The sequence below is a fragment of the Arthrobacter globiformis genome (genome assembly GCF_030817195.1).
GTDB classification, from domain to species: Bacteria; Actinomycetota; Actinomycetes; order Actinomycetales; family Micrococcaceae; genus Arthrobacter; species Arthrobacter globiformis_D.
In genome coordinates, this window is sequence record NZ_JAUSYZ010000001.1 from 1196394 (window position 1) to 1253513 (window position 57120).

A 57120-nucleotide genomic window follows, 5' to 3' on the forward strand; every position below is an offset into this window, starting at 1 on the left:
GTCGGCCACGAGGACCGCCGACTCGTCGCGGGGCGCCTGGACCAGGATGCGGCCGTAGGGGTCCGAGATGAAGGAGGACCCGTAGAAGTTCAGGCTGCCCTCCTGGCCCCAGCGGTTCGGGACCACCATGAACAGGCCGTTGGCGATGCCGTTGCCCACGATGACCTGCTGCCAGAGCGGCTGGGTGTCAAACTCCGGGAACAGCGGCTCGGAACCGATCGCCGTCGGGTACACCAGCAGTTCGGCGCCCCCGAGGGAGTACATGCGGGCCAGTTCGGGGAACCATTCGTCCCAGCAGGTGGGCATGCCCAGCCGGGCTCCGCCGAGTTCAGCCGGGGCGTGGACCTGGTAGGCGTCCTCCGCTGCGGGACCCTGGCGGAAGAACTTGTCCTCGTAGTATCCGGCGGTCACCGGGATGTGCAGCTTGTGGGTGGCGGCCAGGAGTTCGCCGGCTGGGGACACGAGGATGGAGGTGTTCAGGCCCAGGCCGTCGTCCGAGCCGTCCGGGTTGCCGGCGAGCTGGTAGAGCGAGGCGTGGACGGTGATGCCGTTCCGGCGGGCGGCCTCGGCGGCAAAACGGAACGTGGGGCCGGTCAGCAGGTCCTCGGCGGTGTCGGAGGGGCGCGGCCGGTCCTGGCCCTGCCGTGCAAGGTCATTCTCCGGAACCTGGTCTGCGGGGTAGCGGGAGAGGGTGAGCTCGGGCAGGAACACCACGGTGGCGCCCAGCCGGGCGGCCCGGTCGATGCCGTCGTTGAGTTCCGCGCGGAGTGCGGCGGCGCTGCTGTGCCAGCGGTGCTGCACAACGCCCACCCTCAAGGCGGGACGGCCGGACGGCGCTGTCCGGGCGAGGGAGGCAGGCGCGTTGAGGCAGGTTATTTCGATCATGATGATGATTACTCCAGTGAGACGACCGTCACTAAATGAATGACGTTCATTTAGTATGCACGTGCAGCGCGGCCGTGGCAAGGGTTATTTGAATCCTGATCATTTACGACCTGCAAAGTAGTAAGTAAGCTGATTGTGAAATTTGGGCGCCGGCGCTCCCTGTCCCGGCGCGGCTGATGTAGCGTCGAAACCACTGGACCAATCGAGGAGGATTCATGAAGGCTTCACCGACACTGACCAATAACATGCAGGCCGTCCTGACGGACCTGATCGAACTGCACATCCAGGGCAAGCAGGCGCACTGGAACATCGTTGGAACCAACTTCAGGGATCTGCACCTTCAGCTCGACGAGATCGTCGACGCCGCACGGGCCTTTGCCGACGACATCGCCGAGCGCATGCGCGCCCTGCACGCCCTGCCGGACGGCCGCAGCGCCACGGTGGCGAAGTCGACCCACCTTCCCCCGTTCCCCGACGGGCTCATCAACACCAAGGATGCGATCGACCGCATGGTGGCAGCACTCGAAGCGGCCGTAGGCACCATGCGCAAGGTCCATGACGAGGTGGATGAGGAGGACCCCACCACTGCAGACCTGCTGCATACCTTCATCGAAAAGCTCGAGCAGTACGCGTGGATGGTTGGCGCCGAGAACATGAAGGCGTCGGCCAACGTCACGCACCCTGACAGCAAGTAGCCGGCCGGCGGGACAAAGCCAAGAGCCGATTGCAATGGGCAGCCCCGGGGAAAATTCTCCGGGGCTGCCCATTTCTGTGGCGGCTACTTCGCGTGCGGGATGCGGCGAAGTACGACGGCGGCGAGCACCGAGGCTCCTGCCATAAGTACCAGCGCGATCGCAGCGGTGATGTGGACACCGGAATCGAAGGCAGCCCGGGCGGCCGCCGTGAGCCCTTCGGCCAGCGGGGCCGGGAGCGACCCGGCGAGCTCCATGGCCCCTGCCAGGGTCTCCCTGGCCTGGTCCGCCGACTCCGCCGGGACCGCGCGGGCAACGGTCTCCGGGAGGGCGAGATGCTGCTGGTATGACGCGGTCAGGATGGACCCCAGGAGGGCTGTCCCGAGGAGTGAACCCACTTCGTATCCGGTCTCCGAAATGGCCGCCGCTGCGCCGGATTTTTCCGCGGGCACGGCGCCCAGTATCAAATCGTTCGAGATGGTCTCGGCAGAACCCACGCCCAGCGCCAGGACGAGGAGGGCGGCCAGCAGCGCGGTGGGCCCGGCGTCGTGATCGCCGAACGCCACGACGGAGTAGCCGGCGGCGCTCAGCGCCAGTCCCGCGGCCACCACAAAGCCCGGCCGGACCTTCCGGACCAACGGAACCACGAGCAAACCCGCCACCACGGTGGCCGTCAGGGCCGGCAGCATGGCGGTGCCCGACTCCGACGGTGACATGCCCTCGAGCAGCTGCAGGTGCTGGGCCAGAAACAGGATGAAGCCGTTGTAGGAGAACAGCGCCAGGATGTTTGCCGTGATCGCAGTGCTGAACACGCGGTTCCTGAACAGTGACATGTCCAGGAGCGGGGACGTGTCCAGGAGCGGGGACGCGAGGGTCTGCTGGCGGCGGACAAACAGGAGTCCCATGGCCAGGCCAAATGCCAGAACCCCGAGTGACGTCACGCCGGGTCCATGGGTGGCCAGTTCCTTGATGCCGTAGACCACCGGCACCATGGCCAGCATCGACAGCGCCACGCTGGCCAGGTCCACGCGCCCGGGATTCGGATCCTTGGATTCCGGAATGAGGAAGCGGCCCAGGACCAGTGGCGGCAGCATGATGGGCACGGCAACGAGCAGGACGGCGCCCCACCAGAAATGCTCCACCAGCCAGCCGCCAAAGATCGGCCCCAGCGCTGCGCCGCCGGAGAACCCCGCGGCCCAGATGGCCACGGCCAGCCTCCGCCTGCCCGGCTCCCGGAAGATGTTGCGGATCAGTGACAGCGTGGACGGCATGAGCATGGCGCCGAAGAATCCGAGAGCCGCCCGGCCTGCTATGAGCCATTCGGCGCTCGGGGCGAAGGCCGACGCCGCGGAGACCACGGCGAAGCCGGAAATGCCGACCAGCAGCAGCCGGCGGCGCCCGATCCTGTCGCCGAGGCTCCCCATGGCAACAAGGAGTCCGGCGAGGACCAGGGCGTAGGCATCCACCACCCATAAAAGCTGCACGCCCGAGGGGTCGAGGCTGCGGGCGATCGCGGGAAGGGCGAACGTCAGTGCAGTGTTGTCCACGGCCACCAGGAGGACCGGGAACATGAGCAGGGCCAGAGCGAACCAGTCGCGCGCGCCGCCACCGGGGGCCTCGTTTGCGGACGCGTGCTCCGGGCGAAGGGTTGAGTGCGTGGTCATGAAATAACTATACCGTCCAGACGGTACAGTTATAGCCTTGGGTTGGAACCGGGCATGATGGAAGCCATGCCCAGAAAACCGGTCGCCCGCGGCGCAGTGCTCGATGCGTTCGAATCCCTCCTGATCGAGGTGGGGGAGCGCGCCGCCACCCTTGATGCCGTGGCAGCCCGCGCCGGCGTGTCCAAGGGCGGGCTCCTGTACCACTTTCCGAACAAGGAAGCGCTGATCGGCGTCCTGCTGGACCGCCTCGACGAGTTCGCGGAAGCGGATGCCCGGGCCATGGCTGCGGCTCCCGAGGGCGCGGCCGCTTACTTCATCAAATCGTCCGTCTGGGCGGACACTCCGCTGGACCGTGCCATCGTGGCTGCGACGAGGCTTGCCGAGGTGGCGCACGAGGAGACGCGGCGCCGGTTTGCCCACATCCAGCAGCGGTGGCTCGATGAGATCGCCCGTGACGTCGGGCCGGGCCTGGCCAAGGCCGTGCTGTACATGGGCGACGGCCTCTACTTCAACGCCATGCTCTCAATCGGGCCGGCCGCGTCGCCCTCCGAGACGGCGGCCGACGTCGAAAGCCTCCTGGCCGCGCTTGACCGGCTCAGGCGGTAGACCGGCCTCAGGGCTGGCCGCCGTCGGGGGTGTGCCAGCCCACGCTGCCACAGTTTGCAGACGCGATCCCGGCGTAGGACAATAGCCTCTGTGACAGCTGTCACCGCTCAATTGAATAAGCCTTTGATCTGCGGCGGGAGAGTCCTGCAAGTAGGTACAAGCAGGCGCCGTAGGAGCAAAACCTCCCCAGGAATCTCTCAGGCCCATGTACCGCCGCGGCAAGGCAACTCTGGAAAGCAGCAGGCTGCCCGCTGGAAATGTTCCGCCGTCGCGCGGACAGTTCAGGGCACGCTGTGCTCACCGACGGTGCAAGCGGAGCTGTGCGAAAGCGCAGCACCGCGGAAACTCTCAGGTCCAATACAGAGCGGGGAGGAACCCGAATCAATGTGGCGTACCCTGCGTCGCCTTAGTTATGGAGTTCCTTTTGACCGTTAATTCAGCCTCCTCGTCCTTCGTTGACCGGCATATTGGCGCCCGCCGCCAGGCCGACGTCGAAGCCATGCTCAAGGCCGTCGGCTACGACACCGTCGACGCGCTGGTTGATACGGCAGTGCCCAACGACATCCGCCAGGACTCAGCGCTGCAGCTCGCGCCGGCCCTGAGCGAAGTGGAAGCGCTCGCGGAACTCCGGAAGCTCGCGGCCAAGAACAAGACCGCCGTCCAGATGATCGGCCAGGGCTACTACGACACCGTGACGCCCCCGGTGATCCGCCGCAACGTCCTTGAGGCACCCGCCTGGTACACCGCGTACACGCCCTACCAGCCGGAGATCTCCCAGGGCCGTCTCGAGGCCCTGCTGAACTTCCAGACCATGGTCCAGGACCTGGTGGGCCTGCCCATCGCCAACGCCTCGCTGCTGGATGAAGCGACTGCGGTGGCGGAGGCTGTGCTGCTGATGCGCCGGGCCAACAAGAACAAGACCGCCCACGACGGCAAGACGGTCCTGGATGCGGACTGCCTGCCGCAGACCATTGCCATCGTCAAGGGCCGCGCCGAAGCCCTCGGGTTCGAGGTGGAGGTGGCGGACCTCTCGCAGGGACTGCCCGACGGCGACATCAACGGCGTTGTCCTCCAGCAGCCCGGTGTCTCCGGCCGCGTCTTCGACCACAGTGAGGTCATCGCCGCCGCCAAGGAACGCGGAGCCCTGGTGACGGTGGCCGCTGACCTGTTGGCCCTGACACTCATCACGCCTCCGGGCGAGCAGGGCGCGGACATCGCCGTCGGCTCCGCCCAGCGCCTGGGCGTTCCGCTGTTCTACGGCGGCCCGCACGCCGCCTACATGGCCGTGCAGAAGGGCCTGGAACGATCCCTGCCCGGCCGCCTGGTGGGCGTCTCCAAGGACTCCGCCGGTGTTCCCGCCTACCGCCTCGCGCTGCAGACCCGCGAGCAGCACATCCGCCGCGAGAAGGCCACGTCCAACATCTGCACGGCACAGGCGCTGCTGGCCATCGTTGCCTCCATGTACGCCGTCTACCACGGACCGGAGGGCCTGAAGGCGATCGCCGAAACCGCCCACGGCCACGCCAGGACCGTGGCCGCCTCGCTCAAGGCCGCCGGCCTGGACGTCCTGCACACCAGCTTCTTCGACACGGTGACGGTCTCCGTCCCGGGCAAGGCCGCCGGCATCATCGCCGCCGCCGAGCAGAAGGGCATCAACCTCCGCAGCATCGACGCCGACACCATTGGCATCTCCACCGATGAAACAACGACACCGGCCATCGTGGCCGACGTTCTGGCCGCCTTCGGTGCCGGGGCAGTGGAGGCGGCTGACGGTTTCGCCCTGGACGCCGCCGTCGAGCGTTCCTCCGCGTACCTGCAGCACCCGGTGTTCAACACGCACCGCTCCGAGACCCAGCTGCTGCGCTACATCCGCAAGCTCTCCGACCGTGACCTGGCGCTGGACCGCACCATGATTCCGCTGGGCTCCTGCACCATGAAGCTGAATGCCACGGCGGAGATGGAAGCCATTTCCTGGCCGGAGTTCGCCTCGATCCACCCGTTCGCGCCGGATTCCCAGACCGAGGGATGGCGTGAACTGATCGCCGACCTCGAGTCGCAGCTGACCGAGATCACCGGCTACGACCAGGTGTCCATCCAGCCGAACGCCGGCTCGCAGGGTGAGCTCGCCGGGCTGCTGGCCATCCGCGGCTACCACCTGTCCCGCGGCGACGACCAGCGCAATATCTGCCTGATCCCGGCCTCGGCGCACGGCACCAACGCCGCCTCGGCTGTGCTGGCCGGCATGAAGGTGGTCGTGGTGGCCACCGCCGCTGACGGCACGATTGACCACGCTGACCTGTACGCGAAGATCGAGCAGCACCGGGATGCACTTTCCTGCATCATGATCACCTACCCGTCCACGCACGGCGTGTACGACGCCGACGTCCGCGAGGTCTGCGACGCCATCCACGCCGCCGGCGGCCAGGTCTACATCGACGGGGCCAACCTCAACGCGCTCGTCGGGCTCGCGCAGCCCGGCAAGTTCGGCGGCGACGTGTCCCACCTGAACCTGCACAAGACCTTCTGCATCCCGCACGGCGGCGGCGGACCCGGTGTCGGCCCGGTCGCCGCGAAGGCACACCTGGCCCCCTTCATGCCGGGCGATGCTGCCACCTGGACCGAAGGCAACGACGTTCCGATCTCCGCCTCGCGCTTCGGCTCCGCCGGCGTGCTGCCCATCTCCTGGGCGTACGTCAAGCTCATGGGCGGCAGCGGCCTTACCGAAGCCACCAAGTCCGCGCTGCTCGCCGCGAACTACGTTGCCGCCAGCCTCAACGACTTCTTCCCCGTGCTCTACACGGGCGAAGGCGGCCTCGTGGCACACGAGTGCATTCTGGACCTGCGCGAACTCACCGCCCGGACCGGCGTCACCGCCGAGGACGTGGCCAAGCGCCTGATCGACTACGGCTTCCACGCGCCCACACTGGCGTTCCCGGTGGCCGGTACCCTGATGGTCGAACCCACCGAGTCCGAGGACCTGGGCGAGATCGACCGGTTCATCAAGGCCATGATCGCCATCCGCGGCGAGATCGACCAGGTTGCCAACGGTGACTTCACCGTGGAAAACAGCCCGCTGCGCAACGCACCCCACACCGCTGCCGCTGCGATCAGCTCCGACTGGGACCGCGCCTACCCTCGCGAGCAGGCCGTGTTCCCCGTGCACACGCTCAAGCAGGACAAGTACTTCCCGCCCGTGGGGCGCATCGACGGCGCAGCCGGCGACCGCAACCTGGTCTGCTCCTGCCCGCCGATTGAAGCCTTCGAGAACTAGATTCGTCCGGTGGTTGAGCCTGTCGGCGCCCCGGTGGTCGAGCTTGTCGAAACCCCGGGCCGCCCAGGCTCGATCCGCACACAAAGGATTCCTCAATGACTGAGAACTACACTGCCCTTTACGAGGAGCACAAGAAGCTGGGCGCCTCGTTCACCGACTTCGGCGGCTGGCAGATGCCGCTGAAGTACGGCTCCGAACTGGCCGAGCACCACGCCGTCCGCAACTCGGCCGGCATCTTCGACCTCTCCCACATGGGCGAAGTCTGGGTGACCGGCCCGGACGCCGCAGCGTTCCTCGACTACGCCCTGGCCGGCAAGATCTCCGCCATGGCCGTAGGCAAGGCCAAGTACTCCCTGATCTGCAACGAGGACGGCGGCATCATCGACGACCTCATCGTGTACCGCCGGCCGGCAGACGCAGAGGGCCACCACCGGTTCCTGGTTGTGCCCAACGCCGGCAACGCCAAAGTCGTGGCCGAGGCACTGGCGCAGCGGTCTGGATCTGCCCGGGAGGGCGGGTTCGAGGTTGCCGTCGACGACGTTTCCGCCGCCACATCACTGATCGCCGTGCAGGGTCCCAAGGCCGAGGAGATCCTCCTGCGCCTGGTCCCGGCAGCCCAGCACGAGCTGGTGACCGGACTCAAGTACTACGCCGCCGTCGAGGTGTCCTTCCTGGTGGGCGGCGCCAGCCGGAACCTGCTCCTGGCCCGCACCGGGTACACCGGGGAGGACGGCTTCGAGATTTTCGTGGAGAACGACGACGCCGCCGCCCTCTGGCAGTCGATCGTCGCCATCGCGGACGAGGGGGAGCTGACGCCGTCCGGGCTCGCCTCCCGCGACTCGCTCCGCCTTGAGGCCGGCATGCCGCTGTACGGCAACGAACTCTCCCTCGAGGGGGACCCGTTCGCCGCCGGCCTGGGCCCCGTCGTCGCGCTGTCCAAGGAAGGCGACTTCGTGGGCAAGGCCGCGCTGGCAGCCAAGAAGGAAGCCGGCGCCGGTTCCACCTCGGGCCGCAAGCTCGTGGGCCTCAAGGGCCTGGGCCGCCGCGCCGGCCGCGGGCACTACCCGGTGCTCAAGGACGGCAACGTCGTTGGCGAAGTAACGTCCGGCCAGCCCAGCCCGACCCTCGGCTACCCGGTTGCCATGGCCTACGTCGACGTCGCCTACGCCGAACCCGGCACGGCACTGGACATCGACTTGCGCGGCAAGGCGGAGCCGTTCGAAGTCGTCGCACTGCCTTTCTACAAGCGCTCCAAGTAGCCCGACGGCCGCGGCCGTGAGTCGCTGGCTGTGAGCCGCTGACCGGAAGAATCCGGCACCCAAGCCGCTGGTTGAGCTTGTCGGAACCGAGCCTCATCAAGCTCGATCATTGGGGGTCGAGCTTGCCGACCACGCACCGCTGTACGGAACCACACGATTTCAAACGTAAGGAAGAAAACATGGCAAAAGTTGCCGCTGAACTGCAGTATTCCGACGAACACGAGTGGGTCTCCCGCGAGAACGGGAACGTTGTGTCCATTGGTATTTCCGCCGTGGCCACTGACGCCCTCGGCGACATTGTCTACGTGGACCTGCCCGAGGTCGGCTCGGCCGTAACCGCGGGGGAGACCTGCGGCGAGGTGGAGTCCACCAAGTCGGTCTCGGACCTGTACTCCCCGGTGACGGGTGAGGTTACGGAGATCAACCCGGTGGTCATCGAGGACCCCGCTCTGATCAACAATGATCCGTACGGCGCCGGCTGGCTGTTCAAGGTGGCCGCTGACTCCGAGGGCCCGCTGCTGTCGGCCGAGGAATACGCTGCCAAGAACGGCGGCGAGCTGTGAGCGCGGCAGGTGCCGCAGGCACAGAGACAGTGGCTTTCGAGCAGGTCGTATCCCCGAGCCTGAATGCGGAGCTCGCGGAGCTGGATCCGGAGATCGCGGCGAAGATCGACGACGAGCTCGGCCGCCAGCGTTCGGGCCTGGAGATGATCGCGTCGGAGAACCACACCGCCGCGGCCGTGATGCAGGCGCAGGGGTCGGTGCTGACCAACAAGTACGCCGAAGGCTACCCGGGCAAGCGCTACTACGGCGGCTGCGAGCACGTGGATGTTATCGAGCAGCTGGCGATTGACCGCGTCAAGGCCCTGTTCGGTGCCGAGTACGCGAACGTTCAGCCGCACTCCGGCGCGCAGGCCAACGCGTCGGTGATGCACGCCCTGATCAAGCCGGGCGATACCATCATGGGCTTGAACCTGGCGCACGGCGGGCACCTGACCCACGGCATGCGGATCAACTTCTCCGGGCGCCTGTACAACGTGATCCCGTACCAGGTCCGCGAAGAGGACCACCGGATCGACATGGCCGAGGTGGAGCGCCTGGCCCAAGAACACAAGCCGCAGCTGATCGTCGCCGGCTGGTCCGCCTACGCCCGGCAGCTGGACTTCGCCGAGTTCCGTCGGATCGCTGACTCCGTGGGTGCCTACCTGATGGTGGACATGGCCCACTTCGCCGGCCTGGTTGCCGCCGGGCTGCACCCGTCACCGGTCCCGCACGCGCACGTGACGACGTCGACGACGCACAAGACCCTCGCCGGTCCGCGCGGCGGCATCATCCTGACCAACGACGCCGACGTTGCCAAGAAGATCAACTCGGCAGTGTTCCCCGGCCAGCAGGGCGGTCCGCTGGAGCACGTAATCGCCGGCAAGGCCGTGGCCTTCAAGATCGCCGCCTCCGAGGAGTTCAAGGAGCGCCAGGAGCGCGTGCTCGCCGGTGCCCGGATCCTGGCCGACCGGTTGGTCCAGCCGGATGTCACCGCCAAGGGGATCAGCGTGATCTCCGGCGGGACCGATGTGCACCTGGTGCTGGTGGACCTGCGCAACTGCGAACTCGACGGCCAGCAGGCCGAGGACCGCCTCGCGGAAATCGACATCACCGTCAACCGAAACGCCGTGCCGTTCGATCCGCGTCCGCCGATGGTCACCTCCGGGCTGCGCATCGGCACCCCGGCCCTCGCGACGCGAGGTTTCGGCGAAGCCGCTTTCGCCGAGGTCGCAGACATCATCGCAGAGGCCCTAATTGCCGACGCCGGCGCGGACCTCTTGGGCCTGCGTCACCGTGTGGAGGCACTCGCCGAAGCCCACCCACTCTATCCGACAGTACAAGACCTCGCCGCGGCAAAAACCGCGTAGCGTGGATTAAAAGAGCACGACGGCGGGCGGCTGCCACAAGCCGCCGGCCGCCGTCGAGTCTTCCGGCTGCAGGACCGTCAACCGCGGCTCTGCCGCCTACCGGCAGGACCATCTGCTGGATCACAGCATTTTAGTTAGGAACCGACCATGGCCGTTGGAGTCTTCGATCTCTTCTCTATCGGAATAGGCCCATCCAGTTCCCACACGGTGGGTCCCATGCGCGCTGCCGCGGTATTCTCCGAGGAGCTGAAGGCGTCCGGCAAGCTGGCGGACGTGGCGTCGCTGCGCGTGGACCTCTACGGCTCACTCGCCGCCACCGGGCACGGCCACGGCACCATGACGGCGATCCTGCTCGGGCTGGAAGGCTTCCATCCCGAGCTGATCCTGCCCGATGAGGTCGAGGAGCGGCTGGCTGCGATCGACGCGACCGGGACCCTGCAGCTGGCCGGGTCCGTCGCCCTGCCCTACGGGGTGAAGGACATGGTCCTGCGGCCGCTGACCATCCTGCCGCGGCACACCAATGGCATGACCTTCGCGGTCTCGGACGCTGCGGGCGAGGTCCTGCACAGTGCCACCTTTTTCTCGGTCGGCGGCGGGTTCATTGTCCGCGAAGGCGAGGAGGATGCGGCCCTGAAGGAGCTCGATGAGTCCAAGAAGGAGCTGCCGCTGCCGTTCCGGACCGCAGCCGAGCTACTGGGCCGCTGCCAATCCAAGGGACTCTCCGTCGGCGAGGTCATGCTGGTCAACGAGCGTGCCTCCCGTTCGGACGAGGAGATCCGGGAAGGCCTGCTGCATATTTACTCGGTGATGGAGGGCTGCGTGGCAACCAGCCTCAAGCGTGAGGGGCTGCTGCCCGGCGGGCTGAAGGTCCGCCGTCGTGCCCCGGACTGGCACGATCGGCTCCTGAAGGAAAGCCGGGACCACGATCCCGACTACCGGGACCCGAAGTACTGGCAGGAGTGGGTGAACCTGATCGCGCTGGCGGTCAACGAGGAGAACGCCTCCGGCGGGCGCGTGGTGACTGCCCCGACGAACGGCGCCGCGGGCATCATCCCGGCTGTTCTTTACTACGCGCTGCACTTCGCGCCGGGCATGGACCAGGCAACCCAGGAAGACCGCGACGACGTGGTGGTCAAGTTCCTGCTGACCGCCGGCGCCGTCGGGGTGCTCTATAAGGAGCAGGCGTCCATTTCCGGCGCGGAGGTGGGCTGCCAGGGCGAGGTGGGATCGGCGTCGTCAATGGCGGCAGCCGGCCTTGCCGAGGTCATGGGCGGCACACCCGCGCAGGTGGAGAACGCCGCCGAGATCGCGATGGAACACAACCTGGGGCTGACCTGCGATCCGATCGGCGGACTGGTCCAGGTCCCCTGCATCGAGCGCAACGCGATCGCCGCCGCCAAGGCCATCAACGCGGCCAAGATGGCGTTGTGGGGCGACGGCTCGCACCGGGTCTCGCTGGACGAGGTCATCGTGACCATGCGCGAGACCGGCAAGGACATGAGCTCCAAATACAAGGAGACCGCGATGGGCGGCCTCGCCGTCAACGTCGTCGAGTGCTGACCAACCACCGCCCGGACTAGTTGTTGGCAGCCGCCCAGAGGTTCAGGCTCGCCGCGAAGATGATCCACGACAGGTACGGCAGCATCAGCAGACCGGCGGTGCGGCGGATCGGCCCGAACAGGAGTACGGTGGCGGCGACTGCCAGCGCCAGCACAATGATGATGCCCAGTGCCAGCCAGAGGGCGGCCGAACCCCACACCGGATACAGCCCGAAGAACACGGGCGTCCAGGCCAGATTCAGGGCCAGCTGCGCGCCGTAGACCGTGAGCGCAATCCGGCGGTTCGGGCTCCGGTTCCGCCAAACGAGCCAGGCCGCCACCGCCATGGCCGTGTACAGCACGGTCCAGACCGGCCCGAACAGCCAGTTGGGCGGAGACCACGGCGCCTTGTCGGCGGCCGCGTACCAGCCGGTGACGTTGCTGATGGTCGCCCACGAACCCAGCCAGGCCACCAGCGCGGAGGCGGCCAGGAACCCCAGGAGTGCGGCCAGTTCGACGGCGGTGCGCCACGGCTTGGGCTCCGCCCCGCCACCCCTGCTGCTGGTGCCTCTTCCTGCTCCCGCTGCCGGAACGCGCTCCCTGCTTTCCATTTCTCTACAGTTGCCAAGGGCGCAGCCAGAGTCAAGGAGGCTCTGACCAGGATCACGTGCCCGCGGCAAGCGGTCCGGGAGGCCGGACGGATAGACTTGAGGCTGCTTCTCCGGCATCTGCACGAAACGTAAGCGAAGATTGGACACGGCACACTTGCGAGAATTCACTGCCCGCTTTGCCACCTCCGAAGAGGTTGCCAACTGGGACTCCCACGTCACCGCGAATCCGAACGGCGGAAACCTGCTGCAGTCGGAGGCCTTCGCCGAGGTCAAGCAGCACTTCGGCTGGAAGACCCTGCACCTCGTCTACGAAACAGCCGACTACGCGAGCTACAACCTCGTGCTGGAAAAGAGCTTCCCGGTGCTGGGCAAGCTCTGGTACCTCATCAAGGGGCCGGACGTTGCCGGCGTCGAGGACATCCCGGGGATCGCCGCGGCAAACGCAGAGTTCGTCAAGCGCGCACGGCTGGGCGTCTTCGCCATCAAGATCGAGCCGGACATCATCCTCAGCGACGCCGCCCGCGGGGTCATCGAGGGGGCCGGGCTGGTCAAGACGCACAATCTCCAGCCCAACGACTCCACAGCACTGCTGGATATTTCCCCCGAAGAGAACCAGCTGCTCCGCAACCTCCACTCGCGGGGACGCAACGCCGTCCGCCGCGCCATCCGTGAGGGCGTCGAAGTGCACAACGTGGACCCCAGCGAGGAAAACTTCAAGTCCATGTACGCCCTGATGACCGACACGGTCCAGGCGAAGTCGCAGGTCCGGGTCCGCGAATACGAGTACTACCGCCAGTTCTGGACGAACTTCATCAAGCGCGGCCAGGGCAGGCTCATGTTTGTGTACGAAAACGGAGTTCCCTCGGTGGGCGCGTTTGTCATCAACTACGGCCGCAAGGGCACGTACAAGGACGGCGGGTCCCTCCAGAAACGGAACCAGTACGGTGATTCGCACCTGGTGCAGTGGACCGCGATCAACCAGCTCAAGGAGCTGGGCTGCACAGAATACGATTTCTGCGGAACGCCGCCCAGCGACAAGCTCAAGGACACGTCGAATCCCTTCCACGGGCTCGGGCTTTTCAAGACCAGCTTCAGCAAGACGGTCACCGATTTCGTCGGCTGCTATGACCAAGTCATCAGCCCGTTGAAGTACAAGGCGTGGATTGTTGCGGGCGAACGCGTCGCACGGCAGCTGTACACGCGCCGCACCGGGCAGCAGTTTTACTGAGGACCGTGTTTCCTGGGCACTGCGCCGAGGAGCCGGGACCTTTAACGACAGAAGCCTGAAAGACTGGATCCATACAGCTGCACAACCTGTGAGCCTGAACGGCTGAGGCACTGAACGGAGGGAGCCCTGATGGCCAAACAACCCCGCGGCGCCAACCGGCCGCCCACGGACGGGCTGCCCAAGACGGAGCCCCTCACCCCCTCGCAGATGCACCAGAATGCGGCGGCCAAGCGTATGCTCCGCCGGCTGGTGCAGAGTGAAAGTCCGCCGACGGCGCCGCTGAGCATCGTGGACCGGCTCGCCGGGAGCCCCTACGCCAACCCGATGATCCAGGTGGGCGGCGTCGACACGTCGGCCCGCAAGACCATGGACTTCGCGCTGCATCTCGCCGAATCCATGTTCCGCTACGGTGCAGGGTCCCTCGAGGTGGAGACGAGCATCATTGCCGTCACCGCAGCCCTGGGGCTGAAGAACATCGAGGTGGACATCACCAACCAGTCCGTCGGCATCAACTACGCCCCCAAGGACCAGACGCCCATCTCGCTCCTGCGGGTGGTCCGCTCCTGGACGAACAATTACGCCGGGCTTGCCAAGGTCCACCAATTGGTCACTGACATCGTCGCCGGAGGGGTTGGCCGGGACGAGGCCATCCGGCGGCTCGACGAGATCATCCGCAGCCCCAAGCCGTTTCCGCGCTGGATGGTGACGGTCGCGTTCGCCGTCTTCTCGGCGGTGTTCGTTGGCGTGATCGGCGGCGGCGCCGGCGCCTCCGCGGTGGCCTTCGCCTCCAATATCCTGATCAGCCTGCTGGCCAGGAAGCTGGGCCGCTGGCGGACGCCTGACTTCTTCATCACGGCGGCGTGTTCCTTTGTGGTTACGGTCATCGCGCTGCTCATGTGGAAGTTCGGCAGTCCCGTGGGGTTCCGGTTGGCGCCCGCCATTGTGGTGGTGGGCGGCATCCTGCTGCTGCTTCCCACTGGGCGCCTGGTCTCCTCGGTGCAGGACGCCATCAATGGCTTTCCCGTCACGGCGGCCGGACGTTTCCTTTCCACCCTGCTGACGTTCGGTGCGGTGGTCGCCGGGATCGCGGTCGCATTCGTGGTGGGGGACCGGATCGGCATGGCGCCGATCGACGTCACGGAGACCTTCCCGCCCGCGTATCCGCTGTGGATACAGGTGATCATGGTTGCCGTCGCCGTTGTGGCGATCGGCATCACCGAGCAGACGGACTGGAAGCTGCTGCTTCCGACGGCGGCTGTCGGCGTAGTGGGGCACCTGGTCCTCATCGGCAGTGACCTGCTGGGCGTTGGCCCGCGGTTCTCGCCGGCGCTCGCCGCCGTCGTGATCGGCCTGCTGGCCCGCGTGGTGGCGTTGAAGATGGGCGCTCCGCAGCTTGTGGTCGCCGTGCCGGCCGGTCTGATTCTCCTGCCCGGCCTCACTATATTCCGCTCGATGTACGTCCTGACCATCGAGGAGTCCGAGATCCTGCTAGGGGCCGGGGGGATGCTCAGCGCCGGTGCGATCGTGTTCGGCGTGGCCGGCGGCATTGTGCTCGGTGACACGCTGGCCCGGCCGCTCACGCGCAGCCTCGCCAGTAACGAGCGGCGGCGCGCCCGCCGCCGCTAGGGCTGCTGGATCCTGCGGCGTTAGATCTGGCCTATCGGCAGTTTCTTCTCAGCCTGGAATACGTCCTCGACCCGGCCCTTGGCCCAGTAGCCGGACAGCGAAACCTGGCTGCGGTCCAGGCCGCGCTCGCGGAACAGCACCTCCCGCAGGCCCTTCATGTAGCCTCGCTCTCCGTGCGCGAACACGTTCACGCGCCCATCGGGCCAGGCGGCGGTGCGCACTGCCTCCACCAGCTGGCTGCTCTCACCGGCGGGAACGTCGCCGCGCTGCAGCCAGACCAGCTCGAGTCCGGCAGGGGCAGCAATCTCCTGGACGTCCGCGTCCGAACCCACCTCGATAAAGGCCACGCCGCGGGCGTGTGCGGGAAGGGATTCGATGACGGCGGCCACTGCCGGCAGTGCGGCCTCGTCCCCGGCCAACAGGTACCAGTCCGCGGCGGGATCGGGGTTGTAGCCGCCTCCGGGACCCGTGAAGATGAGGGTGTCGCCGGGTTGGGCCGCGGCAGCCCAGGGACCGGCCAGGCCCTCGTCGCCGTGAACGACGAAATCAATGGCCAGTTCGCCGGCGGCCGTATCCACCCAGCGGACCGTGTAGGTCCGGGTGTGCGGCCACTGCTCGCGGGGCATGGTTTCCCGGATGGCCCAAAGGTCCAGGGGCTGGGGGTAGTCCACCCCGGGCTGCGGAAAGACGATCTTGACGTACCGGTCCACGAAGTCGTTGTTGACGTAGTCAGCGAACCCCGGGCCGCCGGCGACGATCCGCACCATGTGCGCGGAAAGCTGCTCCCGGCGAAGGACAGTCAGGGTGACCTGCGGGCGGGATTTTTTCGTGGCGGTGGTGGTGGCCGGAAGGGAAGTCATGCAGGTAAGCCTAGCCTAAGTACCTTGGCGGGACCGCCGGGAGTTCCCAGTCCACCGGCCCGGCGCCCTGCTCTATCAGCAGGTCGTTGGCGTGGCTGAACGGCCGGGAGCCGAAGAACCCCCGCGAGGCGGAGAGCGGGCTGGGGTGGGCGCTGGCCACCACGGGCGTGCTGCCCAGCAGGGGGCGGACGCTCTCGGCATCCTTTCCCCAGAGCACGGCGACGAGCGGCGCCGTGGTTCCGTCCGCTGTGCGGCGGCCGACGACGGCGGCAACAGCCGCCGTCGTGATCGGTTCCCAGCCCTTGCCGCGGTGGGACCCGGCAGCGCCCTCACGCACGCTCAGCACCCGGTTGAGCAGCAGGACACCCTGGTCTGCCCAGGCGCCGAGATCACCGTGGATCCGCGGCGGCAGGCCCAGATCCGTTTCGAGCTCCTTGTAGATGTTGGCCAGGCTGCGCGGGATGGGACGGGTGCCGGCGTCCACGGAAAAGGCGAGCCCCACAGCGTGCCCGGGGGTGGGGTAGGGATCCTGGCCGACGATCAGGACCCGCACGCCGTTCAAGGGCTGCCGGAAAGCCCGGAGGACGTTCGACGCCGACGGCAGCACACGCTGCCCGGCCGCCTCCTCGCCGGCGAGGAAGGACAGCACGGACCGCAATTCGGCCTCCACTCCCGCCAGCGCGTCCGCCCAGTCGGGTGCCATCAGCTCGCCGAGGGGCAGTCCGGCCAGCTCCGCGAAGTCCGGGCCAGCCGCCATTGTGGGCTCGAGGTCGAAGAGCGGTTCAGGTTGCGTCACGGTGTCCATTCTCCCGCACGGCTGGCCCGAGCCCGCAGCAACCGTCGGTGGAACCGCGGCCGGTGCCGCCGCGCCGCAAATGACAAGGCTGTTATTCCTCCGTAACATAGGGGAGGTACTTTGACCGGATTCAGCTAAGGAGAGCGCAGTGGCCGAGCCGTTGCAGGACCACCTCGCGGAGCGGGATTCAGGGCAGAATTCATTGCAGGAGCACGGGCTGCGGAGCGGCTCGCTGCTGGACGGCTTCACGCCACGGGACTCGCCACTGAGTGAGCGGGAGCAGCAGATTCTTGCCCTGGAACGGCAATGGTGGAAGTACGCCGGCGCCAAGGAACAGGCCATCCGCGAGCTCTTTGACCTGTCCGCGACGCACTACTACCAGATCCTTAATGCCCTCATTGATACAGAGCACGCGCTGGCCCACGACCCCATGCTCGTAAAGAGATTGCGTAGACTACGTACGTCACGTCAGCGCGCCCGCACTGCCCGCCGCCTTGGATCTGACGCGTAACTGCTAGTGCCGGACTGCCGGCGAAAACCAACAAGGACGCCTGTTTACCATGACTAATTTTGCTCGGGACGAATTCGACAGGGTGCCTGAGGTCTCCTCCCGGCAGGGCGTACACCGCGTTGTCTCCGCGCCGTCGCGCCCGAAGTTGTGGCCGATCCTTTCCGTGGGAATCGGGGCGCTCGCCGTAGGCCTGGTTGCTTTCCTCCTGCTGCCGCAGCTGGGTTTCCAGACCGCCACCGCGCCGCAGCCCGCCGCGGCGGCCGGCACTTCCACTTCCACGGCGTCGGCCAGCCCCACGGCGAGGCCTTCGGAAAGTGCGGCACCCAGCGCCACCGCCTCGGCCTCGGCGTCCGCCTCCGACCCGGCGTCGCCCTCCGCGCTGGAGCCCGCCACCTCGGAAACCATTGCCCCTGCGGCGGTGGACAAGTCGCAGCCGGTCGCCATTTTCAATGGCACGCTGACTTCCGGACTGGCCGGACGTGTAGGTGCCACGGTCAAGTCCGACGGCTGGGTGCTCGGTGAAGTGGCCAACTGGCAGGGTGCTCCCCAGCAACAGTCGGTGATCTTCTACTCGGACGCTGCCCACAGGGCCAACGCCGAGGCGCTCAGTGCATTGCTGAACATCCCCACTCTGGTAGAGAGCGCGGACTTCCCGACGCCCGTTGTGGTGGTCCTGGGCCCCGGCTACGAGTAGCTAGTCCGGTTACGCCTGAATAACTATTGCCTCCGCGGCCGGCCGCTGGCCTGCGCCTGCGAGGGCCTGACTGGATACAGTTATGACAGGCTTCAAGGCGTAATTCACGGCACACACCGACGTGGGCCTTACGGAAGCAACCTGAAAGTGTGGGGATCATGGCATTGGGAACCGTGAAGTGGTTCAACGCGGAAAAGGGCTACGGCTTCATCACCGTTGACGATTCGGGCGACGACGTCTTTGTGCACTGGTCGGCCATCCAGATCGACGGGTACCGGGCGCTGGATGAGGGCCAGCGCGTGGAGCTTGAAGTGGGCGAAGGCGAAAAGGGTCCGCAGGCAGAAAAGGTCCGGCCCGTCTAGTGGCACTACGCACAGGTCTCCTGGGTTCCGCTGTCTGGGGCGCCGCCGTCGCGATGACGCTGGCTGCCTGCTCCGGATCCGGGGACAACGCCCGGACGGCTCGGGTTGAAGCCAGCGGCGACGGGACCCTGCGGATCGGACTGATCCTCGACAACACCGGACCCCAGGCCTTCCTGAACGCCGCCCAACTGGCCGCGGCCAAGCTCGCCGTCCAGCAAATCAACGCGGCGGGCGGGCACAAGGGACGGCCCGTGGAACTACTGCCCGAAACCACCGGCGCCGACACGGCCGCGCAGGCCCGGAAACTCGCCGACGCCAAGGCAGACGTCGTGATCGGTCCCACGGATTCCAGCCGGGCGCCGGCCGCCATCGACGTGCTGTCCAAAGCCGGGATCACGCTCATCTCCCCCGCCAACACGGCACCCGAACTCAGCAGCTACAAGAGCGGCGGCTACTACTTCCGCACGGCAGCGGCTGACATCGCACAGGCTCCCGTGCTGGTGAAACTCGCCAAGGACGCAGGAGCCAAGAGCCTCGCGGTGGTCTACGAGGACAGCAGCTACGGCCAGGCCGTGTCTGCGGCAGTGTCCGCTTCGGCCCGGGCCGGCGGGCTGGGACCCCGTCACCGTCTCCGGCTTCAAGGCGGGCGAGGCACAGAAGTCCGCGGCCGCCGCCCGTGACGCCGCGCCGGACGCCGTCGTCGTCATTGCCCGGGACGGTTCGCAGGGCGCCCTCGCCGAGCTCACCAACGCCGGCCTGCCGGGCAACAAACTCATCCTCGGCGACGGCGGCTTCAGGCAGTACGGGTCCGCCCTCGGATCGAAGTCGCTGGAGGGGACGCGTGCCCTGGTGCCCGGGGTCTTCCCGTCGGCGCACTTCCAGGCTGAACTCGTGGCCATCGATGCGGGACTCAAGGATATGACGTTCGCCGCCGAGACCTATGACGCCGTGAACCTCGCGGCCTTGGCCGCCGCTGAGGCAGAGGACGACGCCGGTGCCTCCATCGCCGGTACGCTCATCCCCGTCTCCGGCGGCACTTCCGGCAGCCGGGCGTCCGCCTCGCCGTCCGGCCCGCGGGCCGTCTGCTCGACGTACAAGGACTGCCTTGCCGCCATCCGGGACGGAAAGGCCATTGACTACGACGGCGAGTCAGGACCTGTCCGCTTCGATGCCAACGGAGACGTCACCGCCGCCAAGTTCATGGTGTTCACCTACGGAGCAGACAACAGGGCCAAGCTCACGGGCAGCGAGGCAGCGGGCAGGTCCGCCGGCTGATCGCTGGCAGCGAATACTCCGCACGTTCGCGGGATTAACAGGCGCATCTGCTTGCACTCTCCCCGGGGGAGTGCTAATTATTGATTAGCACTCCAGCGTGCCGACTGCTAAAGGGTCGTCCGGTTCAAGCCGGCAACCTCCCCGGCGGCGGCGCAAGGAGCGAAAGAAACACCTGGTTGGGGTGAGATCCGGACTGTCGGGCGTACAGAGGCCTGCAGAAAGGATCGTCCGTCGCGGGCACCGCAGCGAGGTTCCTTCTTAACGACTGTCCCGAAAGGACTATTGCCGTTATGGCCAAGATCATTGCATTTGATGAAGAGGCACGCCGCGGTCTTGAGCGGGGGCCTGAACATCCTCGCCGACGCCGTCAAGGTCACCCTCGGCCCGCGTGGCCGCAACGTCGTCCTCGAAAAGAAGTGGGGCGCTCCCACGATCACCAACGATGGTGTTTCCATCGCCAAGGAGATCGAACTGGACGATCCCTACGAGAAGATCGGCGCCGAGCTGGTCAAGGAAGTTGCCAAGAAGACGGATGACGTCGCTGGTGACGGCACCACCACGGCCACCGTCCTGGCCCAGGCACTGGTCAAGGAAGGCCTGCGCAACGTCGCGGCCGGCGCTGACCCGCTGTCCCTCAAGCGCGGCATCGAGAAGGCCGTTGAGGCCGTCACCGCTGAACTGCTGAACTCCGCCAAGGAAATCGAAACCAAGGAAGAGATCGCAGCCACGGCTTCCATCTCCGCCGGTGACGACGAAATCGGCGCCCTGATCGCCGAAGCCCTGGACAAGGTGGGCAAGGAAGGCGTCATCACGGTCGAGGAGTCCAACACCTTCGGCCTCGAGCTGGAGCTCACCGAAGGCATGCGCTTCGACAAGGGCTACATCTCCGCGTACTTCGTCACGGACACCGAGCGCCAGGAAACGGTCCTCGAAGACCCGTACATCCTGATCGTCAACTCCAAGATCTCCAACGTCAAGGAACTGGTTGCTGTCCTCGAGAAGGTCATGCAGTCCAACAAGCCGCTGCTGATCATCGCCGAAGACATCGAGGGCGAGGCCCTGGCCACCCTGATCGTCAACAAGATCCGCGGCACGTTCAAGTCCGTCGCCGTCAAGGCTCCGGGCTTCGGTGACCGCCGCAAGGCACAGCTTGCTGACATCGCCATCCTCACCGGCGGCCAGGTCATCGCCGAGGAAGTGGGCCTCAAGCTTGAGACCGCCGGCCTCGAGCTCCTGGGCAAGGCACGCAAGGTTGTCGTGACCAAGGACGAGACCACCATCGTCGAAGGTGCAGGCGACGCCGACCAGATCGCCGGACGCGTTTCCCAGATCCGCGCCGAGATCGAAAACTCCGACTCCGACTACGACCGCGAGAAGCTGCAGGAGCGCCTGGCCAAGCTGGCCGGCGGCGTTGCAGTCATCAAGGCCGGTGCCGCCACGGAAGTTGAGCTCAAGGAGCGCAAGCACCGCATTGAGGACGCTGTCCGCAACGCAAAGGCTGCCGTCGAAGAGGGCATCGTTGCCGGTGGTGGCGTGGCCCTGATCCAGGCCGGCGCCAAGGCATTCGCCAACCTGAACCTGACCGGCGACGAAGCAACCGGTGCGAACATCGTCCGCGTTGCCATCGACGCCCCGCTGAAGCAGATCGCCTTCAACGCCGGCCTCGAGCCCGGCGTTGTGGTCGACAAGGTCCGCGGACTGCCCGCAGGCCACGGCCTGAACGCAGCAACCGGCGAATACGTCGACCTGCTGGCTGCCGGCGTGAACGACCCCGTCAAGGTGACCCGCTCTGCCCTGCAGAACGCGGCTTCCATTGCCGGTCTGTTCCTCACCACCGAGGCCGTTGTGGCCGACAAGCCGGAGAAGAACGCCCCGGCCGTCGGCGGCGGCGACGAGATGGGCGGCATGGGCGGCTTCTAGCCACCCGCTGCTCCTAGCGTCTAAAAAGTGCGGCCCCCTCCACCGAGGGGGCCGCACTTTTCTGTCTGCGCTTTTGTCTGCGCATTTTTTGTCTGTCCAGTCTGGCAGGATGGTTCGGTGACGATTACTGCAGCAGCCGACGGTTCGGCATTGGGAAACCCGGGTCCCGCAGGGTGGGCCTGGTACGTGAACGACGACTGCTGGCGGGCCGGCGGCTGGCCACACGGCACCAACAACCAGGGTGAGCTGATGGCCGTCCTGGACCTCTTCCGCTCCACCGCGCACCTCCCCGACGAGGACCTGCACATCCTCTGCGACAGCCAGTACGTGATCAATTCCGTGACCAAGTGGATGCCCGGATGGAAGCGCAAAGGGTGGCGCAAGGCAGACGGTAAGCCCGTGCTGAATGTGGACATCCTTAAGGACATCGACCGGGAGCTCGCGGGGCGGAAGTACAGGTTCGAATGGGTGAAGGGCCATGCCGGGCACGAGCTGAACGAAGCCGCCGACGAGCGCGCCAGGGCCGTGGCGATCGCCTACCAGCAGGGCGTTGCCGCCCGCTCAGGACCCGGCTTCCCCGACGCGGAACCGGCAGCGGGCCGGCGCCCCGTCAAGGAGGGCCGTGGCGAGGGCGGCATCCCTCCGCTGTTTGAACCTGAGACACCGGCCCGCGGCGCGGCTGAAACACTGGCCCGCGGCGCGGCAGGAACCCCGGCCCGCAGCGAAGCCGCCAACCAAGAACGCTTCGAGTCCGGAACTCCGGCGCTCTTCGGAGACGAGCCCGACCTCTTCAGCGAACTGGGTGCCGGCGAACTTGGTGACGAGGCGTTTTCGGAACCTCCGGCGGGCGCCACGCCCGAACAGATTGTCGAGGCCTTCGAACGTGAGCTCCTCCGCCCGGATGTCCGTAGCGACATCGGCCGGACGGGGCAGCTCCTCCACCCGGACTTCACAGAAATCGGTACCGCCGGGCGCCTCTGGACCCGCGACGCCATGATGATGTCCCTCGAGGAAAGCCCGGCAGGTCCTGTCGACCTGGACGTGCTCAGCGCCGACCGGATCGGCACGGACACGGTCCTGCTGACCTACCGCAGCTACTCCCGCGCCGGCTCAGCCCTGCGGAGCTCCCTGTGGGTCCTGGATGGCGAACAGTGGCGCCTGCGGTTCCACCAGGGCACACCCGAAGCCTGAGCCGCGGCAGGCGTCAGCTGAAGCGCTGCGCGTTGCCCTGCTCCGCCTGCGCATAGGTGTCCGCCGCCGATGACAGGGCCAGGTTGATGGAGGCGAGGGAGGCCTCGACCTTGCCCTGCGTCAGCGTCCACTCGGCAACGAGGGCCTGGAAGTTGCTGGCAGCCGAACCTCGCCACGTGGCCTGCAGTTCGTCCAGGCCGTGCTTCATCGCCTGGACGTCGGCGCTGATCCGGTCAACCGTTGCCTTGACGTTGGCTGATTTCGCCTGCAGTAGGTCGGTATCGACGGAAATGATGCTCATGGCGGGCCTCTCGACAACTTGAGGAACTGCCCCGGCAGGACAGTCGCTGTGGCTGGCGGACCGGCCGTTCCGGCCCGCTACATCGAGCCTAGGAACCCGCCGGCGGCCGGCGCCACAGCCGGCTCCGCTATGTGGATAACCGGTTCCCGCCGGCAGCCCGGTTCCCGCCGGACGCCCGGTCTCCGCCAGTCGCCTCGTCCCCGGTGACACCGTCTCCGTCGACGCTGTCCGAGAATGTCCCGATGCCGTCCACCTCCCGAGCATCGGCCTCCGGGCTGTCCGCCTCGGGGGAGTCCTCCCGGAGGGGGAGGCTGACCACGAGGGTTGCGCCTCCGCCGTCGGTACCTTCCACCCGGACGGAGCCGCCGTGCGAGCCGACAATGGCAGCCACGATCGCCAGCCCCAGCCCGCTGCCGCCCGTCTCCCGGGTACGTGACGTGTCGGCCCGGTAGAAGCGCTCAAAGACCTTGGGCGCCTCCGTATCGGAGATCCCGGGGCCGTGGTCCCGGACCTCCAGGACGGACTGGGCGGAACCGTCGTCGGCCCGCCTGACGCCCACGGCGAGTTCGATGGGAGTTCCCCCGGGCGTGTAGCGCAGCGCGTTGCCCACCAGGTTGCCGATGACCTGGCGGAGCTTCGCCTCGTCGCCGAGCACCGGCGCCGGTTCGGCGCTGCCGTTGTGCAGGCCGGTCAGGGTGATGGTGCGGTTCCGTTCGCTGGCCTGGGTGTCCACCACGGCGTCATGGGCAAGCAGCTGCAGGTCGATGGGCTTGCGCTGCAGCGGCCGCTGCTCGTCGAGCCGTGCCAGCAGCAGCAGGTCCTCCACCATGGAGCCCATCCGCTTAGCCTCACTCTCGATCCGGCCCATGGCGCTGGCCACGTCCTCCGGCGACTGCAGCGCGCCGTGCCGGTACAGCTCCGAGTAGCCCCCTGATCGTCACCAGCGGGGTGCGCAGCTCATGGGACGCGTCCGCCGCAAACCGGCGCATCCGGTCCTCGGACGCCATCCGGGCCGCGAACGCCGCCTCGATGTGGGCGAGCATGGCGTTCAGCGACCGGCCGAGGCGGCCCACTTCCGTGGAGGGGTTCTCCACGTCGACGCGGCGCGACAGGTCGCCGGCGGCAATGGCGGCGGCAGTCTTCTCCACCCTGGCCAGCGGACGGAAGGACCTGGTCACGGTCCAGTTGGCGATGAAGAAGGCGAGGATGAGCGTCAGCAGGCCAACACCCACCACCACCAAGGTGGAAAGGCGCAGCACCTCATCCACCGTGGACAGCGGAAGCCCGATAACCACCACCGCCCGCTGCTGCTCACTCCCAACAACAACGGGGACTGCCACCACGCGCCAGTTCTCACCGTCGGTGCCCCGCACCTGGTACGGCCTCAGATCGCGCTCACGGGCTTCGTCCAGGGTGATCGATTCAATGTCAGGGCGGTCGGGCTTCTCGTCCAAGTGGCTCGCTGCGGCTCCCGGATAATAGAGGGTCACCGTGTAATCCGTGGGTATCACCGGGTTGGCGATGGGGGAGATGGAGCGCTGCCGCTGGGCGGCTTCGACGGCGGCCCGCAGCTTGTCGTCCACCTGGCCCTGGAGGTAGCCGCGCAGCAGCGTCAGCGCACCTGTACCGGTCACGGCGAGGGCCACGAGCAGGAGGGCCATCATGATGGCCACCAGCTGGGACCTGAGGGTGGCGGACTTCCAGCGCTCCAGCGCGGACCGCCATCGATCGAGCAAGGTCAGCGCTTTTCTGCTGTCCGCAGCACGTAGCCGACGCCGCGCTTGGTCTGGATGAGGGCCGGGGCGTCGGGATCGATGTCCACCTTGCGCCGTAAGTAGGAAATGTAGGACTCGACGATGGAGGCGTCACCGTTGAAGTCGTATTCCCAGACGTGGTCCAGGATCTGAGCCTTGGACAGGACGCGGTTCGGATTGAGCATCAGGTAGCGGAGCAGCTTGAATTCGGTGGGGGACAGCTCGATTACCTTCCCGCCGCGGCGTACCTCGTGGGCGTCGTCGTCGAGCTCCAGATCGTCCACCCGGATGACAGCCTCGTCGTCATCCAGCATCGGCTGCGTCCTGCGGAGCACGGCGCGGATGCGGGCCACCACCTCATCCAGGCTGAAGGGCTTGGTGACGTAGTCGTCCCCGCCCACTGTCAGCCCAGTCACCTTGTCCTCGGTGTCATCCTTGGCGGTCAGGAAGAGGACCGGGAAGTGCTTGCCCGCCGCGCGCAGCCGGCGGGTGACGGTGAAGCCGTCCATGTCCGGAAGCATGACGTCCAGCACCGCGAGGTCGGGGGCGTGTGCCTCGACGGCGGCCAGCGCCTCCCGCCCGTTCCCCGCGGACACCACTTCAAAGCCGGCGAAGCGCAAAGACGTGGAAAGCAGCTCGCGGATGTTCGGTTCGTCATCAACCACGAGGAGCTTCGCTTCGGCGCTGTTCTTTTTCATATCTCCCATGATGCTCCCAGAATCTGGGAGTTTTCTGGATGTATGTTGTGCGTTGCTTGGGTCAGCAGGATTCGACGTCCTTGGCGTCCATGATGCGGTAGGCGTAGCCCTGCTCGGCCAGGAAGCGCTGGCGTTTGGCCGCGAAATCCTGGTCCAGGGTGTCGCGGGCAACGAGGGAGTAGAAGCGTGCCGCCCGGCCGTCCTGCTTGGGGCGCAGCAGCCGGCCGAGCCGCTGGGCCTCCTCCTGGCGGGAGCCGAAGGAGCCGGAGACCTGGATGGCCACGGAGGCCTCCGGGAGGTCGATGGAAAAGTTGGCCACCTTGGATACCACGAGGGTCTGGATCTCCCCGGCGCGGAAGGCGTCAAAGAGCTTCTGCCGCGTCTTGACCGAGGTTTCGCCCTTGATGACGGGGGCGCCCAGCCGCTCACCGAGTTCGTCGAGCTGGTCGATGTACTGCCCGATGACGAGGACCTGCTCGCCTCGGTGGTGCTCCACCAGCTGCTCGGCCACGAGGGTCTTTGTCTCGGACGTGGCGCACAGCCGGTACTTGTCCGCGTCCTCGGCCATGGCGTAGGCCACGCGCTCGTCCTTGGGAAGGTCCACGCGCACCTCCACGCAGTCTGCGGGGGCGATGTAGCCCTGCGCTTCGATGTCCTTCCACGGCGCGTCATAGCGCTTGGGGCCGATGAGGCTGAAGACCTCCCCTTCCCGGCCGTCCTCACGCACCAGGGTTGCCGTGAGGCCGAGCCGCCGGCGAGCCTGCAGGTCCGCCGTCATCCGGAAGATCGGCGCGGGCAGCAGGTGGACCTCGTCGTAGATGATCAGCCCCCAGTCGTGGCCGTCCACGAGCTCAAGGTGCGGGTACAGGCCGCCGCGCTTGGTGGTGAGGACCTGGTAGGTTGCGATCGTCACCGGGCGGACCTCCTTGACCGCGCCCGAATACTCGCCGATCTCGTCCTCGGTCAGCGAGGTCCGCCGGAGCAGCTCATCCTTCCATTGCCGTGCGGAGACCGTGTTGGTGACGAGGATCAGCGTTGTGGTGGAACTCGTGGCCATCGCCGCGGCGCCCACGAGCGTCTTTCCGGCGCCGCAGGGGAGCACGACGACGCCGCTGCCGCCGGCCCAGAAGTTCTCCGTGGCCAGCCGCTGGTACGGCCGCAGCGTCCAGCCGGATTCGTTGAGCATGATGGGGTGCGGCGTGCCGTCCACGTAGCCGGCCAGGTCCTCGGCGGGCCAGCCGATCTTCAGCAGCAGCTGCTTCAGCTGGCCGCGCTGGGAGGAATGGACCACCACGGTCTCCGCGTCGATACGCGGACCCAGCAGCGGCTGGATCTTCTTGGCCCTGCTGACCTCCTCCAGCACCGGATAATCGCTGGTGCGCATGACCAGCCCGTGCTGGGGGTCCTTCTCCAGCCGCAACCGGCCGTACCGGGACATGGTTTCTTCGATGTCGATCAGCAGCGAGTGCGGCACGGGGAACCGGGAATAGGTGAGCAGCGTGTCCAGCACCTTTTCGGCGTCGAGCCCTGCTGCCCGGGCGTTCCAAAGCCCCAGCGGCGTGAGCCGGTAGCTGTGCATGTGCTCGGGAGCGCGCTCCAGCTCGGCGAAGGCCGCGATGGCGTGCCGGGCCTCCGTCGCCTGCTCGTGGTCCACTTCGAGGAGGATGGTCTTGTCGCTCTGGACAATCAGGGGGCCGTCATTCACGCAGGTAGAACCTTCACTGCTGCATTTCCTCTGCAGCCTCGATATCGATGATCCGGTGGATGGAAAGCACCCGCTCCGTGTCCTTCGCAGGGTCGAAAACACGGACTCGTCCGCCCGCCACGGATACCGGAACGACCGTTTCCAGTTTCGCATTCCCCAGGCTGTCCACGACGTTCATCACGACTTTTTGCCTGAGCCGGATGGCTTTGTGCAGGGTCTCCAGTCCCAGCTGGGTTGCCTCCTCGCCGCCGGCGGGAGCCGGGCGGGCACCGTTGGGGCTGGCGCCGTGCTCCGCATGGCGGCGGAGGACGGCGAGCTGGGCAGCGACGTCCGCGTCGGGAAGGGCGGTTCGCGGCGCACTGTAGACCGGGCGCCCGGTGACCGTAACGGGCGCGGTGCGGTTGAGGCGTACGACGGCGGATCCGGCCTCTTCGACGGCGGGTGACAGTCCCAGCCCGCGCAGCACGAGGGCCGTCTGCCGGGGAGAGGCCATGGAGACCAGGACTGTGGGGGCGATCCGGACCAGGCCCAGGGACGAGGCCGCAGCTTCCCGGCAGAGCTCACTGAGTGCGGCTTCGTCGTCACTCTGGATGAAGCTGGCGGCCGCCCCGACCCGCAGCTTGCCGTGCCTGGCGGCTGTGTCCTCCACGAGGTACTGCAGCGGCTGCGGCACGGCGGTAGCGGAGTGCCGGCGGAGGAAATCGAGGATGGCTGCAGCGTCCTGGCCCGAGTCCAGCGCGCGCCGGATGGACTCCACGGAGAACCGGTACGTCGTGGCCGGGCCCTGCCCTTCGGCGTCGGCCATCCGCTGGAGCTGCTCTGCCAGGTCGGGGGACAGATAGCCGGGCGCTACAGCGGTCAGGTCCGCCTGCAGGAGTACGTGGTTGAGGGCTGCAGGCAGGTGTTCGCCGAGGAGGTTCATGGCGTCGTCAGGCGCATCCGCGGCGATGGCGGCACCCAGCTGGCTGAGGGCACCGGACCCGATCAGCCCCAGCAGTTCCGCCTCGGCAAGGACGCCGCCGATCAGGGAACTGAACCGTCGCGCCATGCGGGGCTGGGACCACTCGGCGCGCTGCAGCACTGCCTCCGCGTTGAGCACCGGCGCCGCCCCGTCCGGCATCTCCGTTTCGAGCGTCAGCTCCCGCAGTATCTCCAGGATCCTCTTGCGGACGACAGGTGCATCGGCCCGCTGGGCCTCCGCGGAGAGGGCGTTGATGGTGGCCGCCGGGGCGGCCCGGTGGCTCGCCGGCCCGCCGGACTGGCCATTGATGGGCTGCCCCACGAGTGACGGGGCCCGCTCGCTCGCCAGCCAGGCGTTGACGAGCCACAGCCACTGTTCCTGCCGCGGCAGTCCGAGCCATTCCAGCTGGGGCGGCTGCACCCAGCACGAGCTATCCACGTCCAAGCGGATCAGGCCCGCCAGGGCGCTGAGCTCCAGCAGCACGGCGGTGGTGTGGTGGTCCACGCGGAGCGTCTCGGCGAGCCTCCGCATTTCGCGGATGCCCACGCCGCCGCTCCGCAGGGTGGCCAGGGGCTGGTCCCTGACGGCGTGCAGCAGTTCACCGGTGAGGCGCAGGGTTTCGGCGATGGCGCCGAGCGCGGCATTGCGGCGGAGCGCGGCAGTGGTGACGCCGAGCGTCGGCGCCGGGGGCCTGAGGGAGAAGTTGTCGATGATGGCGCCGCCGCGCAGGGAGATGCCCACGCTGTGCGGCAGTTCCACGTGGGCGGCGTCCAGCGGCACCAGCAGGCCCCGGGCCAACAGCCAGTCGACGGGCCCGACGTCGTGACCTTCAGTTGTGACGGAAGCCTTCCGCTGGGCCTGGGGGACGGCGCCCATGGCCCAGTTACTGAACCGTGCCAGCAGTGCAGTCGTCCGTTCCGGGGCGCTGGCGAGGAGCGCGTGCAGCCCCTCTGGGGAAGAGGTCCAGTGCTGCAGCGCCAGCGCTGCCTCCATCGGGGTGGTGGCGGGCTGCACGGCGGCGCCGCTGCGGTGCAGCTCCGCGACAAGCTGGACAACGCGCTGGGCGAAGGCCGGCTGCAGCCTGACCAGCTCGGTGTAGCTGCGCCCCAGCCCGGCCGGGTAGATCCCGACGACGTCCTTCAGGCTGCTCACCGGAAGGTAGAAACGCTGCCGCTGGGTGCCGGGTCCCGCTCCGTGCGGCGGCTCCGCCCGCTGCACGAGGGCCAGGTCATGCAGTGATTGCAGGAGCTGCTCGATGGCCGCCACCGTGGCCCCTGCGATGGACTTCTTCAGCACCGCGGCCGATGCGCTGTGCCCGGTGTCCGTGTTGGTGCACAGGTGCAGGGTCTCCAGGACCTGCATTTGCGGGCGGTTCAGGCGTTCCAGGGCCCGCTGCACGCTCACCCGCGCGCTGGCGCGGGCGGCCAGCGCGGGGAAGTCGGGAACGCCGGGGGAGATCAGGTCCGGCCGCGCAGCGAACAGGGCCCGCAGTGACTCGTCGCTGCGTGCCTCCAGTTCCTTGCTGAGCGCTCGAATGAGGGACATCAGTCCAACGTTACCGCCCGCCGGGGCTTCCTGCCCGGCGGCGGGCGGCAACGCCGTCGACCACCAGCACGAGCATCAGCAGGAAGGCCGCCGGAAGGCCGTAAAGCGCCGTTGATGTGATCCACTGCGTCGCGGCCTGGCCCGCAGCGGCCAGCGCCATGACCGCCCCGACGGCTGCAAGGGACAAAACTGCAAGGAGCACTGCGGTGGCCATCAGTGGCCGCCGGAAACGCGCGGATGTCATGGACGTAACGCTAACAGCAGCGCCGCGGCCGCGCCTCAAAGCGGGATTAGCCTGCCAGTCAGGATAACCTTGAAGGAACAGACCAACATGGACCAGGCAGTCATACCCTGAACCCGCACATCAGTGTGGATGCGGTGACCGCTGGCCATGTCCCAGAACGTCAGAACGAAGAAGGTTGATTAGGTGCCTACCGGCAAGGTCAAGTGGTACGACAAGGACAAAGGTTTCGGATTCCTCGCGGGCGAGGACGGGCAGGAAGTGTTCCTTCCCAAGTCCGCGTTGCCCGCCGGAGTTTCTGAACTGAAGGCCGGCACCCGGGTTGAGTTCGGCGTCGCGGACGGACGCAAGGGCGCCCAGGCCCTTGGCCTGCGCGTCCTCGAAAAGACGCCGTCCATCGCCAAGGCCAAGCGCCCCAGCGCGAGGGATCTTGCCCCGCTGGTGCAGGACCTGGTGACGGTTCTGGACAACCTGTCCGGCACGCTGTCGTCCGGCAAGTACCCGGATGGCAACAAGGGCAAGGCCATTGCCGCTGCCCTGCGTAAGGTTGCCGACGAGCTGGACGCCTAGGCCTCCCGATGAACCCGGAACCTGAACAGGCCGAATCCAAGGTGGAACCCAAGGCACCCAAGCGGGGCGCCGGTGTCCCGGCGTGGCGGACGGGAAAACCTGACGCCGTGCTGGCCGCTGCCGTGGACACCGCCCGGACCGCCATCGAAGGCATTGCGAAGGCATCCGAAATCGGGAACCACCTGGCCGCCCGCACCGAGGGCGACCGCGTGGTCACGCACCTTTTTGAATCGCGGCTGCCGGGGTACATCGGCTGGCAGTGGTATGCCGTCCTGACCCGGAACTCCCGCTCCAAGGTGATCACGGTCAACGAGCTAGGCCTGCTTCCCTCGGAAGACTCAATCCTCGCCCCGGAGTGGGTGCCGTGGGCCGAGCGCGTGCGCCCCGAGGACGCCCAGGAGCAGGACGCGGAAGACGCCCAGGACGACGCTCCTGCTGAAGACGGGACTGCCGACGGCGCTCCGGGTGGGACGGCCGCGGGCGCCGAAGCCGACGCTGAAACAGAATCCGACGCCGAAACAGAGTCCGGAGACAAAACTGAACCGGGCGCCGATGCGGCCTCCGCTGACGAGGCTGAAACCGGTGGCCAGACAGAAACTCACGGCCAGGACCAGGACTGATCACACCGCCGGATCATCCGGGACATAATGCGAAATGCCCCCGCTACCTCGTAGGTAGCGGGGGCATTTCGCCGTCACCAGTGATTCAGCCTGGCTACTTCTTCAGCTCGCCCACCACGTAGTCGATGCACTCGAGCAGGGCGGAGACATCGGATGGTTCGATGGCCACGAAGGTGGCGATGCGCAGCTGGTTGCGTCCCAGCTTCCGGTAGGGCTCGGTGTCCACTATGCCGTTGGCGCGGAGCACCTTGGCAATGGCGGCGGCGTCGATCGAGTCGTCGAAGTCGATGGTGGCAATGACGTTGGAACGCTCGGCGGCATTGGCAACGAACGGTGTGGCGAATTCGGAGGCTTCCGCCCACTTGTAGATGCGTCCGGCCGAGTCGGCCGTGCGTCCGGCGGCGAAGTCCAGGCCACCGTTGGCATTCAGCCACTGCACCTGGGCATCCAGCGTGACGAGCGTGGCCAGCGACGGGGTGTTGTACGTCTGGTTCAGCCTGGAGTTGTCGATGGCGGTCTTCAGATCCAGGAAGTCCGGGATCCAGCGCCCGCTCGCCTTGACGCGCTCGGCCCGCTCCAGCGCTGCCGGGGAGAAGAGGCCCAGCCACAGCCCGCCGTCGGAGGCGAAGTTCTTCTGCGGTGCGAAGTAGTAGACATCCGTCTGGGCCACGTCGACGTCAAGGCCACCGGCAGCCGAGGTTGCGTCCACCAGCACCAGCGCGCCCTCGTCGGCGCCATTCACCCGCTGGACGGGCGCGGCAACACCCGTTGAGGTCTCGTTCTGCGGCCAGGCGTAAACGTCAACGCCCGCCTCGGCCTTGGGGGCGGGGCAGGTGCCGGGCTCGGACTTGATGACGGAGGATTCGGCAAGGAACGGCGCCTTGTTGGTGGCCGCGGCAAACTTGGACCCGAATTCGCCGAAGGACAGGTGTTGTGCCTTCTCTTCCACCAGGCCGAAGCTGGCGACGTCCCAGAACGCGGTGGAACCGCCGACGCCCAGGACCACTTCGTAGCCTTCGGGGGCACGGAAGAAGGTGCTGAGGCCTTCGCGGACGGAGCCAACGAGGTTCTTCACCGGGGCCTGGCGGTGCGAGGTGCCAAGGAGCGTCGTGGCGGCTGCGGAGAGTGCCTCGATCTGCTCCGGCCTGACTTTGGAAGGACCGGCGCCGAACCGTCCGTCCTTGGGCAGGAGGTTTGCGGGAATAGTGATGCTGGTGTCGCTCACAGTGGCTCCAATTTTCGGCATGGAAGTGCGGTTCGGCTGGGTCGGGGCGATGGCCGGCAGGCTACCTTGACCGCCACGAAGACCCTCCTTATTCTGCCCGAAGCGCGGATACCGGAGGAACACGCCCCCGTCATAGTCCAGTCACTGAGACAGTGCCCGCCGTCCGCCCTGCGAATTATCCGGACTAATTCAAAATAGGCTAAGCTGGCACTGGACGTACGGGCAGACAGCCGGTGCTGCGCCGCCGTCGGATATGCGACCGCCGCTGCAGCTTGCCGGATCCCGGTGCGGCGGGCCCGCGGTACGGTGGGACGGACACAAATACTGTGCTCGAGGAGCTGAGCTGAATGACGGATCTGATCGACACCACGGAGATGTACCTTCGCACCATCCTGGAGCTGGAGGAAGAGAACATCGTGGCGCTTCGGGCACGCATCGCCGAACGCCTCCGCCACTCGGGCCCCACCGTTTCGCAGACCATTGGCAGGATGGAGCGCGACGGCCTCGTCGTCGTCTCCAATGACCGCCACCTTGAACTGACCGAAGTGGGCCGGAAACGGGCCACCGAGGTGATGCGCAAGCACCGGCTCGCCGAACGCCTCCTCGCCGACGTCATCGGCCTCGACTGGGCTTACGTGCACGACGAGGCCTGCCGGTGGGAGCACGTCATGAGCGAACGGGTGGAGCGCAGGATTTACGAATTGCTCGACCACCCCACCGAGTCGCCGTATGGCAACCCGATCCCCGGCCTGGCAGCACTGGGCGGGCCGCCTGCCCGCCCCTTCACCGACGGTGTGGTGAGCCTGCTCGACGCCATGGCCGGCTACGGCCCGGAATCCCAGGTCACCGTCAGCCGCCTGGCAGAACCCATCCAGGTGGAGCCGGAGCTGCTGCTCCAGCTGGATGAAGGCGGGATCCGGCCCGGCGCCGCCGTCTCGCTGGAGCGTGTGGGGGAATACATCTCGGTCCGCGTCCCCGGCTTCGAAGGTGCCCTTGAGCTGCCGCCGGAAGTTGCTGCGCACGTGTTCGTGCGCGTCGGCTGACTTCCGAACGGCCCCTCGGGGCGGATGCCGCATCTGTCTGACATCTGCAGGCAGGATGACCTACCACTTTTGCACAGTGTATATAACGGAATTATTACTGTGCCCTTTAATCGCCTATAGTTAAACGGCAACGCCGATACACAAGCGTTACCTGATCTGGAGCCGAACCCTGCCAGCAGATCAGCAGCACGAGTCACCCACTGGCAGGGGCGGGGGAACCACAACCGGCTGTTTCTACAGCCTTGGGGTGAAGTCCGCAGCAGCAAGTCTCTTCCGCAGAAGGAATCCTCTTGGGATACCCCTGTGCCGGAATGGCTTGTTACGGCGGACCGGGTCCGAACTCTCTGACCCGAATCCGACAGCTAACTTCGCAGGCTATCCAGAGAGGAAACAGTACTTGTCCATGCAGAATGCCCGGGGCCGCCGCCGCGCGTCCGGTCCCGCTCCGGAGCCGCGCCTCGCGGAGGCCATTGCCGCGGACCGTCCCCGGGACGCCCAGCGTGAAGCGCGCCGTCGCCGCCGGGGTCCGTTCCGGCAGGTTACGGATTTCGCCTCGGCCAGTGGCGTTGGGCAGAAAGCCGGCGTAGCCCTTGCGGCCACAGGCCTGCTGCTGACTGTTACCGTCCCCGCCACCAGCCCTGTCCTCGCTGCCGGAGAGCAGCAGGGAGAGGCGTCGGCGTCCGCTGCCGCACCTGCCCAGCCAAAGGTCTCGGCTGAAGCGGCGGCAAAGATCGACTTCAGCCGCACGTCCGTCTCCACCACCGGTGACCCGGACGGAAAGCTCAAGCAACTCCTGAGTGCCCAGTCGGCCGGCAGCATCAGCCGTTCGGCCTCGGTGGGCACCTTGGGCGGGCCGCTGACTACGCTGGTCAAGTCCTCGCCGTTCGGTTACCGGGTCAGCCCGATCACCGGCGGCGCCGGCGAGTTCCACCGCGGGCAGGACTTTGCCGCCCAGTGCGGCACCGAGGTGCTGGCCGCAGCCAGCGGCAAGGTGACGTTCTCGGGGTGGCATCCGTACGGGGGAGGCAACCGCGTGGTGATCGATCACGGCAACGGCCTGGAGACCACGTACAACCACCTGTCGTCCTCCAGCGTCCAGGTTGGCCAGAAGGTCACCCGCGGCGAAGTGATCGCCCTCAGCGGGACCACAGGCGCCTCCACGGGCTGCCACCTCCACTTCGAGGTGATGGTCAACGGGGACGTCGTTGATCCCACCGGCTGGCTCTGAGCCAAGCCGAGTGAGCACTCTCATTCCTGTGACACGCCGTGACCTGAATGTGACATTGGCTCCGAACTGCTGTACCGTCTAAACCGCGTCAACTTTTCCGAAGTTGACGCTCTTGAGTGGATTGCCTAACTCTGCCACCGCTCAAGGTCCGTTCGCATTACATCGTCTGGCAGGGGCGGGGGAACCAATTTTGGTCTTCGCAAGAAGGCCTTGGGGTTAAGTCGCAATGCTTCCCAGGAAGCGGAGCGGCCGGGTGACTCCCATCCGAATCCGACAGCTCACCTCGCAGGCATTGGGAGAGGCTACCTTCGTGTCTTCACGCCACAATGCCGCGCGCCACCGCGCGCACACGGTTCGTATGAACCCGTTGGACTCCGTGTCCAAGGCGGTTAGCGCCAATGCCGGCACAGTAGGTCGCCAGGCAGCTGTTATCGCAGCTGCTTCAGGACTCATCCTGAGTGTTGGCATGCCTGCCAACGCAGCCGACGCCAACATTGGTGTTTCCGCCTCCTCGGAGACCGGATCCCAGGCGGCGCAGCTTGCTGTGACCGCCGCACCCACCGCCACTGTCTCCTTCGAGCGTCCTGCCGTCACCACGGTGGCAGCCCCGGTCGCCGAAAGCATCGCTCCCCAGTCGAACGATGAGAGCCAGACGGCCGATGCAGGCCAGACCGGCAGCGAGATCGCAGGTGCGGCCCTGGCCGTCACCGCCAAGTCCACCGATGGTGCGGCCTCCGCCGCAGCTTCCGGGCTGGCTGCAATCGCGTACACCGGCATCGGCAGCCCCTACGTCTGGGGCGGCACCACGCCCAGCGGCTGGGACTGCTCCGGCTTTACCCAGTGGGTTTACGCTCAGGCAGGCATCAGCATTCCCCGCGTCAACGCGTGGAACGCCATGAAGCCCACCTCCACGCCTGCTCCCGGCGACCTGGTCATGCAGAACGGCGGCGCCCACGTGGGCATCTACGTCGGCAACGGCATGATGATCAGCGCGCTGAACCCCTCGCAGGGCACTCTCCTGCACGCGGTGTCCGCAACGGGCACGTCCGCTTTTTACACCCTTCGCTAAGAATCCGATTCGAGGCGGGCCGGCTTACCCCCAAGATGCCGGCGCGTCGATCACCCATGGCCTGCTACCGCGGACCGTGGAACACGAAAGAGAGAAATTAATGACTACACGTGCGACCATTGCACGGCACCGCGCCGAGGTCACCAAGACCAACTCGCTGGCTGTCATTGCCAAGGCCGTCGGCGACAACGCCGGTGGCGTGGGCCGCCAGGCCGCAGTTATCGCTGCTGCTTCCGGTCTTGTCCTGACCAGCGGCATCGCCGCCAACGCCGCTGAGACCAACGTTCAGCGCGAATCCGCAGCAGCCTCCACGCTGGAAGTCCAGTCCGCTGCACCGGCCAACATCTCCGCTGCTTCCAGCATCGCCATCTCCTACGAGAAGCCTGCTGTCTCCACCACGCCGGCTCCCGTCGTCGAGGCCCCCAAGCCTGTTGTCAAGGTCCAGGAAGCCGCTCCCGCCGTTGAGGCTGCCCCGGTTGCCGACGCCGCACCGGCAGTCCAGGCCACCGCCGCCGTCGAGACGGCAGCCCCGGCAGCGCCGAAGACCACTGCCGCCAGCGGCAAGGGCGCTGCAATCGCTGCTGCTGCCTACGCCCAGCTGGGTGTCTCCCAGGACTGCACCGCGCTGGCCACCAACGCACTCGCAGCCGTGGGTGTCCACTACCACGGCTGGCCGGCCGGCTACCTGTCACTCGGCCGCACCGTCAGCGCTGCTGAAGCTCGGCCGGGCGACCTCGCCTACTACCAGAACGGCGGCATGGGCCTGGCCCACATCGCTGTGTACGTTGGCAACGGCCAGGCCGTCCACGGCGGCTGGAACGGCGGAACCACCGCGCTGTTCAGTGTGAACGTCGGCTCCGGCCCGGTCTTCATCCGCGTCGGCGGCTAAGACTCCCAAGGCCTAAAAAAGGGACCCCTGCCAGCTGGCGGGGGTCCTTTTTTGCCTTGCGTCCGCATGAATTTTTGGTGACACGCCCTGACGATGCTTGTGTTCGATTCGCTCATCTGCCTAGTGAGTGTTTACTCTTATGGTGTCGATCCATAGCCCGGACATGCAGAGGGCAGCCGGCCCTCGCGCCTCTGCCGGGTGCGGCCGTGAAGAGGTATGTGCATGCGCACACTCGTTCTGAATGCTGGATATGAACCGCTGGCGGTAGTGACATTCCGCCGGGCGCTGGTCCTTGTGCTCACCGGAAAGGCAAGCGTGGTGGCCGAAGGCGACGATCCTGTCGTCGGGCCGCAGGACATCATGGGCCGTCCGTCCGTGATTCTCCTTAACCGCTACATCCGTCCCCGGTACAACATGATCACCGCGGTGAGCAGGCGCGGTGTGCTTCGCCGCGACGGCCACCGGTGCGCCTACTGCGGCAAGGCAGCCCACACCATAGACCATGTCCAGCCCAAATCCAGGGGCGGAGCGGACTCGTGGGAGAACCTCGTCGCAGCCTGCCTCCGCTGCAACAACGTCAAGGGTGACCACACGCCCAGTGAAATGGGCTGGAAGCTCCGGTTCGACCCGGCTCCTCCGGTGGGCACCATGTGGCAGATCAAGGAACTGGAGAAGCCCACACCGGCGTGGGATCCGTTCCTGCTTCCGGAAAGAGCAGCCTGACGCTGGTCTGAGCCTCACAGCGTTACGCTGGGTGTGTGGACTTTGACGCAGTAATCCTGGCCGGCGGCCGCTCCTCGCGGCTGGGTGGCGCACCCAAGTCTGCCCTGTTGTTCGACGGCGCCACCCTCCTTGAGCGCTCCCTCGCGGCGGCCGCGGAAGCCCGGCACACTGTTGTGGTGGGACCTGAGGCGGCGGGCCTTCCCGGTGGTGTTCTCACCTCGCGTGAGGATCCGCCCTTTGCAGGTCCGGCCGCGGCAATCGCTGCCGGCCTTGACGCGCTCAGGGGTGCAGGCCCCGCGGACCTGGTCCTGGTCCTCGCGTGCGACATGCCGCGCGTCGGCGATGCGGTCCGCGCGCTCCTGGACGCCCTCCCCGGCACTGGTGCTGACGGCGTCATGGCGGCATCGGCCGACGGGCGACTGCAGCCGCTGGCGGGTTTTTATAGCACAGCCGCGCTAGAACGCGCCGTGCAGGCTGCCGCCGCACGCAACGCCCTGGTGCACGGGTCAGTCTTCGCCCTCCTTGCTAGTCTTGACGTGCAGGCTGTGGTTGTCCCCGCCGGCTCCACGGACGACGTGGACACGTGGGACGATGCGGCCGCGTTGGGAGTAGCTGTCCGGGAGCAATGACCCGCATTCCGGACCGCCGTGAATTTGGAGGCAGGCATGAAAAGCCAGGACGAGACGCTCGAGGAATGGTGCCGTCTGCTGCTGCGGGCCTTTGAGCTCGAGGATGTGGACGTGGACATCAACGAGGTGTTGTCCGTCGCGGGAGTGGCTGCGCACTCCGTGGTGCGTCCAGCGGCGCCGCTCACAACCTTCATAGCCGGGCTCGCCGCCGGCCTCGACTGCGCTTCGGGCCAGGCGCCTGACGTCCAGGCCATGCAAAGTGCCATGGATGTGGCCCGTGCCGTTGCCAAGGCCTACGCGGCCGATGAGGCGCAGGCTGCTGCAGGTAGCCCGGCCGTGGGCTCCGCCGGCACCTCGGCGCCAAGCGGGACTCCGGGGGAATGACAGCCGCGCCCGAGCAGCGCTCTGACGACCCCTACTCCGCGGAGGCAACCCCCGCCAGGGACGCGATTGCTGCCGGCGGCGGCACTGCTTCCGGTCCCGGCGCCGGACCAGGTTCAGGCGTAGAACCCGGTCCCGACACCGAGCCCGGTTCCGGCGTGGAACCCCGTCCCGACACCGAACCCGGCGCGGTGGGGGAGCCGGACACGCATGCCAAGCACCTGGCGCACACCTGGGAGGAGGCCCGGCAGGCCGCCTTCGACTGCGCTGCCCCGATACCCGCGGCACCCGTTCCCCTGCGGGACGCCGTGGGCCGGACCTTGGCCGCGGACATCACCGCTCACCAGGACATGCCGCACTACGCGTCGTCCGCCATGGACGGCTGGGCCGTTAACGGAACAGGTCCGTGGATCCTGGCCGAGCCGGGGCAGCGTCTGGCACCGCACCAGGCGAGCGTGATCGTAACGGGCGGACTGATTCCCCCCGGTGCCAAGGCGGTGCTGCGCACCGAAAGCGGCGTGATCTCCACGGACGACGACGGGCTGCCTGTCCTGACACTGGGCGGCACCGCCCGGCCCGGCGAACCGAGGAACGGCCAGCACATCCGCAAGGCCGCAGAAGAGGCGGCTGCCGGGGACGTGCTGGTCAGGGCCGGCGTCGTGCTTAACCCCGCCCATGTGGCCCTCGCCGCCCTCGCCGGGTATGACGAGGTGGAGGTCATCGGCAAACCGGTGGTGAAACTGCTGCTGACTGGCTCCGAAGTGGTGGAGCAGGGAGTGCCCCAGCCCGGGCGGGTGCGTGACACGTTCGGACCGCAGCTGGCCACAGTGGTGGAAATGCTGGGCGGCCTGTGCCGGGAACAGGTCCGCATCGGCGACGGCTACGCGGAATGGCTGGAGGGCCTCGAGGACTCAGGCATCGCCGAGGCACAAAACTTGCCGGCCGACGTCGTCATCACCACCGGCGGCACCGGCCGGTCCGGCACCGACCACTTCAGGCGAGCCGTGGCTGAGCTGGGCGGACGGCTGATCATTGACGGCGTGGCAATGCGGCCGGGACACCCGGCCGTCCTCGCCGAACTGCCCGACGGGCGTTTTGTGCTGGGGCTGCCGGGCAACCCCCTGGCCGCCATGATGGCATTGTCCACGGTGGGCGCGCCGCTCCTGGCCGCCCTTGGACATGGCCAGCTGCCGCCGGTCCGGGAAGTTCCCTCCGGAACCATGCTCGAACCCGACCCCGGCCGCACCCGGCTGATGCCCTTCCGGCTCCTCTACGGCATGGCGTCGCCTGCGCAGCACACCGGCCCCGGCATGATGCGTGGACTGGCGTCCGCCGACGGCGTCCTGGTGGTACCGCCGCACGGCGTGCAGTTGGGCGAGATGGTGCCGGCTTTCGCCCTGCCCTGGAGTCCGCCCATTCCCGAGCCCAAGAGCGCTGAACCCAAGTCCAAGAGCCCGGCGCGGAAGTCCTCCTCCCGCACCTCTGCCAAGCAGGCAGCCCAAAGCGGTCCCGTGGACTGGAGTGCCCTGCTCGACTGAGATGCAATGATGGAGTCATGAACAGCCACTCAGCGCGGAGTCTCGCATGGGCCGCGTAACGCAACGACGCAAAGTGCACCGCTATGTCCTGGACGGCTCGGCCGCGGCATTGGAGTTCCCCGTCAGGCATCGGGAAGACGTGCTCGCCGTGGAGGAACCGCTTGAAATCCGGCTGGGCAACCTGTCCTTCTCAGTCACCATGCGCACGCCCGGGGACGATTTCGACCTGGTGGCAGGTTTCCTCGTCTCAGAGGGCGTCATCTGGGACGCCGACCAGCTGATCTCGCTCAGGTTCTGCGCCGGTGAGGACGAAAACGGGGTCCAGACATTTAACGTGGTCGAAGCCCAGTTGCGGCCCGATGTGCCCCTGCCGGACACGGGCCGGCACGTATACACCTCCAGCTCGTGCGGAATCTGCGGCACCGACTCCATTGAATCGGTGACCAAGTCCTCGCACTTCAACCCCGCCGCCGACCGGCTCACCGTTCCGGTCGAAACGCTCGCCTCCCTGCCGGACCGGCTGCGGGAGGCGCAGGCAGTCTTCGAAGTGACCGGGGGAGTGCACGCTGCCGGACTGTTCAGGATCGACGACGACGGCGGTGCGGAGCTGCTGTGCCTGCGGGAGGACGTGGGCCGGCACAACGCGGTGGACAAGGTCGTTGGCTGGGCCCTGCGTGAACGGCGGCTGCCGCTCACCAACACCGTGCTCCAGGTATCGGGCCGGGCCTCCTTCGAACTCGTCCAGAAGGCCGCACTGGCTGGCATCCCGGTGCTCGCCGCGGTGAGCGCACCCTCAAGCCTGGCAGTGGAGCTGGCCGAGTCCACCGGTGTCACCCTTGCCGGCTTCAGTCGGGGAACCAGCCTGAATGTCTACGCGGGTTCCGGCCGCATTTCGACGCCTGCGCCGGTGCCGCGGTAGCGGGCGTGGGGCCTTGGCGGCCGGATGCCAAAGCGGTAGATTTTATCCATCGAATGGAAGCGTTGATCCGCTCAGACGGCAGCTGAACTGCCAGGACCCAAGCTGACCGCGACCCCCATGCCCGCACGAAAGCCAGCACAGCCCGCTTGTGCTTTCACGTACTAAAGAGGTACACATTGCACGACGACCGCCGGATCACGGAAGTCCGCCTGGACCGCTTTCTCCGCGAACGGATTGGCCCCGCCATCTATGGTCGCAGCGTGCCGCTGGAGCTCAGCAGCTGGGACGTTCCGGATGAACCCGTCCCGGTTCTGGAGGCGTTGCGCCAGGAGTTTACGCCGCAGGAACACGGTGCCGCCTGGGGACGTCCGTGGAGCACAAAATGGCTGCGGCTCCAGGGGGAGGTGCCGGATGCCTGGGGTGCCGCCCCGGAGACCGAGGTGGAGATCGTGGTGGACCTCGGCTTCACCACGGAGATTCCCGGCTTCCAGTGCGAGGGAATCGCGTGGCGCCCGGACGGCACCATCATCAAGGCCATCTCGCCCCGCAACCAGCACATCCCACTGAAGCTTCTGGGCAGCGGCCTGGCCGTGGACTTCTATGTGGAGGCAGCAGCCAACCCCGACGTCGCCCAGGGCTGGAGCTTCGCAGCGACGCCGTACGGGGACAAGGCCACCGCCGGAACCGAACCGCAGTACCGCCTGGGCAGCATCGCCATTGCCGAACTGAACCGCGACGTGTGGGAGCTCCAGCAGGACGTGCTGACGCTCAGCGGCCTCATGCACGAGCTGCCCACGGAACTGCCACGCCGGCACGAGATCCTCCGCGCCCTCGAGCGCATGATGGACACCATGGACCCCGACGACGTCGCGGGCACGGCAGCGGCCGGACGGGAAGCGCTGGCCGAAGTGCTGGCCAGGCCTGCCTACGCGTCCGCCCACCGGCTGATCGCCACCGGGCACGCGCACATCGACTCGGCCTGGCTGTGGCCGGTGCGGGAGACCATGCGCAAGTGTGCCCGGACTTTTTCCAACGTGGTTGCCCTCATGGACGAGGACCCGGACTTCGTGTTCTCCTGCTCCTCGGCCCAGCAGCTGGCCTGGATCAAGGAATACTACCCGGAGCTCTTCGGACGCATCCGGGAAAAGGTGAAGTCAGGCCAGTTCATTCCCGTGGGCGGCATGTGGGTGGAATCCGACACCAACATGCCAGGCGGGGAGGCCATGGCCCGGCAGTTCGTGGAAGGCAAGAGCTTCTTCCTCAAGGAATTCGACGTCGAGTGCAGGGAAGCCTGGCTGCCGGACTCCTTCGGTTACTCCGCAGCCCTGCCGCAGATCGTCAAGGCCGCCGGCAGCCGCTGGTTCCTGACCCAGAAGATCTCCTGGAACCAGATCAACCGGATGCCGCACCATACCTTCAACTGGGAAGGCATTGACGGCACCCGCATCTTCACGCACTTCCCGCCGGTGGACACATACAACTCCGTGCTCAGCGGCCGGGATCTGGCGCACGCCGAGCGCAACTACCGGGACCACGGGCGCGGCACCATCTCGCTGGTTCCCTTCGGCTATGGCGACGGCGGCGGCGGACCGACGCGGGAGATGGTCGCTGCCGCGCACCGCGCGGCCGACCTGGAAGGCTCGCCGAAAGTCCGGATCGGAACGCCTGGCAGCTTCTTTGAACAGGCCGAGGCCGAGTACAAAGCGCTGCCGGTCTGGGTGGGGGAGATGTACCTCGAGCTGCACCGCGGCACCTATACAAGCCAGGCCAGGACCAAGCAGGGCAACCGCCGGTCCGAGCACCTCCTCCGCGAGGCGGAGCTGTGGTGCGCCACCGCCGCCGTCCGCTGCGGCGCGGAGTACACGTACCCCGCGGCCGAGCTGAAGCGGCTGTGGCAGCTGGTCCTGCTGCAGCAATTCCACGACATCCTGCCGGGCAGCGCCATCGCCTGGGTGCACCAGGACGCCGAACGGAACTACGCAGCCGTGGCCAAGGGGTTGGAATCGCTCATCAGCGAGGCTGCCGCGGCCCTCCTTGGCGAGGGGACCCAGGAGTTCCTGCTCAACGCCAGCCCCCATGGTCGCCTGGGAGTCCCGGCGCTCGCGGCCGGTGTGCCTGTGTCGACCCGGGACGCAGTGTCAATCCAGGACGCCGCGTCAGCCAAGGATGAGGTTGAGGCTACGCCGCTGGACGGCGGCTTTGTCCTGGACAACGGCGTGATCCGTGCCGTGCTGGATGACAACGGGCTCCTGACCTCACTGCGGGATCACGGGTCAGGCCGCGAAGCCATCGCCCCCGGCCAGTTCGGAAACCATCTGGAACTGCACCGTGACACCCCCAACGAATGGGACGCCTGGGATATTGACGAGTTCTACCGGCGGAACGTCACCAGCCTTACCGACGCCGCGGAGGTGCGGCTGGAGCGGCACGGCGGGGACGCCGTCGTCGTGGTGGAACGCCTCACCGGCTCCTCCCGCATCACCCAGCGCATCACGCTGGCGGCGGGCAGCCCGTCGCTGGGAATCTCCACTGAGGTCGACTGGCAGGAACGGGAGAAGCTCCTCAAGCTGGGATTCCCGCTGGACCTGCGGGCCGACCGCTCGGCGGCGGAGACCCAGTTCGGCCACGTCTTCCGGCCCACCCACGTGAACACCTCATGGGAGGCGGCGAAATTCGAAATCTGCGCGCACCGCTGGATCCACGTCGCCGAACCCGGGTACGGCGTGGCCATCGCCAACGCCTCCACCTACGGGCACGACGTCGCCCGGTCTGTCCGGGACGACGGCGGGACCACCACCACCGTCCGGCTCTCGCTGCTGCGGGCAGCAAAGTTCCCGGACCCCCAGGCCGACCGCGGCAGGCACGTGCTTGACGTCTGGGTCCGCCCGGCAGCGGGAATCGCGGAGGCAGTGGAGGAGGGCTACCGCGCCAACCTCGCGCCGAGGACGGTGCGGGGCGCCCGCCCGGCCGAGGCGCTGGTTACGGTGGACAATCCGGCCCTGGTGATAGAAGCCGTAAAGCTGGCCGAGGACGGCTCCGGCGACGTCATCGTCCGGCTGTACGAATCACTCGGCCAGCGTTCGGCCGGACGGCTCACAGCCAACTTCCCGGCCACTGGAATCCAGACCGTGGACCTGCTCGAGCGGCCGGTTGAGGCGACGGGCGTGGTGGCCGGGGCGGACTCCGCCGAGCTCACCCTGCGGCCGTTTCAGCTGGTGACACTGAGGCTCGCCCGCTAAGCGCTGTTTTCTGTTGAGCTGGTTCTGCCGGCAGCGCCCCCGACACGTCAGGCGGTCGCTGCCGGCGCTACCGGCGCTCAGAACTCATGCAGCAGGCGCCGGACGAACTGCCGGGTCCGCTCCTGCCGCGGCGCGCGGAGGACTTCGGCGGCCGGTCCGCGCTCCACCACGAGGCCGCCGTCCATGAAGATGACCTCGTCCGCTACCTGGCGGGCGAAGGCAAGCTCGTGGGTGACGATGACCATGGTCCATCCCTCGTCGGCCAGTTCCTGGATGACGCCCAGGACCTCGCCCACGAGTTCCGGGTCCAGCGCCGAGGTTGGCTCGTCGAACAGCAGCAGCTGGGGCTTCAGGGCCAGGGCACGCACGATCCCTACCCGCTGCTGCTGGCCGCCGGAGAGCTCGAACGGGTAGGCGTCGCGTTTGTCCGCCAGTCCCACCCTGGCGAGCAGCTTTTCGGCCTCGGCCACCGCCTCGGCCCGCTTGCGCTTCTGGACCTGGACGGGTCCTTCGATGACGTTCTGCAGGACGGTCATGTGCGGGAACAGGTTGTAGTGCTGGAACACCATGGCGCTGCGGTCCCGCAGATCTGAAATCTCCTTCTTGGAGACCCTGGCGGAGAAATCCAGCGACAGATCGGTGCCCGGCCCTGCGGAGGTGCCCGGCCCCGCAAAGGTAACCGTCCCGGCGTCGGGCGTTTCCAGTCCGTTGAGTGAGCGCAGCACGGTGGTCTTGCCGGAACCTGACGGCCCGATCAGGGCCACCACGTTGCCCCGGCGCACGTCGAGGTCGATGTCCCGCAGCACCACATTGCTGCCGAATGCCTTCGCGAGGTTCCGGACCGACAGCACGGGCCTGGCCTGTGATGTGGCTCCGGCTGCCTCGTGTGCTGCTCCGTCAGTGGGCGACATAGCGGTCCAGTCTCCTTTCAAGGACGGACTGCCCGGAAGAGAGCGCCAGGCAGATCACCCAGTAGACCAGGGCAGCCTCGAGGTAGAGCGCCATGAACTCCTGGCTGAAGGCCGCGATCTGCTGGGCGTTGCGGAAGAGCTCCGTGACCAGGATCAGCGAGGCCAGGGACGTGTCCTTGACCAGCGAAATGAAGGTGTTGGACAGCGGCGGCACGGACACCCTCGCAGCCTGTGGCAGGATGATGCGGCGCAGCGACTGGCCACGGGACATGCCGATGGTGTGGCCGGCTTCCCACTGCCCCTTGGGCACCGACAGGATGGCGGCGCGGATGACCTCGGCAGCATAACCGCCAACGTTGAGCGAAAAGGCGATGATGGCACTGGGCCACGGGTCAAGCTTCACGCCCAGGCTGGGCAGGCCGTAGAAGATCACAAACAGCTGCACCAGCAGCGGCGTGCCGCGGATCACCGAAACGTAGAACCGCGCCACGCCGGACACCACGGCGTTCCGGCTCAGGCGCATCAGCGCCACCAGCAGGGCCAGGGCAAGGCCGATCACGAACGACGCCAGCGTCAGCGGGATGGTGCCGGTGATGGCACCCGTGACAATAGGGCCGAAGGAGCTCCAGATGAGATCCCAGTTCAACGGCATCTACTTGGTGACGTCCGTGCCGAAGTACTTCTCCGAGATCTTGGCCAGCGTCCCGTCGGTGCGGAGGTCGTCCAGCGCCTTGTCCACCGCTCTGGTGAGCTCCGTGGAACCCTTGCGGAACACAAAGGCGCTTTCGGACTTCTCCGTGGTTTCGGCGGCAATCTTCAGCCCGGCGTCCGGGTTCGTCTTGGCGTAGTCGAGGTAGGTGAGCTTGTCGTTGACGATGGCGTCCACGCGTCCCTGCCGGACCAGCGCGACGCCCTGGGCCCAGCCCTCTACGGACTGGACGTTGGCGCCGGCGTCGACGGCCATCTTGTAGAAGTTGCTGGTGAGCGACTGGGCTGTGGTCTTGCCCTTGAGGCTGTCAAAGCCGGTAATGCTGTTGTTGTCCGCCTTCGTCACGATCACGCCCGTGGAGACGGTGTACGGCTTGGAGAAGTCGTACTTGGCTTTGCGTTCGTCGTTGATGGAGATCTGGTTGGCGATGGTGTCGAAGCGCTTGGCGTCGAGGCCGGCGAAGATGCCGTCGAACTGGGTCTCCCGGAAGGTGGCCTTCACGCCCAGCTTCTCGGCAACTGCGCGGGCGATCTCCACGTCGTAGCCCGTCAGGTCGCCTGCTCCTTCGGCGTGGAAGGAGAAGGGCTTGTAGGTGCCCTCGGTGGCGACGACGATCTCGCCCTTGGCCTTCACGTCGCTGAGCGAGGTGTCGGAGCTGCTGGCGGCCGGTGCCTGGGAGGAACCGCCGCCGCAGGCCGTCAGAGCCAGGGCCAGTCCGGCGAGGGCGGCCGCAAGGGCGGAGCGGCGGGAGGGGACACGGTTCATGGCGAATACCTTCTTCTTCAGGCGGCGGCGGTGCGGGCGCGGCGGGCGGGTCCGCCTGCGACGCTACTGCCTGCAACGCATTTGAAAAGACGTTTTATTTCGCCATCATACGGGGGCGCCATACGGGTCGGCGGCTCCCTAAGGGAGGGTCGTTAAAAAGGCTGAGTGGGGGCGGTCCCCAACGGCCGCCACCACTCATCCCCCCAATGTGCGATCCGGCAGGCGCCACAGCTTGTGAGCCAGGCAGCAACTGCTTTCACACATTCATGATTCTCTCACGGTCTAATGATTTTGTGAATCCCGGTTTGCTACCTTCCGGTAGATGACGTTCCGTGACTCCTGCGCTGGGCGGCTTTTACCCGTGCCAGCCAGACCATGACGAGGCCGGATGTGTAGAAAACCACCGCCCCGTTGTTCACCGCCGGCGCCGCGGGGAGCAGCTGCGCGGGCGCAAACTCAAGGAAGAGACCGGCGACAGTGGCTGCTGCTCCGGCCGCCATCAGGGCAGCCCCGGTCCTGACCAGCGGAGGCAGGCGTTCCTTGACGCTGCGGAGCAGGGCAGGCAGCAGGGCGAGGGAGACATACGCCAGGTAACCCCGGGCCGCGGCCCAGTAAAAGGGCAGCAGGGCCTCATTCCGCGGGCTGACCGCCCCGGCGTCCTGGAAGCGGACCGACGACGCGGCGGCGTCCATCATGAGGAAGACCGTTACCAGGGCCACGGAGAAAATCGCGAGCGCGGCCAGGCCGGGAGGGCCGGCGATCATGCGGTGGGCGTCGGGGGCACCAAACCCCTTGGTGACGCGGACTGCGATGAGGTAGATCGTGGCGAAGACAATCAGGCGCAGCAGGACGTGGGCAATGTTGATGCCGCCCAGTGCCCCGTCGATGGCCACATAGAACTGTTCGATGCTCAGGACCGCGGCGGCCGTCGCGAGCAGGAAAATGAAGAACAGGGCCGGATTGACTCCACGCACGGTGCTCGGGATCCGGGCCAGGGCGGCAGCGGCGCAAACCACCAGGGTTATCCACGGGAGAATCTCGCTCACACCAGGTTCTCCCAGATTCGTTCGGTCTGTTCCTGGTCCTGTTCCTGCCGTCGCAGGGTCCTGCCCATCGCCTGGAGGCGCTCGCCGGCCAGTGCGGTAAGGTCGCCGTCGCTGAGCCGGTCGAGGGCCGCTTGCCGGGCGCCGGGTGGCCAGCCGGCTTCCGTTTCGGTCACCAGTCCGGTGGCCACCAGCCCGCTGGCCAGTCCGACGCCGGCTGCCCGTGAGGTGGCGACGGCCAATTCCGGGGCAAGCCGGTTGGCCGTCAGCTGTGCTGAGTAGTTCTGCGGGGCGACGCCGGTGGCGGCGGAGACCCGGTGGCGGAGTTCACCGTCGTCGATTGCATCCACCCAGTTCTTCACGGAGGTGGCATGCGGAGGCGGGCTGAGTTCAGGCTGGCCCGAGCCGGTGGAATCTGCCGGCGCGGTGCGGACAATGACGGCCCGCAGCAGGTCGACGGTGGCGATTTGGCTGACCAGTTCCTTGTCGGTGGGAGGCAGGGAGGAACTGGCGAGGTCGCTGTAGGTGTCGAAAGTGGCCAGTGCGGCAACCGGATTGATGTTGTAGGCCCGGCTGATGCTCACGACCGTGGTCTCGGCAACCTTCCCCCTCACCATCTGCTGGGCGAGGGTGGTCCGCTTGACTCCCGAGACCCTGCAAATATCGGCCGTGCTGGTATCCGGTGCTACGCCACTAAGCCAGCGCTGGAATGCTTTGGCGGGGAGGGGCATGAAACGCTCTCTGATGAACGAATGTTTGACCCATACTAACGGCGTTGGGCGGACACACGCCCGTGCTTCCGGCCGGCCCGGCCGCTGGCTATCCAGATGAGTGCCAGGCCTGCCACAAAGCACAGGATGGCTGTGTAATTGACAACGAAGCGCAGGAATCCCAGCCCAGGCGGGACGACAGGGAACAGCAACGATAGGGGGATCGCGATGCTGCCCACGGCCAGAAACGCCGCGCTGATCCGGAGCATGGCGGGCAGCGGGCTCCTGATGGCCCGCAGCATCCCCGGCAGGATCGCCAGGCACACGTAAGCCGGGTAGGCGCGGCCCGCGGCGCCGTAGTACTCGACGAGAATGGCGTTCTGTTGATTTGTGGCTGCCACGTCCACGAGCCCCGCCGATGACCCCGACGTGTCCATCAGGACAAAGCACACCACTAGCACGGCAGAAATCAGTCCCAGGGCAAGCATGCCGGCGCGGCCCCGGATCAGCTGGACTCCACGGCTGTCCCCAAACCCGGCCGCAATCCGAAGGCCAAGGAAGAAGATCGCCCCGAAGATGATGAAGCGCAGCAGGAGGTTGGCCACGTTGGTGCCGCCCAGCAGGGCATCGATCGCCAGGTAGGGACCGCGGATGCTCAGCAGGATGGCCAGCGTCAGAAGCGCCAGGGCATAGAAGATGGACCTGTTTTTCCGGCGGACCAGGTTCGGGATCCGGCTCAGCGCGGCGGCGCCGGATGCGATCAGGGTGGTCCATTGCAGGATTTCAATCATCCGAGGTTCTCCCAGATCGTTTCGGTTTGTCGTTGGTCGTGTTCCTGCCGGCGCAGGGCCTTGCCGAGCGCTTGGAGGCGCTCGCCGGCCAGAACGGCCAGTTCGCCGTCGGTCAGCAGGTCGAGGGCCGCCTGCCGTGCGCCGGGTGGCCAGCCGGCTTCCGTTTCGGTCACCAGGCCGGTGGCCACCAGCCCGCTGGCCAGTCCGACGCCGGCTGCCCGTGACGTGGCGACGGCCAGTTCCGGGGCAAGCCGGTTGGCCGTCAGCTGTGCTGAGTAGTTCTGCGGGGCGACGCCGGTGGCGGCGGAGACCCGGTGGCGGAGTTCGCCGTCGTCGATTGCATCCACCCAGTTCTTCACGGAGGTGGGGTGGGGCGGCGGGCTGAGTTCGGGCGGACCCGTGCCATTGTCTGTGCCGGTGTCCGGCTCGGTGCGCGCAATGATGGCGTGCAGCAGGTCCGCCGTGGCGATCTGGCTGACCAGTTCCTGCAGTGTGGGCGGGACCGGCGGTTTTCCCAGATCCCGATACCGCTCAAAGGAGCCCAGCGCTGCCACCGGATTGATATTGAAGGCCCGGCTGATCCCCACAACGGTTGCCTCGGCCACCTTGCCGCGGACCAGCTGCTGGGCCAGGGTGGAGCGCTTGACCCCTGAAGCCCTCGCCACATCAGCAACGCTGGCGTCCGGCGCGATGCCGTGCAGCCAGTGCTGGAAGGCCTTGGCGGATAGGGGCATGGAACGCTCTCTGCTGACGGGCGGGGGTGGTGCGGAGACGCGGCCCGCCGGCCTCGATTTTACGTAGCGCGCCGCTTCAACTATGCTAAATGGTCGAACCCGCTGGTCCGTACACCCCCCAAGTCCGGACCAGCGGGTTCTTTCATGCCCGCCTGAATTTTCGGGTAAAAACGGGCAGCGGTGAGAGGATGGATTGATGACTGCAACCCTTGTTGCGAAGGACCTTTCGGGCGGTCATGATCACCGCACCCTCTTCTCCGGGCTGTCCCTCACAGTGGCTCCCGGGGACGTTGTCGGCGTGGTCGGCGCCAACGGTGCCGGCAAGTCCACGCTGCTGCGGCTCCTTGCCGGCGTGGACCAGGCGCAGGACGGCACCGTCAGCCTCGCGCCGGCCGACGCCTTCGTGGGCTGGCTGCCACAGGAACACGAACGCAAGGCCGGCGAAACGGTCGCCGCCTACATCGCCCGCCGCACCGGCTGCGCCCAAGCCACCGCTGAAATGGAATCCACGGCCGAGGCCCTGGGGTCGGGGGCGCCCGGAGCCGACGACGCCTACTCGGTGGCCTTTGACCGGTGGATGGCCTCAGGCGCCGCGGACCTGGACGAACGGATAGCCCCCGTCCTCGCGGACCTGGGCCTGGACGTCGGTCCCGACGCCGAAATGACCGGGCTGTCCGGCGGCCAGGCTGCCCGCGTGGCGCTCGCCGCCCTGCTGCTGAGCCGCTTCGACGTCGTGCTCCTGGACGAGCCCACCAACGATCTTGACCTGGACGGCCTGGCCAAGCTGGAAGCATTCGTGCAGGGCCTTCGCGGCGGCGTGGTGCTGGTCTCCCACGACCGCGAGTTCCTCGCCCGCTGCGTGACCTCCATCGTGGAACTGGACCTCGCCCAGAACTCCGTGGCCGTGTACGACGGCGGCTATGAGGCCTTCCTGGAGGAACGGGCCGTCGCCCGCCGGCACGCCCGTGAACGGTACGAGGAATTCGCCTCGACCAAGGCGGACCTGGTGTCCCGGGCCCGGACCCAGCGGGAATGGAGCTCGCAGGGCGTCCGGAACGCGATGCGGAAAAGCCCTGACAACGACAAGATCCGCCGCGCGGCCAGCACCGAATCGTCCGAGAAGCAGGCCCAGAAGGTCCGGCAGATGGAATCGCGCATCGCCCGCCTGGACGTGGTGGAAGAACCGCGCAAAGAATGGCAGCTGCAGTTCACTATCGGCCAGGCGCCGCGGTCCAGTTCGGTGGTGGCAACGCTGCGCGATGCCGTGGTCCGGCAGGGCAGCTTCACCCTGGGCCCGGTGAACCTGCAGCTCAACGCCGGCGAGCGGATCGGCATCACCGGTCCGAACGGGGCCGGCAAGTCGACGCTGCTCCGGCTGCTCCTGGGGACGCAGGCACCGGACTCCGGCGACGCTTCCCGTGGTGTGTCCGTGGCCGTCGGCGAGATCGACCAGGTCCGCGGGCTGCTGGCCGGGCACCTGCTGCTGGCTGACGCCGTCGAAGCCGTCCTGACGGATTACACGTCCGCCGAGGTCCGCACGCTGCTGGCGAAGTTCGGACTCAAGGCGGACCATACCGCCCGAACCGTGGACTCGCTGTCGCCGGGGGAGCGGACCCGCGCCGCCCTGGCCTTGCTGCAGGCCCAAGGAGTGAACCTGCTGGTCCTGGACGAGCCCACCAACCACCTGGACCTCCCGGCCATCGAACAGCTGGAAGAAGCATTGGAAAGCTACGACGGCGCCCTGCTGCTGGTCACCCACGACCGGCGGCTGCTGGAAAACGTCCGCCTGGACGTGCGCTGGAACGTGGACAACGGCGTCGTCACCGAACTGGCGGCAGGCAAGATGGAGCAGAACAGATGAGCATGGACGGCGTCGCCTGGCGCTCGCTTTACAACATCACCCGGGCCAAGAGCGGCTCCCGGCCGTTCTCCAAGGAGACCCTCAAGCGCGTCCTCGGCTTTGCCCGGCCGCACCGCGGCAGGCTGATCGCGTTCGTGGCCGTGTCCGTCGCCATGGCCTTCCTGGCGGTGGCCACGCCGGTGCTCGCCGGCCAGGTGGTCAACACGATCGTTGCCCGCGCCAATGCCGGCGAAGTGATCCGGCTGGCGGCGCTGATCGCCGGCGTGGCGGTTGCCGAGGCAGCCCTGGGCATGGTGAGCCGCTGGCTGTCCTCCACCATCGGCGAGGGTGTCATCGTGGACCTCCGCACCAGGGTGTTCGATCATGTCCAGAGGATGCCCATCGCGTTCTTCACCCGGACCCGCACAGGCGCGCTGGTCAGCCGCCTCAACAACGACGTCATCGGCGCGCAGTCCGCCTTCGCCGGAACCCTGTCCGGTGTGGTCAGCAACGTGGTGGCCCTCATCCTCACCCTCGTGGTGATGCTCAATACCTCATGGCTGGTCACCGTGCTGGCCATGATCCTGCTGCCGATCTTCCTCATCCCCGCCCGGCGGATGGGCTCCCGGCTGGCGGACCTGCGGCGCGAGGCGGCCGAGCACAACGCGGCCATGGGCACCCAGATGACCGAGCGCTTCTCCGCCCCCGGAGCCACCCTGGTGAAGCTTTTCGGACGGCCCGACGACGAATCCCGCGAGTTCGCGCTCCGTGCAGGCCGGGTCCGCGACATCGGCGTCCGGACGGCCATGCTGCAGTTCACGTTCGTGACGGCGCTGACGCTCGTCTCCGCCCTGGCCCTGGCCCTGGTCTACGGCCTGGGCGGCTGGCTGGCCATCGGCGGCCAGCTTGCCCCGGGCGATGTCGTGGTGCTGGCGCTGCTGCTTACCCGCCTGTACGCGCCGCTCACCGCGCTGTCCAACGCCCGCGTTGAAATAATGAGTGCCCTGGTCAGCTTTGAACGGGTCTTCGAAATCCTGGACCTCAAGCCCCTCATTCAGGAAAAGCCCGGTGCGCTGGCAGTCCCGCCCGGGCCCGTGGCGGTGGAGTTCGACGACGTGCGGTTCTCCTATCCCTCCGCGGACAAGGTCTCGCTGGCCTCGCTGGAGGAGGTCTCCACGCTGGACACCCGAGGCGGCGAGGAGGTGCTGCACGGCATCAGCTTCCGGGTGGAACCCGGACAGACCGTCGCTCTGGTGGGCTCCTCCGGGGCCGGCAAGTCGACCGTGGCGCAGTTGCTGTCCCGGCTGTACGACGTCGACTCCGGCGCCGTGCGCCTCGGCGGCACCGCCCCGGCCTCCGGCCTGGACGTGCGCGACCTGACCTTCGATTCCATCCGCGCCACCCTGGGCATGGTCACCCAGGACGGGCACCTGTTCCACGAAACCATCGCCTCCAACCTCAGGCTGGCCCGCCCGGAGGCCACCGACGAGGACATGTGGGAGGTGCTGCGCCAGGCCCGGCTCGAAACCATGATCCGCTCCCTTCCCGACGGCCTGGAAACCGTGGTGGGGGAGCGCGGCTACCGGCTCTCCGGCGGGGAACGGCAGCGGCTCACCATCGCCCGGCTGCTGATCGCCCAGCCCCGCGTGGTCATCCTCGACGAAGCCACCGCCGCGCTGGACTCCACGAACGAAGCCGCCGTGCAGGCGGCGCTGGGCGCTGCGCTGGAAGGCCGTACCGCCGTCGTTATTGCCCACCGGCTCTCGACGATCCGGGCGGCTGACGCCATCCTGGTGGTGGAGGACGGACAAATTGTGGAGCGCGGCACCCACACCGAGCTGCTGGCCGCGGACGGCCGCTATGCCGAGCTGTACCGGACCCAGTTCGCCGAGGCCACGGCCGTGGCGGAGGAAGCCGTTCCGGAGTACTGAGTCGTTGCCCGGTGTCCAGGGCGCCGCGTCAGAGCCCGGATTGCGCCAGCGCCGGAAGGATGTGGTCCGTGAGCAGGGGCGCCAGGTCCCCGGGCAGTTCCGCCGTGAGGTCCAGCCACCGGATCTCGGCGATCTCCGCGGAGGGGTGGGCCACCCAGGTCCCCGGCGCGGTGAAGACGGTGGCTTCGATTTCCGTGGCTGCCTCGTTGGCGGCATCGGCCAGCCAGACGCCCATGAGGGTCAGTTCCCGCGGATCCACAATGATGCCGACTTCCTCCTGGAGCTCCCGCGCCGCGGCCTGCACCGCCGTTTCACCGGGTTCGGGCTTGCCGCCGGGATGCATGAACTTGTCCGTGCCGCGCTTGCGGACGGTCAGGAGCCGGCCAGTGGCGTCGTAGACACACACGGCGGAAACGATGATGCGCGGATTCACGGTTTCGAGCCTAGCCCGTCTGTGGCCGCCGCGGTTCCGGGCAGCCGCCGCAGCACTGACTCCAGCAGCAGGTCCTTGCGCGGGCCGGTGACATCCCAGACGTAGCTGAACTCGTTCTCGCCGTGGCGGACGTACGTGACGCGGTAGGTGTCCGGATCGCACCAGTGCCGGTCCTGGCTGGCCTCCGGCGAGAAGCTCATCCGGTGGAAAGGCCGGCCATCGGGAAACAGCATGTCCATCGCCTCCGGCGTGTCCGCGGGCCTGAGCAGGTAGTCGCGGGTGGCCGGGCCGGTGAACGTACCGCCATCCTCTGCCGGCAAGTCCCCGGCGGGCCACTTCACTGAAGGCCAGACCACGGTCCCTTCCTCATGGAAGTGGAGCCCGCCGTCGCCGTCGGAGGAGAAGATCACGACGCCGGTGAAGGTGCCGCGGGTGCCGGCGGACCGGTCCAGCAGGGCCCGTTCCACGGACCAACGCCCTGCCTGGGAACGGCCGGGGGATGAGGGGTCAGCCGGCGTTGTGCCCAGCAGATAGTCGCGGAGCCCGTGCGGGTGCTGCAGATTCAAGTGCCCTCGATTGGAATCGAACCAACGACACCGGCTTTAGGAGAGCCGTGCTCTATCCACTGAGCTACGAGGGCGGGTGTCCGCCGCGGCCGGCTTTTGGACCGGCCCGTTCGGGCACGCTTACAAGCATACAAGGTGACGGCGCGTACTACGCTCTTGGCATGGCCGCCGCAGCTCAAGTCCCTTCCGCCCGGGCGACGTTCCTGCCCGACACCGCCTCCACGCGGCAGTACATCGGGGCGTGGGCGGTGCTCAGCGTGGTCCAGTATTTCGTGGCGGAGGCGGCGGTCATCGGCGCCTGGGCCGGACCCGGCCCCTACAGCCGGCGGACCGGCCTCATCAGCGACCTGGGCGCCGTGAGTTGCGGCGTCTTTGACGGCCGCAGCATCTGTTCGCCGCTGCACGTGCTGATGAATTCCTCCTTTGTGGTGCAGGGCCTGGGCATGCTCCTGGGCGCGCTGCTGCTGAGCTCGGCGCTGCTGCGGGTTGCTGCCCGGGCCGGCGTGCGGGTGGCGGCAAGCCATTCCGGCGAAGTGCCCTGGTACTCGGCGGTGGCGGCGCGGATCCTCACCGGGACCGCTGGGACGGGCACGATCATCGTGGGGCTGGTCCCGGAGGACCTGGAATCGGGCTGGCACTACGCCGGGGCCGTGATGTACTTCATCGCCGGTTCCCTGGCGCTGCTGCTGCTCGGCGCCTTGTGGCTCCGGCAGTCCCCGCTGGGCTGGTTCGTTCTGGCCTCCGGCGGGGTGTCCGCGGCCGCGCTCGTCACGGCGGGCGTCACCGGCCTGGACGTCCCCGAGCCGGGAACCCTGGAACGGCTGATGGGCTATCCGATCACCATTGGCCTCGCCGCCGCCGGCCTGGTAATCGCCCAGCGCGTCCGGCAGGAACGGCAGGTGCGCAGGGCCCTTGCCCGGGCCCGGGCGGTCCGGGGCGCCTAGACTTCCTGCTGCGGGGCCGCTTTCTTCGAGGACCGGCGCCCCAGGAGCACGGCGGCGCCGCCGGCGATAAGGCTGGCCACGAACAGTACCCAGCCGGTCACGGTGAGGCCCGACGCCACGGCGACCTGGCCGGCGTCGAGGTTTACCGCCGCGATCATGGAATCAATGGTGACGTTGCCCCACAGCCGGACCACCACGAACAGCAGCGGCAGCGCCCACAGCGCCCAGCGCAGCCCCTTCCGGGCCACGTTGGTGCCGATCAGCAGCAGCCAGGTGAAGCCGAAGATCAGCGGAAACAGGGTGCCCGCCGTCTTGTGGACGTAATTGAGCTGGCCGCGGGCGTCGGCGTCCAGGGCGCGGCGGAGCTGCTCGGCGTAGCCGGTGTCGAAGCCGCCGACCAGGGAATCGGGCATGGCCAGCCCGCCAGACAGCTGGGTGAGCTGGTTCAGCGTCAGCAGGTGGACGTACCAGAACAGGAAGAGGCTGGCCACCACGCCGGCGATGACAATCAGGCTGGCGTTGTTCTGCGCCTTCGCGGGAGTCCGGTCCGTGCTCGGGTTGATCACCGGCGGCAGGTGGTGCTGGGGTACTGCGGCCTTCGCGCCGTGCTTCTTGATCCGCTGTGCAGGTGTTTTGGCCATGCGTCCATTATCGCCCGCCGCACACCAGGCCTGCTGTCCTGCGCCCCCGCTGTGCAGGGCGTGCCCGGCGCCGATAGGGTGGGAACCGTGACGGAACTGGGCAAACACAAACTGGGCAGACACAGCGCCACCAACCTGAGCCCCGAGCTCGACGACTATCAGCTGGCGGCCGAACTGGTCCGCGAGGCCGGGCAGCTGGCCCTGCTGATGCGGCAGGGCGGCCTGGACGCCCAGCGCAAGACCTCCATCTCCGACGTCGTCACCGCCGCAGACCATGCGGCCGAAGCGTACGTGCTGGAGCAGCTGCAGCGCTGCCGCCCCGACGACGGCGTCCTGGGTGAAGAAGGCGCCGCGGTGCACGGCAGCAGCGGGCGGACCTGGGTCATCGATCCCGTGGACGGCACCTACAACTTCCTGCAGGGCTCCACCTACTGGTGCTCAGCCATCGCGCTCAAGGACGAATCCGATGTGCTGCTCGGCGCCATTTTCCAGCCCGAGGAGGACAAACTCTGGATCGGTGGCAAGCAACGCGCCACCACGCTCAACGGCGACCCCGTCACCACCTTCAGGGAGGACGGAACCAACCGCAACGCCGCCGACCTGTCCCACCTTGGCGCCGCCACCTACATCCACCCGCGCTGGCTCTCCGACCCGATGTGCGCCATGCCGTGGCATGCCGCCGCGACGTCGGCCGCGACGCTGCGGATGCTCGGATCCGGGTCGTGCGACCTCGGCCGCGTCGCTGACGGGCAGCTTGGCTGCTGGTTCCAGCACAGCTGCCCCGAATGGGACTGGCTTCCCGGAAAAGCGATCGTGACGGCTGCCGGCGGCGCCGCCGGCAGCGTCCACGTCAACGGCCTGGAATGGTTCATGGCGGGAGGAACGACGGCGGTGCACCAGCTGCGTGCCGCCCTCGAGTCAGGCTC

52 protein-coding genes, 1 tRNA gene, 2 pseudogenes and 3 riboswitches (2 of these 58 running past the window's edge) are annotated in these 57120 nt (G+C 67.4%); of the genes and pseudogenes, 32 read left to right on the forward strand and 23 right to left on the reverse strand.

The features are described from left to right. Nucleotides 1-885, reverse strand: the 5' portion of a protein-coding gene (locus tag QF036_RS05495) for a nitrilase-related carbon-nitrogen hydrolase (RefSeq protein ID WP_307099926.1). It extends 189 nt beyond the left edge of the window; only the first 885 of its 1074 coding nucleotides appear in the window; the start codon lies at nt 883-885; its stop codon lies beyond the left edge, outside the window. A gap of 215 nt (nt 886-1100) precedes the next feature. Here QF036_RS05495 and QF036_RS05500 point away from each other — a divergent pair, with 215 nt between their 5' ends. After that, nucleotides 1101-1580, forward strand: a complete 480-nt coding sequence (locus QF036_RS05500; RefSeq protein ID WP_307099928.1) for a Dps family protein — start codon at nt 1101-1103, stop codon at nt 1578-1580. Between the two features lie 83 nt (nt 1581-1663). Here QF036_RS05500 and QF036_RS05505 read toward each other — a convergent pair whose 3' ends face one another. Further along, nucleotides 1664-3241: an MFS transporter gene (locus tag QF036_RS05505; protein WP_307099929.1), complete on the reverse strand. Its 1578-nt coding sequence runs from the start codon at nt 3239-3241 to the stop codon at nt 1664-1666. Between the two features lie 66 nt (nt 3242-3307). Here QF036_RS05505 and QF036_RS05510 point away from each other — a divergent pair, with 66 nt between their 5' ends. From QF036_RS05510 to QF036_RS05535, 6 genes are all read left to right on the forward strand, one after another. Beyond that, entirely contained in the window at nt 3308-3847 is a 540-nt protein-coding gene (locus QF036_RS05510; protein ID WP_307099932.1) for a TetR/AcrR family transcriptional regulator, read from the forward strand. A 124-nt stretch (nt 3848-3971) separates the two neighbouring features. Continuing rightward, nucleotides 3972-4070: riboswitch (glycine riboswitch) on the forward strand. 189 nt (nt 4071-4259) lie between these two features. Further along, nucleotides 4260-7118, forward strand: coding sequence for an aminomethyl-transferring glycine dehydrogenase (gene gcvP, locus QF036_RS05515; protein WP_373460089.1), 2859 nt, complete (start codon nt 4260-4262; stop codon nt 7116-7118). 95 nt (nt 7119-7213) lie between these two features. Then, nucleotides 7214-8377, forward strand: a complete 1164-nt coding sequence (gene gcvT, locus QF036_RS05520; RefSeq protein WP_307099936.1) for a glycine cleavage system aminomethyltransferase GcvT — start codon at nt 7214-7216, stop codon at nt 8375-8377. Nucleotides 8378-8556: 179 nt separating this feature from the next. After that, nucleotides 8557-8940: a glycine cleavage system protein GcvH gene (gene gcvH / locus QF036_RS05525; protein WP_307099938.1), complete on the forward strand. Its 384-nt coding sequence runs from the start codon at nt 8557-8559 to the stop codon at nt 8938-8940. Nucleotides 8941-8969: 29 nt separating this feature from the next. Continuing rightward, entirely contained in the window at nt 8970-10286 is a 1317-nt protein-coding gene (glyA, locus tag QF036_RS05530) for a serine hydroxymethyltransferase (protein ID WP_307099941.1), read from the forward strand. Between the two features lie 147 nt (nt 10287-10433). Next, nucleotides 10434-11846 (forward strand): L-serine ammonia-lyase, encoded by a 1413-nt coding sequence (locus QF036_RS05535; protein ID WP_307099943.1) that lies wholly within the window; start codon nt 10434-10436, stop codon nt 11844-11846. A gap of 16 nt (nt 11847-11862) precedes the next feature. On the opposite strand, the gene QF036_RS05540 is transcribed toward QF036_RS05535, so the two are convergent. Continuing rightward, nucleotides 11863-12435 (reverse strand): TspO/MBR family protein, encoded by a 573-nt coding sequence (locus QF036_RS05540; RefSeq protein ID WP_307099946.1) that lies wholly within the window; start codon nt 12433-12435, stop codon nt 11863-11865. 154 nt (nt 12436-12589) lie between these two features. Between QF036_RS05540 and QF036_RS05545 the strand changes: the two genes are divergently transcribed. Both QF036_RS05545 and QF036_RS05550 read left to right on the forward strand, forming a co-directional pair. Then, entirely contained in the window at nt 12590-13663 is a 1074-nt protein-coding gene (locus QF036_RS05545) for a lipid II:glycine glycyltransferase FemX (RefSeq protein WP_307099948.1), read from the forward strand. Nucleotides 13664-13792: 129 nt separating this feature from the next. Further along, a complete protein-coding gene (locus QF036_RS05550; RefSeq protein WP_307099950.1) occupies nt 13793-15289 on the forward strand; it encodes a threonine/serine exporter family protein in 1497 nt (498 codons plus the stop codon). Nucleotides 15290-15309: 20 nt separating this feature from the next. Here QF036_RS05550 and QF036_RS05555 read toward each other — a convergent pair whose 3' ends face one another. Continuing rightward, complete coding sequence (locus QF036_RS05555) at nt 15310-16149, reverse strand: siderophore-interacting protein (RefSeq protein ID WP_307099952.1); 840 nt, start codon at nt 16147-16149, stop codon at nt 15310-15312. Between the two features lie 10 nt (nt 16150-16159). Further along, nucleotides 16160-16954: a uracil-DNA glycosylase gene (locus QF036_RS05560; protein WP_373460090.1), complete on the reverse strand. Its 795-nt coding sequence runs from the start codon at nt 16952-16954 to the stop codon at nt 16160-16162. A 139-nt stretch (nt 16955-17093) separates the two neighbouring features. Here QF036_RS05560 and QF036_RS05565 point away from each other — a divergent pair, with 139 nt between their 5' ends. The 7 genes and pseudogenes from QF036_RS05565 to QF036_RS05595 all read left to right on the forward strand — a co-directional run bounded on the left by QF036_RS05565 (nt 17094) and on the right by QF036_RS05595 (nt 22898). Beyond that, entirely contained in the window at nt 17094-17456 is a 363-nt protein-coding gene (locus QF036_RS05565; RefSeq protein WP_373460091.1) for a DUF3263 domain-containing protein, read from the forward strand. A 49-nt stretch (nt 17457-17505) separates the two neighbouring features. After that, entirely contained in the window at nt 17506-18150 is a 645-nt protein-coding gene (locus tag QF036_RS05570; protein WP_307099953.1) for a LytR C-terminal domain-containing protein, read from the forward strand. Between the two features lie 158 nt (nt 18151-18308). Further along, nucleotides 18309-18512 carry a cold-shock protein gene (locus QF036_RS05575; RefSeq protein WP_307099955.1) on the forward strand — a complete coding sequence of 68 codons (204 nt, stop codon included), beginning with the start codon at nt 18309-18311 and terminating at the stop codon, nt 18510-18512. Next, on the forward strand, nt 18512-19192 hold the full coding sequence (locus QF036_RS05580) for an ABC transporter substrate-binding protein (RefSeq protein WP_307099957.1): 681 nt from the start codon (nt 18512-18514) through the stop codon (nt 19190-19192). Before QF036_RS05575 ends, QF036_RS05580 begins: the two co-directional genes overlap by 1 nt. A gap of 169 nt (nt 19193-19361) precedes the next feature. Next, the gene (locus QF036_RS05585; protein ID WP_307099958.1) at nt 19362-19787 is read left to right on the forward strand and encodes a hypothetical protein; all 426 of its coding nucleotides are present in this window, start codon (nt 19362-19364) and stop codon (nt 19785-19787) included. Nucleotides 19788-20077: 290 nt separating this feature from the next. Further along, a pseudogene (groL, locus tag QF036_RS05590) lies at nt 20078-21707 on the forward strand (chaperonin GroEL). Nucleotides 21708-21824: 117 nt separating this feature from the next. Beyond that, nucleotides 21825-22898: a ribonuclease HI family protein gene (locus tag QF036_RS05595; RefSeq protein WP_307099960.1), complete on the forward strand. Its 1074-nt coding sequence runs from the start codon at nt 21825-21827 to the stop codon at nt 22896-22898. A 13-nt stretch (nt 22899-22911) separates the two neighbouring features. On the opposite strand, the gene QF036_RS05600 is transcribed toward QF036_RS05595, so the two are convergent. The 6 genes and pseudogenes from QF036_RS05600 to QF036_RS05625 form a co-directional block, all read right to left on the reverse strand. Next, a complete protein-coding gene (locus QF036_RS05600; RefSeq protein ID WP_307099962.1) occupies nt 22912-23199 on the reverse strand; it encodes a WXG100 family type VII secretion target in 288 nt (95 codons plus the stop codon). A 127-nt stretch (nt 23200-23326) separates the two neighbouring features. Next, nucleotides 23327-24863: pseudogene (locus QF036_RS05605) on the reverse strand (ATP-binding protein). A gap of 74 nt (nt 24864-24937) precedes the next feature. After that, nucleotides 24938-25651 (reverse strand): response regulator transcription factor, encoded by a 714-nt coding sequence (locus tag QF036_RS05610; RefSeq protein WP_307099964.1) that lies wholly within the window; start codon nt 25649-25651, stop codon nt 24938-24940. A 61-nt stretch (nt 25652-25712) separates the two neighbouring features. Then, complete coding sequence (locus tag QF036_RS05615; protein WP_307099966.1) at nt 25713-27356, reverse strand: DNA repair helicase XPB; 1644 nt, start codon at nt 27354-27356, stop codon at nt 25713-25715. Between the two features lie 13 nt (nt 27357-27369). Beyond that, complete coding sequence (locus QF036_RS05620) at nt 27370-29862, reverse strand: helicase-associated domain-containing protein (protein WP_307099967.1); 2493 nt, start codon at nt 29860-29862, stop codon at nt 27370-27372. A 10-nt stretch (nt 29863-29872) separates the two neighbouring features. Next, nucleotides 29873-30106 (reverse strand): hypothetical protein, encoded by a 234-nt coding sequence (locus tag QF036_RS05625; RefSeq protein WP_307099969.1) that lies wholly within the window; start codon nt 30104-30106, stop codon nt 29873-29875. Between the two features lie 183 nt (nt 30107-30289). On the opposite strand from QF036_RS05625, the gene QF036_RS05630 reads away from it, so the two are divergent. Further along, nucleotides 30290-30673 carry a cold-shock protein gene (locus QF036_RS05630; protein ID WP_003804678.1) on the forward strand — a complete coding sequence of 128 codons (384 nt, stop codon included), beginning with the start codon at nt 30290-30292 and terminating at the stop codon, nt 30671-30673. Between the two features lie 8 nt (nt 30674-30681). After that, nucleotides 30682-31293: a DUF3027 domain-containing protein gene (locus QF036_RS05635; protein ID WP_307099971.1), complete on the forward strand. Its 612-nt coding sequence runs from the start codon at nt 30682-30684 to the stop codon at nt 31291-31293. A gap of 94 nt (nt 31294-31387) precedes the next feature. Here the strand turns inward: QF036_RS05635 and serC are convergent, their stop codons facing one another. Then, nucleotides 31388-32518 carry a phosphoserine transaminase gene (gene serC, locus QF036_RS05640; RefSeq protein ID WP_307099974.1) on the reverse strand — a complete coding sequence of 377 codons (1131 nt, stop codon included), beginning with the start codon at nt 32516-32518 and terminating at the stop codon, nt 31388-31390. A gap of 347 nt (nt 32519-32865) precedes the next feature. Here serC and QF036_RS05645 point away from each other — a divergent pair, with 347 nt between their 5' ends. From QF036_RS05645 to QF036_RS05690, 10 genes are all read left to right on the forward strand, one after another. After that, on the forward strand, nt 32866-33561 hold the full coding sequence (locus tag QF036_RS05645; RefSeq protein WP_307099976.1) for a metal-dependent transcriptional regulator: 696 nt from the start codon (nt 32866-32868) through the stop codon (nt 33559-33561). A gap of 150 nt (nt 33562-33711) precedes the next feature. Then, nucleotides 33712-33953: riboswitch (cyclic di-AMP (ydaO/yuaA leader) on the forward strand. Between the two features lie 11 nt (nt 33954-33964). After that, the gene (locus tag QF036_RS05650) at nt 33965-34789 is read left to right on the forward strand and encodes a M23 family metallopeptidase (protein ID WP_307105786.1); all 825 of its coding nucleotides are present in this window, start codon (nt 33965-33967) and stop codon (nt 34787-34789) included. A 136-nt stretch (nt 34790-34925) separates the two neighbouring features. Then, nucleotides 34926-35095, forward strand: a riboswitch (cyclic di-AMP (ydaO/yuaA leader). A gap of 70 nt (nt 35096-35165) precedes the next feature. Further along, nucleotides 35166-35858 carry a C40 family peptidase gene (locus QF036_RS05655; RefSeq protein ID WP_373460262.1) on the forward strand — a complete coding sequence of 231 codons (693 nt, stop codon included), beginning with the start codon at nt 35166-35168 and terminating at the stop codon, nt 35856-35858. A 100-nt stretch (nt 35859-35958) separates the two neighbouring features. After that, on the forward strand, nt 35959-36747 hold the full coding sequence (locus QF036_RS05660; protein WP_307099979.1) for an NlpC/P60 family protein: 789 nt from the start codon (nt 35959-35961) through the stop codon (nt 36745-36747). A gap of 222 nt (nt 36748-36969) precedes the next feature. Beyond that, entirely contained in the window at nt 36970-37470 is a 501-nt protein-coding gene (locus QF036_RS05665; protein WP_003804664.1) for an HNH endonuclease, read from the forward strand. A 35-nt stretch (nt 37471-37505) separates the two neighbouring features. Further along, nucleotides 37506-38099, forward strand: a complete 594-nt coding sequence (gene mobA, locus QF036_RS05670) for a molybdenum cofactor guanylyltransferase (protein WP_307099982.1) — start codon at nt 37506-37508, stop codon at nt 38097-38099. A gap of 36 nt (nt 38100-38135) precedes the next feature. Further along, entirely contained in the window at nt 38136-38483 is a 348-nt protein-coding gene (locus tag QF036_RS05675) for a DUF6457 domain-containing protein (RefSeq protein WP_307099985.1), read from the forward strand. Next, nucleotides 38480-40018 (forward strand): molybdopterin molybdotransferase MoeA, encoded by a 1539-nt coding sequence (locus QF036_RS05680; RefSeq protein WP_307099986.1) that lies wholly within the window; start codon nt 38480-38482, stop codon nt 40016-40018. Before QF036_RS05675 ends, QF036_RS05680 begins: the two co-directional genes overlap by 4 nt. A 46-nt stretch (nt 40019-40064) precedes the next feature. Next, entirely contained in the window at nt 40065-40937 is an 873-nt protein-coding gene (gene fdhD, locus QF036_RS05685) for a formate dehydrogenase accessory sulfurtransferase FdhD (protein ID WP_307099988.1), read from the forward strand. 176 nt (nt 40938-41113) lie between these two features. Continuing rightward, nucleotides 41114-44176 carry an alpha-mannosidase gene (locus QF036_RS05690; RefSeq protein WP_307099991.1) on the forward strand — a complete coding sequence of 1021 codons (3063 nt, stop codon included), beginning with the start codon at nt 41114-41116 and terminating at the stop codon, nt 44174-44176. Between the two features lie 77 nt (nt 44177-44253). On the opposite strand, the gene QF036_RS05695 is transcribed toward QF036_RS05690, so the two are convergent. The 7 genes from QF036_RS05695 to QF036_RS05725 all read right to left on the reverse strand — a co-directional run bounded on the left by QF036_RS05695 (nt 44254) and on the right by QF036_RS05725 (nt 49839). Next, on the reverse strand, nt 44254-45087 hold the full coding sequence (locus tag QF036_RS05695; RefSeq protein WP_307099993.1) for an amino acid ABC transporter ATP-binding protein: 834 nt from the start codon (nt 45085-45087) through the stop codon (nt 44254-44256). Beyond that, nucleotides 45074-45739, reverse strand: coding sequence for an amino acid ABC transporter permease (locus QF036_RS05700; RefSeq protein WP_175305015.1), 666 nt, complete (start codon nt 45737-45739; stop codon nt 45074-45076). Before QF036_RS05700 ends, QF036_RS05695 begins: the two co-directional genes overlap by 14 nt. Then, nucleotides 45740-46561, reverse strand: coding sequence for an amino acid ABC transporter substrate-binding protein (locus QF036_RS05705; protein WP_307099995.1), 822 nt, complete (start codon nt 46559-46561; stop codon nt 45740-45742). A 308-nt stretch (nt 46562-46869) separates the two neighbouring features. Continuing rightward, a complete protein-coding gene (locus QF036_RS05710) occupies nt 46870-47607 on the reverse strand; it encodes a hypothetical protein (protein ID WP_307099997.1) in 738 nt (245 codons plus the stop codon). Then, complete coding sequence (locus QF036_RS05715) at nt 47604-48335, reverse strand: hypothetical protein (protein WP_307099999.1); 732 nt, start codon at nt 48333-48335, stop codon at nt 47604-47606. The genes QF036_RS05710 and QF036_RS05715 overlap by 4 nt, the downstream gene beginning before the upstream one ends. A 35-nt stretch (nt 48336-48370) precedes the next feature. Further along, nucleotides 48371-49105, reverse strand: coding sequence for a hypothetical protein (locus tag QF036_RS05720; RefSeq protein ID WP_307100001.1), 735 nt, complete (start codon nt 49103-49105; stop codon nt 48371-48373). Next, complete coding sequence (locus tag QF036_RS05725) at nt 49102-49839, reverse strand: hypothetical protein (RefSeq protein ID WP_307100003.1); 738 nt, start codon at nt 49837-49839, stop codon at nt 49102-49104. The genes QF036_RS05720 and QF036_RS05725 overlap by 4 nt, the downstream gene beginning before the upstream one ends. Nucleotides 49840-50035: 196 nt before the next feature. Between QF036_RS05725 and QF036_RS05730 the strand changes: the two genes are divergently transcribed. Continuing rightward, nucleotides 50036-51700, forward strand: a complete 1665-nt coding sequence (locus tag QF036_RS05730) for an ABC-F family ATP-binding cassette domain-containing protein (RefSeq protein ID WP_307100005.1) — start codon at nt 50036-50038, stop codon at nt 51698-51700. After that, nucleotides 51697-53610 carry an ABC transporter ATP-binding protein gene (locus tag QF036_RS05735; protein WP_307100007.1) on the forward strand — a complete coding sequence of 638 codons (1914 nt, stop codon included), beginning with the start codon at nt 51697-51699 and terminating at the stop codon, nt 53608-53610. The genes QF036_RS05730 and QF036_RS05735 overlap by 4 nt, the downstream gene beginning before the upstream one ends. A gap of 28 nt (nt 53611-53638) precedes the next feature. Here QF036_RS05735 and QF036_RS05740 read toward each other — a convergent pair whose 3' ends face one another. The 3 genes from QF036_RS05740 to QF036_RS05750 form a co-directional block, all read right to left on the reverse strand. Continuing rightward, nucleotides 53639-54043 carry an NUDIX hydrolase gene (locus tag QF036_RS05740; protein ID WP_307100008.1) on the reverse strand — a complete coding sequence of 135 codons (405 nt, stop codon included), beginning with the start codon at nt 54041-54043 and terminating at the stop codon, nt 53639-53641. After that, complete coding sequence (locus tag QF036_RS05745; RefSeq protein WP_373460093.1) at nt 54040-54609, reverse strand: DUF6314 family protein; 570 nt, start codon at nt 54607-54609, stop codon at nt 54040-54042. The genes QF036_RS05740 and QF036_RS05745 overlap by 4 nt, the downstream gene beginning before the upstream one ends. Nucleotide 54610: 1 nt before the next feature. Further along, nucleotides 54611-54683 (reverse strand) — tRNA-Arg (locus tag QF036_RS05750). An 87-nt stretch (nt 54684-54770) separates the two neighbouring features. On the opposite strand from QF036_RS05750, the gene QF036_RS05755 reads away from it, so the two are divergent. Further along, nucleotides 54771-55553, forward strand: a complete 783-nt coding sequence (locus QF036_RS05755; protein ID WP_307100010.1) for a DUF998 domain-containing protein — start codon at nt 54771-54773, stop codon at nt 55551-55553. Here the strand turns inward: QF036_RS05755 and QF036_RS05760 are convergent. Then, nucleotides 55550-56194 carry a hypothetical protein gene (locus tag QF036_RS05760; RefSeq protein WP_307100011.1) on the reverse strand — a complete coding sequence of 215 codons (645 nt, stop codon included), beginning with the start codon at nt 56192-56194 and terminating at the stop codon, nt 55550-55552. The two genes, QF036_RS05755 and QF036_RS05760, sit on opposite strands and share 4 nt — an antisense overlap. A gap of 87 nt (nt 56195-56281) precedes the next feature. Here QF036_RS05760 and QF036_RS05765 point away from each other — a divergent pair, with 87 nt between their 5' ends. Further along, nucleotides 56282-57120: the 5' portion of an inositol monophosphatase family protein gene (locus QF036_RS05765; protein ID WP_307100013.1), read on the forward strand. The gene runs 10 nt beyond the window's last position; the window shows 839 of its 849 coding nt (coding positions 1-839); its start codon is at nt 56282-56284; its stop codon lies beyond the right edge, outside the window.

Coding starts and splice junctions, on each gene's coding strand:
- QF036_RS05500 (WP_307099928.1), top strand. CDS start 1,101: ATGAAGGCTTCACCGACACTGACCAATAACATGCAGGCCGTCCTGACG.
- QF036_RS05505 (WP_307099929.1), bottom strand. CDS start 3,241: ATGACCACGCACTCAACCCTTCGCCCGGAGCACGCGTCCGCAAACGAG.
- QF036_RS05510 (WP_307099932.1), top strand. CDS start 3,308: ATGCCCAGAAAACCGGTCGCCCGCGGCGCAGTGCTCGATGCGTTCGAA.
- gcvP (WP_373460089.1), top strand. CDS start 4,260: ATGGAGTTCCTTTTGACCGTTAATTCAGCCTCCTCGTCCTTCGTTGAC.
- gcvT (WP_307099936.1), top strand. CDS start 7,214: ATGACTGAGAACTACACTGCCCTTTACGAGGAGCACAAGAAGCTGGGC.
- gcvH (WP_307099938.1), top strand. CDS start 8,557: ATGGCAAAAGTTGCCGCTGAACTGCAGTATTCCGACGAACACGAGTGG.
- QF036_RS05535 (WP_307099943.1), top strand. CDS start 10,434: ATGGCCGTTGGAGTCTTCGATCTCTTCTCTATCGGAATAGGCCCATCC.
- QF036_RS05540 (WP_307099946.1), bottom strand. CDS start 12,435: ATGGAAAGCAGGGAGCGCGTTCCGGCAGCGGGAGCAGGAAGAGGCACC.
- QF036_RS05550 (WP_307099950.1), top strand. CDS start 13,793: ATGGCCAAACAACCCCGCGGCGCCAACCGGCCGCCCACGGACGGGCTG.
- QF036_RS05555 (WP_307099952.1), bottom strand. CDS start 16,149: ATGACTTCCCTTCCGGCCACCACCACCGCCACGAAAAAATCCCGCCCG.
- QF036_RS05560 (WP_373460090.1), bottom strand. CDS start 16,954: ATGGACACCGTGACGCAACCTGAACCGCTCTTCGACCTCGAGCCCACA.
- QF036_RS05570 (WP_307099953.1), top strand. CDS start 17,506: ATGACTAATTTTGCTCGGGACGAATTCGACAGGGTGCCTGAGGTCTCC.
- QF036_RS05575 (WP_307099955.1), top strand. CDS start 18,309: ATGGCATTGGGAACCGTGAAGTGGTTCAACGCGGAAAAGGGCTACGGC.
- QF036_RS05600 (WP_307099962.1), bottom strand. CDS start 23,199: ATGAGCATCATTTCCGTCGATACCGACCTACTGCAGGCGAAATCAGCC.
- QF036_RS05610 (WP_307099964.1), bottom strand. CDS start 25,651: ATGAAAAAGAACAGCGCCGAAGCGAAGCTCCTCGTGGTTGATGACGAA.
- QF036_RS05620 (WP_307099967.1), bottom strand. CDS start 29,862: ATGTCCCTCATTCGAGCGCTCAGCAAGGAACTGGAGGCACGCAGCGAC.
- QF036_RS05625 (WP_307099969.1), bottom strand. CDS start 30,106: ATGACATCCGCGCGTTTCCGGCGGCCACTGATGGCCACCGCAGTGCTC.
- QF036_RS05635 (WP_307099971.1), top strand. CDS start 30,682: ATGAACCCGGAACCTGAACAGGCCGAATCCAAGGTGGAACCCAAGGCA.
- QF036_RS05645 (WP_307099976.1), top strand. CDS start 32,866: ATGACGGATCTGATCGACACCACGGAGATGTACCTTCGCACCATCCTG.
- QF036_RS05650 (WP_307105786.1), top strand. CDS start 33,965: ATGCAGAATGCCCGGGGCCGCCGCCGCGCGTCCGGTCCCGCTCCGGAG.
- QF036_RS05660 (WP_307099979.1), top strand. CDS start 35,959: ATGACTACACGTGCGACCATTGCACGGCACCGCGCCGAGGTCACCAAG.
- QF036_RS05665 (WP_003804664.1), top strand. CDS start 36,970: ATGCGCACACTCGTTCTGAATGCTGGATATGAACCGCTGGCGGTAGTG.
- QF036_RS05675 (WP_307099985.1), top strand. CDS start 38,136: ATGAAAAGCCAGGACGAGACGCTCGAGGAATGGTGCCGTCTGCTGCTG.
- QF036_RS05680 (WP_307099986.1), top strand. CDS start 38,480: ATGACAGCCGCGCCCGAGCAGCGCTCTGACGACCCCTACTCCGCGGAG.
- fdhD (WP_307099988.1), top strand. CDS start 40,065: ATGGGCCGCGTAACGCAACGACGCAAAGTGCACCGCTATGTCCTGGAC.
- QF036_RS05695 (WP_307099993.1), bottom strand. CDS start 45,087: ATGTCGCCCACTGACGGAGCAGCACACGAGGCAGCCGGAGCCACATCA.
- QF036_RS05700 (WP_175305015.1), bottom strand. CDS start 45,739: ATGCCGTTGAACTGGGATCTCATCTGGAGCTCCTTCGGCCCTATTGTC.
- QF036_RS05705 (WP_307099995.1), bottom strand. CDS start 46,561: ATGAACCGTGTCCCCTCCCGCCGCTCCGCCCTTGCGGCCGCCCTCGCC.
- QF036_RS05715 (WP_307099999.1), bottom strand. CDS start 48,335: ATGCCCCTCCCCGCCAAAGCATTCCAGCGCTGGCTTAGTGGCGTAGCA.
- QF036_RS05720 (WP_307100001.1), bottom strand. CDS start 49,105: ATGATTGAAATCCTGCAATGGACCACCCTGATCGCATCCGGCGCCGCC.
- QF036_RS05725 (WP_307100003.1), bottom strand. CDS start 49,839: ATGCCCCTATCCGCCAAGGCCTTCCAGCACTGGCTGCACGGCATCGCG.
- QF036_RS05730 (WP_307100005.1), top strand. CDS start 50,036: ATGACTGCAACCCTTGTTGCGAAGGACCTTTCGGGCGGTCATGATCAC.
- QF036_RS05735 (WP_307100007.1), top strand. CDS start 51,697: ATGAGCATGGACGGCGTCGCCTGGCGCTCGCTTTACAACATCACCCGG.
- QF036_RS05755 (WP_307100010.1), top strand. CDS start 54,771: ATGGCCGCCGCAGCTCAAGTCCCTTCCGCCCGGGCGACGTTCCTGCCC.
- QF036_RS05760 (WP_307100011.1), bottom strand. CDS start 56,194: ATGGCCAAAACACCTGCACAGCGGATCAAGAAGCACGGCGCGAAGGCC.